Source organism: Herbaspirillum sp. Her4 (genome assembly GCF_057961335.1).
The window spans coordinates 3,941,714-3,998,476 of the sequence record NZ_CM176330.1 but is presented as its reverse complement, the minus strand read 5'-3'; the positions used below and the strand labels follow the sequence as shown (position 1 = coordinate 3,998,476).

The 56,763-nt window shown below is 64.5% G+C and carries 50 protein-coding genes (1 of these 50 running past the window's edge); 12 read left to right on the top strand and 38 right to left on the bottom strand.

Annotation, left to right across the window (positions count from 1 at the left end):
* Positions 1–200 carry the 5' portion of a hypothetical protein gene (locus ACWFUC_RS18130; protein WP_489622911.1) on the bottom strand. The gene continues 19 nt to the left of window position 1, outside the view, so 200 of the gene's 219 nt are visible here — the first part of the coding sequence; the start codon lies at positions 198–200; its stop codon lies beyond the left edge, outside the window.
* Between ACWFUC_RS18130 and ACWFUC_RS18125 the strand changes: the two genes are divergently transcribed.
* Entirely contained in the window at positions 193–1,914 is a 1,722-nt protein-coding gene (locus tag ACWFUC_RS18125; protein ID WP_489622910.1) for a methyl-accepting chemotaxis protein, read from the top strand. The two genes, ACWFUC_RS18130 and ACWFUC_RS18125, sit on opposite strands and share 8 nt — an antisense overlap.
* A gap of 12 nt (positions 1,915–1,926) precedes the next feature.
* Here the strand turns inward: ACWFUC_RS18125 and ACWFUC_RS18120 are convergent, their stop codons facing one another.
* The 7 genes from ACWFUC_RS18120 to ACWFUC_RS18090 all read right to left on the bottom strand — a co-directional run bounded on the left by ACWFUC_RS18120 (position 1,927) and on the right by ACWFUC_RS18090 (position 9,067).
* Positions 1,927–3,006 (bottom strand): adenosine deaminase family protein, encoded by a 1,080-nt coding sequence (locus tag ACWFUC_RS18120; protein ID WP_489622909.1) that lies wholly within the window; start codon positions 3,004–3,006, stop codon positions 1,927–1,929.
* A gap of 54 nt (positions 3,007–3,060) precedes the next feature.
* On the bottom strand, positions 3,061–4,029 hold the full coding sequence (locus tag ACWFUC_RS18115) for a nucleoside hydrolase (protein ID WP_034332010.1): 969 nt from the start codon (positions 4,027–4,029) through the stop codon (positions 3,061–3,063).
* Between the two features lie 35 nt (positions 4,030–4,064).
* Positions 4,065–5,078 carry an ABC transporter ATP-binding protein gene (locus ACWFUC_RS18110; RefSeq protein ID WP_489622908.1) on the bottom strand — a complete coding sequence of 338 codons (1,014 nt, stop codon included), beginning with the start codon at positions 5,076–5,078 and terminating at the stop codon, positions 4,065–4,067.
* 12 nt (positions 5,079–5,090) lie between these two features.
* A complete protein-coding gene (locus tag ACWFUC_RS18105) occupies positions 5,091–5,870 on the bottom strand; it encodes an ABC transporter permease (RefSeq protein ID WP_121045541.1) in 780 nt (259 codons plus the stop codon).
* Positions 5,867–6,727, bottom strand: coding sequence for an ABC transporter permease (locus ACWFUC_RS18100; protein ID WP_489637252.1), 861 nt, complete (start codon positions 6,725–6,727; stop codon positions 5,867–5,869). Before ACWFUC_RS18100 ends, ACWFUC_RS18105 begins: the two co-directional genes overlap by 4 nt.
* A 78-nt stretch (positions 6,728–6,805) precedes the next feature.
* Entirely contained in the window at positions 6,806–7,858 is a 1,053-nt protein-coding gene (locus ACWFUC_RS18095; RefSeq protein WP_489622907.1) for an ABC transporter substrate-binding protein, read from the bottom strand.
* Positions 7,859–7,948: 90 nt separating this feature from the next.
* Positions 7,949–9,067: a porin gene (locus ACWFUC_RS18090; protein WP_209569751.1), complete on the bottom strand. Its 1,119-nt coding sequence runs from the start codon at positions 9,065–9,067 to the stop codon at positions 7,949–7,951.
* A 206-nt stretch (positions 9,068–9,273) separates the two neighbouring features.
* Here ACWFUC_RS18090 and ACWFUC_RS18085 point away from each other — a divergent pair, with 206 nt between their 5' ends.
* Positions 9,274–10,200 (top strand): LysR family transcriptional regulator, encoded by a 927-nt coding sequence (locus ACWFUC_RS18085; protein WP_489637251.1) that lies wholly within the window; start codon positions 9,274–9,276, stop codon positions 10,198–10,200.
* A gap of 3 nt (positions 10,201–10,203) precedes the next feature.
* On the opposite strand, the gene ACWFUC_RS18080 is transcribed toward ACWFUC_RS18085, so the two are convergent.
* From ACWFUC_RS18080 to ACWFUC_RS18065, 4 genes are all read right to left on the bottom strand, one after another.
* Entirely contained in the window at positions 10,204–10,593 is a 390-nt protein-coding gene (locus ACWFUC_RS18080; RefSeq protein WP_489622906.1) for a hypothetical protein, read from the bottom strand.
* A 74-nt stretch (positions 10,594–10,667) separates the two neighbouring features.
* Complete coding sequence (locus ACWFUC_RS18075; protein WP_489622905.1) at positions 10,668–12,173, bottom strand: efflux transporter outer membrane subunit; 1,506 nt, start codon at positions 12,171–12,173, stop codon at positions 10,668–10,670.
* Positions 12,151–15,255: an efflux RND transporter permease subunit gene (locus ACWFUC_RS18070; protein WP_489622904.1), complete on the bottom strand. Its 3,105-nt coding sequence runs from the start codon at positions 15,253–15,255 to the stop codon at positions 12,151–12,153. Before ACWFUC_RS18070 ends, ACWFUC_RS18075 begins: the two co-directional genes overlap by 23 nt.
* On the bottom strand, positions 15,248–16,396 hold the full coding sequence (locus ACWFUC_RS18065) for an efflux RND transporter periplasmic adaptor subunit (RefSeq protein ID WP_489622903.1): 1,149 nt from the start codon (positions 16,394–16,396) through the stop codon (positions 15,248–15,250). The genes ACWFUC_RS18070 and ACWFUC_RS18065 overlap by 8 nt, the downstream gene beginning before the upstream one ends.
* Positions 16,397–16,623: 227 nt before the next feature.
* On the opposite strand from ACWFUC_RS18065, the gene ACWFUC_RS18060 reads away from it, so the two are divergent.
* On the top strand, positions 16,624–17,301 hold the full coding sequence (locus ACWFUC_RS18060; protein WP_209581999.1) for a response regulator transcription factor: 678 nt from the start codon (positions 16,624–16,626) through the stop codon (positions 17,299–17,301).
* A gap of 2 nt (positions 17,302–17,303) precedes the next feature.
* Complete coding sequence (locus ACWFUC_RS18055; protein ID WP_489625562.1) at positions 17,304–18,713, top strand: sensor histidine kinase; 1,410 nt, start codon at positions 17,304–17,306, stop codon at positions 18,711–18,713.
* Here the strand turns inward: ACWFUC_RS18055 and ACWFUC_RS18050 are convergent.
* The 5 genes from ACWFUC_RS18050 to ACWFUC_RS18030 form a co-directional block, all read right to left on the bottom strand.
* The gene (locus tag ACWFUC_RS18050; protein ID WP_489625561.1) at positions 18,707–20,734 is read right to left on the bottom strand and encodes a c-type cytochrome; all 2,028 of its coding nucleotides are present in this window, start codon (positions 20,732–20,734) and stop codon (positions 18,707–18,709) included. The genes ACWFUC_RS18055 and ACWFUC_RS18050 overlap by 7 nt on opposite strands.
* Positions 20,735–21,075: 341 nt before the next feature.
* Positions 21,076–21,639, bottom strand: a complete 564-nt coding sequence (locus ACWFUC_RS18045) for a cytochrome b (protein ID WP_134222444.1) — start codon at positions 21,637–21,639, stop codon at positions 21,076–21,078.
* A gap of 93 nt (positions 21,640–21,732) precedes the next feature.
* Positions 21,733–23,088, bottom strand: coding sequence for a sensor histidine kinase (locus tag ACWFUC_RS18040; protein ID WP_489622902.1), 1,356 nt, complete (start codon positions 23,086–23,088; stop codon positions 21,733–21,735).
* Positions 23,085–23,756: a response regulator gene (locus ACWFUC_RS18035; protein ID WP_489622901.1), complete on the bottom strand. Its 672-nt coding sequence runs from the start codon at positions 23,754–23,756 to the stop codon at positions 23,085–23,087. Before ACWFUC_RS18035 ends, ACWFUC_RS18040 begins: the two co-directional genes overlap by 4 nt.
* A gap of 129 nt (positions 23,757–23,885) precedes the next feature.
* Positions 23,886–25,505 carry an ABC transporter substrate-binding protein gene (locus ACWFUC_RS18030; RefSeq protein ID WP_489622900.1) on the bottom strand — a complete coding sequence of 540 codons (1,620 nt, stop codon included), beginning with the start codon at positions 25,503–25,505 and terminating at the stop codon, positions 23,886–23,888.
* Between ACWFUC_RS18030 and ACWFUC_RS18025 the strand changes: the two genes are divergently transcribed.
* Positions 25,504–25,638, top strand: coding sequence for a hypothetical protein (locus tag ACWFUC_RS18025; RefSeq protein ID WP_489622899.1), 135 nt, complete (start codon positions 25,504–25,506; stop codon positions 25,636–25,638). The genes ACWFUC_RS18030 and ACWFUC_RS18025 overlap by 2 nt on opposite strands.
* 9 nt (positions 25,639–25,647) lie before the next feature.
* On the opposite strand, the gene ACWFUC_RS18020 is transcribed toward ACWFUC_RS18025, so the two are convergent.
* From ACWFUC_RS18020 to ACWFUC_RS17990, 7 genes are all read right to left on the bottom strand, one after another.
* A complete protein-coding gene (locus tag ACWFUC_RS18020; protein ID WP_204726411.1) occupies positions 25,648–26,346 on the bottom strand; it encodes an HAD-IA family hydrolase in 699 nt (232 codons plus the stop codon).
* A 225-nt stretch (positions 26,347–26,571) separates the two neighbouring features.
* Positions 26,572–27,648, bottom strand: a complete 1,077-nt coding sequence (gene hppD / locus ACWFUC_RS18015; protein ID WP_489622898.1) for a 4-hydroxyphenylpyruvate dioxygenase — start codon at positions 27,646–27,648, stop codon at positions 26,572–26,574.
* Positions 27,649–27,787: 139 nt separating this feature from the next.
* Positions 27,788–28,513 carry an amino acid ABC transporter ATP-binding protein gene (locus ACWFUC_RS18010; protein WP_489622897.1) on the bottom strand — a complete coding sequence of 242 codons (726 nt, stop codon included), beginning with the start codon at positions 28,511–28,513 and terminating at the stop codon, positions 27,788–27,790.
* Positions 28,514–28,522: 9 nt separating this feature from the next.
* Positions 28,523–29,218, bottom strand: coding sequence for an amino acid ABC transporter permease (locus ACWFUC_RS18005; RefSeq protein WP_034336102.1), 696 nt, complete (start codon positions 29,216–29,218; stop codon positions 28,523–28,525).
* A gap of 1 nt (position 29,219) precedes the next feature.
* Entirely contained in the window at positions 29,220–29,906 is a 687-nt protein-coding gene (locus ACWFUC_RS18000; RefSeq protein WP_489622896.1) for an amino acid ABC transporter permease, read from the bottom strand.
* A 36-nt stretch (positions 29,907–29,942) separates the two neighbouring features.
* The gene (locus ACWFUC_RS17995; protein ID WP_259435199.1) at positions 29,943–30,782 is read right to left on the bottom strand and encodes an ABC transporter substrate-binding protein; all 840 of its coding nucleotides are present in this window, start codon (positions 30,780–30,782) and stop codon (positions 29,943–29,945) included.
* A gap of 58 nt (positions 30,783–30,840) precedes the next feature.
* The gene (locus ACWFUC_RS17990) at positions 30,841–31,746 is read right to left on the bottom strand and encodes a prephenate dehydrogenase (RefSeq protein ID WP_489622895.1); all 906 of its coding nucleotides are present in this window, start codon (positions 31,744–31,746) and stop codon (positions 30,841–30,843) included.
* 76 nt (positions 31,747–31,822) lie between these two features.
* On the opposite strand from ACWFUC_RS17990, the gene ACWFUC_RS17985 reads away from it, so the two are divergent.
* A complete protein-coding gene (locus ACWFUC_RS17985) occupies positions 31,823–32,725 on the top strand; it encodes a LysR family transcriptional regulator (protein WP_489637250.1) in 903 nt (300 codons plus the stop codon).
* A 253-nt stretch (positions 32,726–32,978) separates the two neighbouring features.
* Here the strand turns inward: ACWFUC_RS17985 and ACWFUC_RS17980 are convergent, their stop codons facing one another.
* Together ACWFUC_RS17980 and ACWFUC_RS17975 are read right to left on the bottom strand one after the other, a co-directional pair.
* Positions 32,979–34,211, bottom strand: a complete 1,233-nt coding sequence (locus ACWFUC_RS17980; protein ID WP_489622893.1) for a type II toxin-antitoxin system HipA family toxin — start codon at positions 34,209–34,211, stop codon at positions 32,979–32,981.
* 1 nt (position 34,212) lies between these two features.
* Positions 34,213–34,518: a helix-turn-helix domain-containing protein gene (locus ACWFUC_RS17975; RefSeq protein ID WP_134136366.1), complete on the bottom strand. Its 306-nt coding sequence runs from the start codon at positions 34,516–34,518 to the stop codon at positions 34,213–34,215.
* 144 nt (positions 34,519–34,662) lie between these two features.
* On the opposite strand from ACWFUC_RS17975, the gene ACWFUC_RS17970 reads away from it, so the two are divergent.
* From ACWFUC_RS17970 to ACWFUC_RS17955, 4 genes are all read left to right on the top strand, one after another.
* Positions 34,663–35,187 carry a sigma-70 family RNA polymerase sigma factor gene (locus ACWFUC_RS17970; protein ID WP_489622892.1) on the top strand — a complete coding sequence of 175 codons (525 nt, stop codon included), beginning with the start codon at positions 34,663–34,665 and terminating at the stop codon, positions 35,185–35,187.
* Between the two features lie 19 nt (positions 35,188–35,206).
* Positions 35,207–36,241, top strand: coding sequence for a FecR family protein (locus ACWFUC_RS17965; protein ID WP_489622891.1), 1,035 nt, complete (start codon positions 35,207–35,209; stop codon positions 36,239–36,241).
* Positions 36,242–36,305: 64 nt separating this feature from the next.
* On the top strand, positions 36,306–38,759 hold the full coding sequence (locus ACWFUC_RS17960; RefSeq protein ID WP_489622890.1) for a TonB-dependent siderophore receptor: 2,454 nt from the start codon (positions 36,306–36,308) through the stop codon (positions 38,757–38,759).
* A gap of 24 nt (positions 38,760–38,783) precedes the next feature.
* Positions 38,784–39,311, top strand: coding sequence for an RNA polymerase factor sigma-70 (locus ACWFUC_RS17955; RefSeq protein WP_134222438.1), 528 nt, complete (start codon positions 38,784–38,786; stop codon positions 39,309–39,311).
* Here ACWFUC_RS17955 and ACWFUC_RS17950 read toward each other — a convergent pair.
* Entirely contained in the window at positions 39,244–40,551 is a 1,308-nt protein-coding gene (locus ACWFUC_RS17950; RefSeq protein ID WP_489622889.1) for a PepSY-associated TM helix domain-containing protein, read from the bottom strand. The genes ACWFUC_RS17955 and ACWFUC_RS17950 overlap by 68 nt on opposite strands.
* Positions 40,545–42,785 carry a TonB-dependent siderophore receptor gene (locus ACWFUC_RS17945; RefSeq protein WP_489622888.1) on the bottom strand — a complete coding sequence of 747 codons (2,241 nt, stop codon included), beginning with the start codon at positions 42,783–42,785 and terminating at the stop codon, positions 40,545–40,547. The genes ACWFUC_RS17950 and ACWFUC_RS17945 overlap by 7 nt, the downstream gene beginning before the upstream one ends.
* Positions 42,786–43,045: 260 nt before the next feature.
* Between ACWFUC_RS17945 and ACWFUC_RS17940 the strand changes: the two genes are divergently transcribed.
* On the top strand, positions 43,046–43,345 hold the full coding sequence (locus tag ACWFUC_RS17940) for a hypothetical protein (RefSeq protein ID WP_134222435.1): 300 nt from the start codon (positions 43,046–43,048) through the stop codon (positions 43,343–43,345).
* A gap of 100 nt (positions 43,346–43,445) precedes the next feature.
* Here ACWFUC_RS17940 and ACWFUC_RS17935 read toward each other — a convergent pair whose 3' ends face one another.
* Entirely contained in the window at positions 43,446–46,100 is a 2,655-nt protein-coding gene (locus ACWFUC_RS17935) for an EAL domain-containing protein (RefSeq protein WP_489637249.1), read from the bottom strand.
* A 102-nt stretch (positions 46,101–46,202) separates the two neighbouring features.
* Entirely contained in the window at positions 46,203–47,384 is a 1,182-nt protein-coding gene (locus ACWFUC_RS17930; RefSeq protein WP_489622886.1) for an acyl-CoA dehydrogenase family protein, read from the bottom strand.
* Between the two features lie 238 nt (positions 47,385–47,622).
* On the opposite strand from ACWFUC_RS17930, the gene ACWFUC_RS17925 reads away from it, so the two are divergent.
* Positions 47,623–48,468, top strand: coding sequence for a hypothetical protein (locus ACWFUC_RS17925; RefSeq protein ID WP_489622885.1), 846 nt, complete (start codon positions 47,623–47,625; stop codon positions 48,466–48,468).
* A 29-nt stretch (positions 48,469–48,497) separates the two neighbouring features.
* On the opposite strand, the gene ACWFUC_RS17920 is transcribed toward ACWFUC_RS17925, so the two are convergent.
* From ACWFUC_RS17920 to ACWFUC_RS17885, 8 genes are all read right to left on the bottom strand, one after another.
* A complete protein-coding gene (locus tag ACWFUC_RS17920) occupies positions 48,498–49,379 on the bottom strand; it encodes an ABC transporter permease subunit (RefSeq protein WP_489622884.1) in 882 nt (293 codons plus the stop codon).
* Entirely contained in the window at positions 49,376–50,161 is a 786-nt protein-coding gene (locus ACWFUC_RS17915) for a taurine ABC transporter ATP-binding protein (RefSeq protein WP_489622883.1), read from the bottom strand. Before ACWFUC_RS17915 ends, ACWFUC_RS17920 begins: the two co-directional genes overlap by 4 nt.
* Positions 50,162–50,252: 91 nt before the next feature.
* Entirely contained in the window at positions 50,253–51,263 is a 1,011-nt protein-coding gene (gene tauA, locus ACWFUC_RS17910; RefSeq protein ID WP_489622882.1) for a taurine ABC transporter substrate-binding protein, read from the bottom strand.
* A gap of 99 nt (positions 51,264–51,362) precedes the next feature.
* Positions 51,363–52,349: an agmatinase gene (gene speB / locus ACWFUC_RS17905; RefSeq protein ID WP_489622881.1), complete on the bottom strand. Its 987-nt coding sequence runs from the start codon at positions 52,347–52,349 to the stop codon at positions 51,363–51,365.
* Positions 52,350–52,550: 201 nt separating this feature from the next.
* Positions 52,551–52,934: a hypothetical protein gene (locus ACWFUC_RS17900; RefSeq protein ID WP_489622880.1), complete on the bottom strand. Its 384-nt coding sequence runs from the start codon at positions 52,932–52,934 to the stop codon at positions 52,551–52,553.
* Between the two features lie 150 nt (positions 52,935–53,084).
* The gene (locus tag ACWFUC_RS17895; RefSeq protein ID WP_489625560.1) at positions 53,085–54,044 is read right to left on the bottom strand and encodes a PepSY domain-containing protein; all 960 of its coding nucleotides are present in this window, start codon (positions 54,042–54,044) and stop codon (positions 53,085–53,087) included.
* A 5-nt stretch (positions 54,045–54,049) separates the two neighbouring features.
* A complete protein-coding gene (locus tag ACWFUC_RS17890) occupies positions 54,050–56,230 on the bottom strand; it encodes a TonB-dependent receptor (RefSeq protein WP_489622879.1) in 2,181 nt (726 codons plus the stop codon).
* A 129-nt stretch (positions 56,231–56,359) separates the two neighbouring features.
* Positions 56,360–56,710 (bottom strand): DUF2946 family protein, encoded by a 351-nt coding sequence (locus ACWFUC_RS17885; RefSeq protein ID WP_489625559.1) that lies wholly within the window; start codon positions 56,708–56,710, stop codon positions 56,360–56,362.
* Positions 56,711–56,763 lie beyond the last annotated feature (53 nt).

The window sequence follows — 56,763 nt, the reverse complement described above, 5'->3', positions numbered from 1 at the left end:
ATAGTTTTAGAGAGAAATTCAAATAATTTCGAGATAAAAAACGAAGTAATTTGAGATTCGTTCAGCATATCTGGCCCCTCGCGCACAAGGACGGGCTCCCGACGTATCGTCCGCTTGCCGTTCCCGCCGAGACGCCGCCGCCAGGCGCGCAGGCCCGGGCACGGCATCTTCAGTCGAATCAGCGAGGGGAGCATGTCCATTTACAAATATTTTTCCATGCGGCAGATCGTATCCGCCTTGAGCGTGGTGGTCGCCTTGCTGTTGGCGCTGCTCATTGCCCTGTCAGTGGCAGCGTCGGAAGCCGAAGACCGCGTGGCTATCGCCAATGAGCGGCGCGAACAGGCACAGCGGCTGGTGGCCGAGCTGCGCCAGGGTGCCGACGACCTGAGCCGCCTGGCGCGCAGCTTCGTGGCTACCGGTGAATACCAGGCCGAACGCCAATATCAGGCCATTGCGGAAATCCGTGACGGCCGCCGTCCACGCCCGGAACACTACGAGCGCATCTACTGGGACCTGGTGGATGCGGATGGCCGGCCGCCGCGACCGGACAGCGCTGTCATCGTGCCGCTTGGCGAGCTGATGCAGCAGGCCGGCTTCAGCCGCGACGAGATGGCGAAGGTGGAGGAAGTGCGCAGCCGGTCCGGTGCGGTACTGGCCATCGAGTTGCGCGCCATGGAACTGGTGCGCCGGCATACGCGGGACCGCGTCCTGATTGATGCGGCCCTGCGCGAAGACTCGCTGGAACAGGCTCGCCGCCTGCTCCACGATCCGCGCTACGAATTGGCGAGAGCCGCCATGATGCGCCCGCTGGAAGCACTGCAGGCCATGCTGGACACCCGCACCCGGGCTGACATCCTGCAGGCGCGCCAGGCCAGGGAGCGGCTCGATACCGTGGTGGCCGCAGTGGGCGGCTTGCTGCTGCTGGTGATGATAGTGAGTGTGGCCAGTCTGTACCGGCTGGTGACCGGTCCGCTGTCGCAGGCGGCCCAGGTGGCCTCGCGGGTGGCCAAGGGCGATCTGTGCGGACGCATCGATGGGGGCTTCCAGGGCGAAACCGGGCAACTGCTGTCGTCCCTCCAAGACATGCGCCAGGGCTTGAGCCATCTGGTGCGGGAGGTCAGGCACGGGGCGCGGGTCATGCGGGGTTCCGCCGGGGAGATCGCCGAGGGGGCGCTCAATCTGACCAGACGGGCCACCCAGCAGGCCGGTTCCCTGCAGCGGGCGGCTATCGCCATGGAACAGTTGAATCAGGCCGTGCAGCAGAGCGCCGACCGCGCGCAGCAAGCCTGCAGCCTGACCCGGTCGGCGGCGCAAGCGGCGCTGGAGGGCGGCGTGGCGGTCAGCGAGATGGTCGGCAACATGCACGCGGTGCACCTGGCGGCCGGGCGTATCGAAGAGATCGTGGCCAAACTCGATGGCCTGTCCTCCCAGACCAATCTGCTGGCGCTGAATGCAGCAGTCGAGGCGGCCCATGCCGGCACCCATGGCCAGGCTTTTTCCGTGGTGGCAGATGAAGTGCGGCAGCTGGCCCGCCGCAGCGCCGATGCGGCGCAGGAGATCAGGGTCTTGCTGAACGATGCGATGGCGCGCATCAATCAAGGAAGCCGACGCGCGCAAACGGCCGGTCGCAGCATGCAGGAAGTAGTGGCGCAGGTGGGACGGCTCAATCAGCTCATCGGCGAGGTGGCCAGCGCCAGCAGCCAGCAATCGGCCGGGGCGCGCCGCATCAGCCAGTCGGTCAGCGCCATCGATCAGGCCACGCAGCGCAACGTGCTGCTGGTGCAGCAATCGTCAGCCGCCGCAGAAGCCATGCGCCTGGCGACCGAACGCATGGCCGCACTGATGGCTCGCTTCCGCCTGGAGACCGGCGAGGGTACCAGCGAGGGTGAGCTGGTCATCGACATGTCCCGTTGATGCTCCCGGCGATCAGGACTGCAGGCGCCCGCGCAATTGATCATAGCGCTCGCTCCAGGCCTGCTGCCACTGACTGCGCAAGCCCTCATCCATCCAGGCCGCATCCAGCCCATTGCGCATGAAGTCCCGGAAGTCTTCCACCGTGGCCCCGAGCTGCAGCATCATCATCCAGGCCCCGGTCGGGGTCACCAGATGCAAGGTCGGATCGTCGGTGTTGGGATGCAGGCGCAGCCCGGCCGCCAGCATCTGGCGAATCGGGTGATCCTGCGCCCAGCGCTGCGGGGGCAGCGTGCGCAGGTAGTAGGAATTGGTCGGCACCACCGTGAAGACCAGCCCGCGGCCGATGCAGCGCTGCATCAGATCGGGATTGTCGACGATGGTGTAGCCGTGGTCGATGCGGTCCACCTGCAGCAGGTCGATGGCCGTGGCCACGTTGTGCCAGGGCATGCCGAATTCACCGGCATGGGCGGTGGTCTTCAGGCCGGCTTCGCGCGCCAGGCGGTAGGCGGCTTCGAACAGTTCCGGCGGGCGGTCGTTCTCACGGTAATCCATGCCGATGCCCGGCACCTGCGGGACGCGGGCCGCCAGCATCCACTGCACCATGGCCACGGCTTCCTCGGGGCTGGCCTCGCGGTCGATGCTGGGAATAAGGCGGCCGATGATGCCGATCTCGCGTTCGGCATCGACGATGGCGCGCACGATGGCGTCCTGCGCATCGGCATAGGGGATGCCGGACACGCGCACCGTACCGGTCGGATTCCAGAAGAATTCGCTCCAGGCCACGCCATGGGCGTGGGCATCCTGCAGGTATTCGTAGGTGATGCGGTAGAGATCGTCGGGCTGCCGGATCAGCTCGGCATCCAGCGCGCGCAGTACGCGCAGTACGCCCACCGGTTTTTCACCACGGGTATAGAAGGCTTCGATCTCTTCCGGCGAGACCGGATGACTGGCGCGGGCGGAGAGATCGCTGAAGGTCTCGCGGCGCACCGCGCCGAACAGGTGGCAATGCAGTTCGACCTTGGGTAGCGCGCGCACGAATTGTTCGAGCGTGAGCGGGCCGGTGTCGTCTTGGTGTTGGTTGTCGAAGGTCATGAAACGCAAATCAGTGGAGAGGGCCGGGGCCGGTCTGCTGGGAGGGCGCCATCTTCAGGAGAGGCTGCCCAGCAATTCCTGCATCATGCATTGCATGGCGCGCGGGCCATCGACCGTCATGGCGACCTCGGTGTTGGCCGGGGCGCGGCGCGGCACGCGGAATTCGCAGACGGTCATGCCACGCGTGAGACGGCCCTGCAATTCGATGTCCACCCGTGCCGGCTGGAAGCTGAACAATTCCGGACGCTTGAGCCAGATGGCCACCGCCGGGTCATACATCGGCATCGGCACCGATCCGTCGGGACTGCGGATGCGCAGGTAGGCATCGAAGTAGCCCGCCAGCCACTTCGCGCGCGGCGTGCCCAAGGCGCGCACCTGCTGCACTTCAGCGGCGGTCACCAGCAGCTGGCGACACAGGTTCAGGCCGAACATGCGCAGCGGGATGCCGGAGCGGAACACCACATCGGCCGCTTCCGGATCGGCATAGATATTGAATTCAGCGGCAGCGGTGTGATTGCCCTGGTCGGCCGAGCCGCCCATGAGAATGATTTCCTTGACCATACCCGCGATCTCGGGCGCACGCTGCAGGGCCACGGCTACATTGGTCAGCGGGGCGATGCACATGAGCGTGATCTCGCCCGCATGCAGGCGGATCGCCTCGATCATGGCATCCACCGCATGCGGCAGCGGGTCGCGTTGCAGTTGCCGCGACTGGCGTGCTTCGAGGTCGGCGATGTCAACCTGGGGCAGGGCCTCGCCGGTGGTGGCCATGCCGGATTCACCGAGGATGGCTTGCGCGGTTTCCACGGCGCCGGCGAGTGGTCGCTCGCAGCCCGCATAGACGGGCACGTCGAGCTGGTAATGCTGCTTGATCCGCAGCGCATTGTCGTAGGTGGTGACCAGCGGGGCATTGCCTGCCACCACGGAGACGCCCAGCCAGTTCACTTCGAGGTTGGCCGACAGCATCAGCATGGCCAGCCAGTCGTCAAAGCCGGGGTCGGTATCGAGCCAGATCTTGTGCATGTTTGTCTTCTTCTTCAAGGGTCCAGGGGAACGGCTCAGGCGGCCAGCGCCAGCGCGTCCTGCGCCGGCAGGTCGAAGCGGACGGTGTCGCCTTCACGTGCCAATGCCTGCGCCGCCGGGGCCATGCCGCGTACCTCGCCCAGGGCGGTCTGCAGCAGGTATTCGACATGCTCGCCGAGGAAGCCGCGCGAAAGAACGCGACCTTCGTAGGGGCCGCTGCCGACCTGCACCTGCTGTACTCGCCAGCCGGCGCAGGCAGTGTTGGCGGGCAGGCCGGCGAGCGGCAATTGTCCCGCCGCGCCGTGCAACTGGCCGTCGCGATAATCGAACAGGTTCTCGAAGCCCATGAAGTTGGCCACGAAGCGCGTGCGTGGCGCATTGAAGAGCTGCTCGGGTGTATCGAGCTGCTCGATCTTGCCGCTGTTCATGACCACGATACGGTCCGACATGGCCAGCGCCTCATCCTGATCGTGCGTGACGTAGAGCATGGTGATGCCCAGTTCGCGCTGGATGCGGCGCAGCTCGGCGCGCATCTGCACGCGCAGCTTGGCATCGAGGTTGGACAGCGGTTCATCCAGCAACAGCAGCTTGGGCTCGATCACGATGGCGCGCGCCAGCGCCACCCGCTGTTGCTGGCCGCCCGACATCTGCGCCGGCAAGCGCGCCTCAAAACCGGCGAGGCCGACCGCTGCGATGACCTTCTCAACGCGCTGACGCAGTTCGGCGGCCGGCACCTTGCGCAGACGCAGGCCGAAGGCCACGTTGTCGAACACGTTCAGGTGCGGGAACAGTGCATAGGACTGGAACACCAGACCGATGTCGCGCTTGTTGGGCGGCAGGCGGCTGATGTCGCGGCCATCGAGCGTGATGCGCCCGGCGCGCAGGTCGATCAGGCCGGCGATGGCGCGCATGGTGGTGGTCTTGCCGCAGCCGCTGGGGCCCAGCAGCGAAATCAGTTCGCCACGTTGCACGGCCAGGTCCAGGCCTTCCACGGCGGTCCTGGCGTTGCCGTAGCCGAGCGCCACTTGCTGCAGATTCAGGTAACTCATCAGATTCTCACATCACATGTATTTGGAAATGCCCAGCACCTTCTCGGTGACCAGCACGAAGGCCATGGTGAACAGCACCAGCAGCGTGGACAGCGCCGCAATGGAGGGATCGAAACTGTTTTCCATGTGGCCCAGCATCTCGATGGGCAGGGTGCTGATGCCCGGGCCGGTGAGGAACAGCGACACCGGCACCTGGTTGAAGGAGGTCACGAAGGCCAGGAAGAAGGCCGCAATCACCGCGCCCCGGATATTGGGCAGCACCACCAGCCGGAAGGTCTGGAGGCGCGTGGCCCCCAGCGTGATGGCGGCTTCCTCGATATCGACCCGCAGGTTGGCCAAGCTGGAATAGACCACCCGCACCGCATAGGGCGTGAGCAGCCCGACGTGGCCGATCAGCAGGCCCAGGAACACCGGCGCATCGACCAGCAGCACGAAGTGGCGCAACAGGCCCAGACCGACCAGCATGGCCGGGATGATCAGCGGCGAAGTCAGCACCTGCTTGATCACCGCCATGCCCGGCGGCGGCATGCGCGACATGGCATAAGCCACCGGCACGCCCAGCAGCAGCGCGATCACGGTCGCCAGCAAGCCGATCTGCAGGCTGGTGCCGAAGGCCTGGCGGAATTCATCGGCCTGCAGCACCGAGACGATCCAGCGCAGGGAATACGAAGGCGGCGGGAAGGCCAGTGTTTCGCCGCCGCTGAACCCGGCCAGGAAGACGATGATGAAGGGGCCCAGCAGGAACAGCATCACGGCCCACAGCACCACGCGCGGGAAGAGTCCTTGTTTCATGTCGTCCTCCGGGGAGCGGCAATGCGTTTGAGACCGGCGTTGACGGCCAGCGTCATCGCCACCAGGATCACCGCAATCACGTTGGCGGTGCCGAAATCACTTTCCGCGCTGACCTTCTGGTAAAGCAGGGTTTCCAGCATCAGGACCTTCGGTCCGCCCAGCAGGGCCGGAGTGACGTAGGCGGTGACGCTGCCGGTAAAGACCAGGGTGCCACCGACGATCAAGCCTTCCTGCGTCAGCGGCAGGGTCACGCGGGTGAACACCTGCCAGGCATTGGCGCCCAGCGTGGAGGCGGCCAGCGCCAGGTCGGCGGAAATGTTTTCCATGGCGCTGACCAGCGACATCAGCATCAGCGGCAACAGCAATTGCAGCAGGCCCACGAAGACCGCCATCTCGGTGAAGAGCAGGCGTTGCGGCTCATCGGTCAGCCCGAGATGCAACAGCACCGCGTTGACCGCGCCATTGCGTCCGAACAGCACGATCCAGGCATAGGTGCGCGCAATGGGCGAGACCATCAGGGGCAGGATCATCATGCCCAGCACCAGCCCGCGCCAGCGCGCATGCACGCGCACGATGGCCTGGGCGGCGGGGTAGCAGAGCAGGGCCGAACAGAGCGTCACCAGGGCGGCAATGCGCAGGGTGCGCCACAGCACCTGCAGGTGCAGCGGCTCGGCAAAGAAATCGGCGAAGCGGGCCAGGCTCCATTGCAGCGGGCCGCCATCGAGGCTGTCGGGTCCGCCGATGCGGAAGGCATCCAGCAGCAAAGCCGCCACCGGCAGCAGGAAACAGACCGATGTGAAGATCAGCGCAGGCGTGACCAGCATCAGTCCGAGGCGTGATTTGGAAGAGGCGAGCATGGGGCGCTAACGGGGTCCGGAAAGAAAAGGGCGGCGCACTGCACCCGGCAGGCATCGCCACGACATGAAGGATTTCGCTTATTTGCTGATGCCCTTGTTCCACTGTTCCAGCCAGCCCGAGCGGTACTTCAGCAGGTCTTCCGGCTTGACGAACTTGAGCGAGGCAATGTGTTCACCGCCATAGGTATTGAATTCGGCCTTGTCCTTGGGCAGCACGACTTGGGTATTGACCGGCGAATCCACCAGTTCCATGGCCAGGGCCGTCTGCACCTCCTTGGAGAGCCAGAAGTCCATCAGCTGGTAGGCCAGGTCGGCATTCTTCGATTTGGCGACGATGCCCATCACGTTCATGCCGGCGGCCTGGCCCTCGGCGGGGATGGCCCATTTCAGCGGCATGCCGGTCTTCATCAGTTGCGACCAGGTGAAGCGTGCTACCGGTGCCACCCAGATCTCGTCCTGGGCGAACAGCGAGGACAATTGCGCGCTGTTCTTGGTGAAGGTCACCACGTTGTTCTTGATCGAGAGGATCTTCTGCATGCCGGCGACATAGTCGCCGCCCTTGCCACCCCAGGCCAGGTCAGCCATCTGCAGGGCCAGCGGGCCTTGCGTGGTGCTCACGTCGGGCAGCGCCAGGCGGCCCTTCAGTTCGGGGCTCCACAGGTCTTTCCAGGATTGCGGAGCGCGCGTCTTGTCGCTGCGGTACACCAGGCCGACCGAATAGATGGTGTAGCCGACCGCGTAATTGCCGCCGATGGGATTGCGGGCGAAGGGATAGATCTGGCTGTAATTCTTCAGCTTGGCATAGTCCAGCGGCTGCACCAAGCCCTTGCGCGCCGCTTCGAGCATGCCGAAGTCAGACAGCAGCACCAGGTCCACCACCGGATTGTTGCGGCGGGCGTCGAGCTTGGCGATGCGGTCGGCATTGTTGCCGGTTTCCACCACGATCTCGCAGCCGCATTTTTCCTTGAAGGGCGCATAGACCAGCTTGTTGAACAGCGGCTGGGAAATCGGATACGCCGACAGCACCAGCGTGCGCTTTTCCGCGTGGGCCGGGGCCGCCAGCAGGGACAGGCCGAGGCCGGTCATGGCCAGGGCGGCGAGGGGACGAGAGCAACGAGCGGGCTTGAACATGGCGATCCTTGATACCGGTAAAAAGACTGCATATTGTAGGCCCGGCCAGCGCGGGAGCCACTGGCCAGGCCGGGGGAGAGCAGATGAAACTTAGAACACGTGACGCATGCCCAGCATCAGCACGGCCTGCTTCTTGTCGCTGGACGAGGGGAAGCCGAAGATGGTGGCCTTGGTCGCATCACCTGCCGCCAGCTGGTAGCTGTAGGTAATGGCCACGTCGGTGCGCTTGGACAGGAAGTAATCCGCCTGCAGGTTGATCTGGTGCCACTTCGGGTTCTTGTTGATGGTGTCGTACTTGCCGGTGGTATAGAAGTAGGACGCGCCCAGGTTCAGGGCCGGCGTGTAGTGGTGCACCAGGTTGATGTCGAAGTTCTGCAGTGTCAGCCTGGTGTTGTCCAGGTATTCGTACTTGACGTTGCTGTACATGGCACCGAAGTCGGTCTTGCCAACGGTATAGAAACCGCCGGTACCGGCGATGCGCTGGCGGCGTACGCCGGCCGAGCTGTTGACCGCGCTCTTGTTGAAGATCAGCAGCGAGCTGGCGTAGTCGTTGCCCATGGCGCCATCAGGGCTCTTGGTGCTGTTGGGCTGGTCCATCTGGGTGAAGGCCACGGCCCAGCGGAAGTTGCCGCCCTTGTAGCCGGAGCCGATGCTCATGACGCGGTTGACCGATGCATCACCGGCGGCTTCGCCAAATCCATACAAGGCGGTGACGTTGAAATCGTTGAACATCGGGCTGACATACTTGACCGAGTTCTGCACGCGCAGGTTGTTGTAGCCGTTGTCGTTGTCGCCGATGTGCACGCCGTTGCTGGCGATGACCACCGGACCCAGGTAGTCCTTGACCGCTTCGTACTGGCGGCCCAGGGTCACGGTACCCATGCTGTTGGAGGCCAGGCCGACCCAGGACTGGCGGCCGAACAGGCGGCCGCTCTGCGAGGCCGCGCCGGTCATCATGTTGAAGCCGTTTTCCAGCGTGAAGATGGCGCGGGTGCCGCCGCCCAGGTCTTCCTGGCCGCGGAAGCCGATGCGCGGATTCTGGTTGGTCCCCGAGAGTGCCTCGAAGTTGTGCGGACCGCCCTGGTTGGTGAGATAACCGACGCCGCCCGAGATGAGACCGTAGATCTCGACCTTGCTCTGCGCCTGTGCCTGTGCGCCTGCCAGCGCTGCCGGAATGGCCAGCGCGCCTATCATCCAGTGTTTTTTCATGCCTGCCCCTGTGGTATTGAAGATGGCCTTGCGACCGTTCATTGTTGGAATGTGCTGCGAACGGTGTGGAGGATAGGACAAGACGTTAAATAATATAATTTGTTTATATTTATAATTTCATAAATTCAATTTATAACGATGCGGCGTTTCCCGTCAGCTGATTCTGCATGGACTGGGGGATTGCCAACTTGTTTTGCGGGCTTGCCATGATCAAACTGAATCAGAAAGTCACCCTGCGCCATCTGCAGGCGCTGGTCACACTGGCCGACACCAACAGCTTCAGCCGTGCTGCGGATGCCCTGGCGGTGACCCAGCCGGCGCTGTCGGCTTCCATCAAGCAGCTCGAGAACCAGCTCGGCACGCGGCTTTTCGACCGTACCACGCATCAGATCAGCCTGACCGCGCAGGGCAGCGTGGTGCTGGAATACGCCCGCCATCTCCTCAATACGGCCAGCAACATCTTCGACGACATCGAGCACGCCATCGGCACCGGTCGCCATCGCATCCGGGTCGGGGCGATTCCCTCGGCGGTGACGCTGACGGCGGCGGTGATCGCGCGCTACAACCAGGCGCATGACGAACATGTGGAAATTCTGCTACAGGACATGCCCAACGATGCCCTGCTGGACGCGCTGCATTCGGGCAAGCTGGATTTCTGCGTGGGCATCAAGCCGCCCGATTCGCTGTCCTCGCAGACGCTGGAGACGGTGACCCTGTTCGAAGATGAGCTGGTGCTGATCGTCTCGCGCCGCCATCCGCTGTGGGGGGCCAAGGAGGTGCAGTGGCGGCAGATGGCGGGGGAAGAGATCGTGCTGTTCACCCAGGGCAGCGTATGGGAATTTGCTTCCGCAGCGCTGATGCAGCACGGGCTGGCATCCTCGCGGCGCTATCAGGTCGTGCACAGCGAATCACTCTACGGCGTGGTGCGCTCGGGTATTGCCATCGGCATCATGCCCAGCCTCTACACCACGTATCTGCGCGATGACAGCCTGCACGTGGCCCCGCTGCGGCAGCCGACCCTGAAACGCAAGATCGTTCTCATGCGCCGCAATGAGGTCAGCCGCAGCCACTGGACCGATCACTGCTTCCGCGAGCTGCGCAGCGATCTGAAGCAGGCCAATCACTGGTTCTGAGCATTACGGGGTGGCGTTGTTCATGACGGGAATCCAGGTCGGTTCCAGTAGTTGCGCCAGCTCGCCGCGATTGCAGTCTCCGGGAACAATCAGCACCTTCTGATGCAGTTGCAAAGCGGTGCCGTCGGCCAGCGCGGTGTAGGCGGTGCCATGGAAATGGCTGGCCCAATGGCGATAGCCGATGGCGGCAAAGCGCGTGCCGCCACGCAGCTTGGCCAGTTGTCTTGCCACGCAGGGTGGCAACTGGTCGGCCGGCGTGTCCGGATCGACGAAGCCTTCCACCACACCGGGCGTGTTGCTGGCTCGGTGGGCCGGAGGTGATGGCGTCCACGCACAGGCCGTCAGGGCCAGCGTGCTCAGCAGCACGAGCAAAGAGGTCGGGGGCAGTTTCATGATGGGGTCTCCGGATGACGGAGAGCGGCGGCATGCCGGCCGCGCCCTCCGTGAGATTGTCGTGGTGTGCGCTGTTACAGGTCCTGATGCCACCAGCCGCCACCCAGTGCCTGGAACAGCGCCACGGTATCGGCCAGGCGCGCGGCTTGCGCCTGCACACGCGACTGGCTGGCCGTCAGCAGATTCTGCTGTGCCAGCAGGACCTGCGGATAGCCCGCGATGCCGGCCTTCCATTGCGCCTGCGCGGCATCGAAGCTGCGCTGGGCCGCGCTCTCGGCGCGTGTGGCAGCTGCCAGCCCGTCGGCATCGGCAGCAATGGCATGCAAGGTGTCGGCCACGTTCTGGAACGCGCCCAGCACCACACTGCGGTACTGCGCACCGGCCTGATCCAGCCCGGCCTCGGCCGCGCGCTGCTGATGCTGCAGACTGCCGCCGTGGAAGAGGGGCGTGGCCAGGTCCAGCCCCAAGGTCCAGAAGCCGGGTCCCGAGGTGAACAGTTTGGAGAACTCCTGCGCCGAGCTGCCGATGGTGCCGGTGATGTTGAAGCTGGGCAGCCGGTTGGCGATGGCCACGCCGATCTGGGCCGAGGCCGCCTGCAGTTGCGCCTGCGCGGCGCGCACGTCGGGGCGTTGCTGGACCAGCGTGGACGGCAGGCTCAGCGGCAGTTCGGCTGGCAAAGTCAGGGCCGACAGCGGCAGTTGCGGGCTGCCGCCTTCCCCGGGGAAGCGTCCCGCCAGCACGGCGATCTGGTCGCGCTGCTGGGCCAGTTGCTTGCGCAGGGCCGGCAAGGCCGCCTGGGCCTGCGCCAGCAGGCTTTCCTGGGCCGCCACGTCAGCCAGTCCCAGCGCCCCCAGCGCGCGTTGCTGGCGCACCAGTTCCAGCTGCCGTGCAGCCAGTGTGGCGGCCTGTTCAGCGGCCTGCAACTGCTCACGCAGCGCCGCTTCGTTGACCACGGCCAGCACCACATTGGAGACCAGCGTCAGGTAGGTGGCATTGCGCTGGAAGCGCTGCACCTCGGCCTGCGCCCGGCCCGCCTCGATCTGGCGGCGTGTTCCGCCGAAGATGTCCGGGGCATAGGCGATATTGAGCTGGGCGGTGTGCAGGTTGTAGATGTAGCTGTTGTCGGCCAGCGGACTGGCCAGGGTATCGGCGACCTTCTGGCGCGTGGGCATGAAATGCAGGTCCACGCTGGGCCAGAGCCCGCCGCCCTGGGCTGCGGCGGACTCGCGCGCCGCGCGCAGGGCGGCCTGCGCCGCTTCCAGGTCGGCGTTGTGGGCCAGGGCCTGGTCGACCAGCGCATCCAGCGCCGGCGAGCCAAAGACCTTCCACCACTGCGCCTGCACATCCTGCCCGGCCACGAAATGCTGGCCATCGAGAGACGCTGTGGTTTCCACCTTCTCGGCGGTGTAGCTGCTGACCGTCGGGGCAGCGGGTTGTTTGAAGTCAGGACCGACGGCGCAGCCGCCGAGGGTCAGCGCGAGCGCGGTGCTGCAGGCCAGGCAGGGCCAGCGCAGCAGGCGGGGAGTGACAGGAGTCAGGAACATGGTGAAGTCATCCTCATCGGGCGTTGGCAGGGTCATCGGAAGGCGCTTGCGCAGGCCGCGCCAGCTTCGATTCGACCAGGTAGTACAAGGCGGGCAGCAAGACCAGGGTCAGCAGGGTGGCGCTCATCAGGCCGCCCACCACTACCGTGGCCAGCGGCCGCTGCACGTCGCTGCCCAGGCCGTGGGCAATGGCGGCCGGGACCAGGCCGAGCGCGGCAACCGTAGCGGTCATGAGCACTGGCCGCATGCGTTCGAGCGCAGCGCTGATGACGGCTTCGCGCAACGGCAGGCCGGACCGGGCAACCCAGCGATTCAGGTTCGACATCATGATGATGGCGTTGAGCACGGCCACCCCGAACAGGGCAATGAAGCCCACCGCCGAGGACACGTTGAGCGTCATGCCGCGCAGATGCAGCGCCACCAGCCCGCCCAGCGTGGCCAGCGGAACGCACAGCAGAATGAGCGCAGGCTGGCGCAGGTTCTTGAACTCGGCAAACAGCAGCACGAACATCAGGGCCAGCGCCATCGGCAGGATCAGCGCCAGGCGCGCCTGGGCGCGTTGCTGGTTCTCGAACTGGCCGCCCCAGGCGATCTGGTAGCGGCCGTGGTCGTACTGCACCTGCTGCGCGATGCGTGCCTTGGCGTCCTCCAGGAAGGAGGCCAGGTCGCGGCCGCGCAGGTTCAGGCGCACCGTCAGGTGGCGGCGGTTCATCTCGCGGGTGATGGTGGTCTCGCCATCTTCCATGCTGATGTGCGCCACCTGCGACAGCGCGATGTGCGCACCGTTGGCGGCCACCAGCGTCAGGTTGCCCAGCGCCTCGGGCGTGGAGCGGGCGCGGCCATTGAAGACGGCAGCCACGTTGTAGCTGCGTTCCTCGATGAAGACCTGGGTTACCGGACTGCCGCCGATGCCGGTCTGGATCAGCGCCATGATGTCGGCCACGTTGATGCCCAGCCGGGCGGCGGCAGCACGGTCCACATTCACGCGCACCTGGGGCAGGCGCGGCTCCTGGTCGATGACCACGTCGGCCGCGCCCGGCACGTCCTGCAGCACGCCTTGCACGGCCGTGGCCAGCACGCGCATCTCGCCGAAGTCGTTGCCGTAGATCTTGACGGCCAGGTCGCTGTGCGAGCCGGAAAGCTTGTCCAGCACGCCATCGATCATGGGCTGCGTGAAACCGACATCGATGCCGGCCAGCTTCTTGTAGCGCTCGGCCATGTGCGCGATCAGTTCCTGCTTGGTCCAGCCGGAAGCCCATTCGGAATAGGGATGCAGCGTCACCGCAGCCTCGATGTGGGAGGGCGTGAACGGATCGGTGCCATCGTCATTGCGGCCCACCTGGGTCACGATGTGCTCGACCTCGGGAAACTCGCGGGTCGCGGCACGCAGCCGGTCGGCCAGCTCGCTGGCCTTGTCCAGCGACACGCCCGGCGGCAATTGCACCTGCAGCCAGATCGAGCCCTCATCCAGATACGGCAGGAAGTCGCGCCCGATGGTCGCTTCCAGCACGCCGATGGCGGCCAGGGTCAGGGCGGTGGCGACCAGCACGAAGCGGGATTTGCCGACCAGTCGTCCCAGCACCTGGCGGTAGCGCGGCTCCAGCCAGGCCAGCACCGGGTTATGGAAAATCTTCACCGGCTTGCGATAGGCCAGCCAGGACAGGCCGGGCGTCAGCAGCAAGGCCACCAGCAGCGCGCCCAGCAGGGCGAAGCCGACCGCAAAGGCCATCGGCGCGAACAGCTTGTACTCGATGCGCTGGAAGGCGAACAGGGGCAGGTAGGCAATGATGATGACCAGCATGCCGAAGAAGATCGGCCGCGCCAGCTGGCGCATCAGCTGCTGGATGTCGGCACCGGTAATCTCGCCTTGCGGACGTTCTTCGCGCAGGCGCAGCACGCTTTCTACCAGCACGATGGCACCATCGACCAGGATGCCGAAGTCAATCGCCCCCAGCGACAGCAGGTTGGCCGGGATCTTGAAATGATGCATCAGGATGAAGGCCGTCAGCAGCGACAGCGGAATGGTCATGGCCACGATGGCCGCCGCGCGCGCACTGCCCAGGAACAGCAGCAGCACCAGCGACACCAGCAGCATGCCTTCCACCAGCGTCTTGCCGACCGTATGCACGGTGGCGTCCACCAGCTTGCTGCGGTCGATGTAGGGCACGATCTTCACGTCCTTGGGCAGGATGTGCTCGTTGAGGTCCTGCACGGCCGCATGGACGCCTTCCATCACGCGCGAGGGATTCTCGTTCTTCAGCAGCAGGGTGATGCCTTCGATGGCATCGGACTGGCCATCGATGCCCAGCACGCCATGGCGCTCTTGGTTGCCCAGCACCACCTGGCCCAGATCCTTGACCAGTACCGGCACGCCATTCTTTTGCGACACCACGATATTGCCCAGGTCGTCCAGGCTGCGGATGAGTCCGACGCCGCGAATGACCAGGCCCTGTTCGCCGCGTTTCATGATGCTGCCGCCGGCATTGGCATTGTTGGCCGAGATGGCCTGGCTGATCTGGCTCAGCGAGGTGTTGTACTTGACCAGTTTGGCCGGATCCAGCTGCAGCATGAACTGCGTCGTGAGCCCGCCGAAATTGGACACATCCACCACGCCGGAGACTTGCTTGAGGCGCGGGATCACCTTCCAGAACTGCAGCTCGGAGAGTTCACGCAGGTCGCGCGTCTTTGATTGCAGGGTATAGCGGTAGATCTCGCCGATGGGCGAGGTCAGCGCATCCAGCCCCGGCTGCGCGCCATAGGGCAGGCTGACGGCGGCGATGCGCTCCTGCAGGCGCTGGCGCGACCAGTAGTCTTCGGCACCATCGTTGAAGACCACCGTGATGAGCGAGAGGCCAAAGGTGCTCTCCGAGCGCATCACGTGCATGCCCGGCGTGCCCATGATCTGGCGCTCCAGCGGAATGGTGATCTGCTGTTCCACCTCTTCGGCGGCCAGGCCGTTGACCTGGGTGACCACCTGCGAGGTGACGTCGGCGATGTCGGGATAGGCTTCCAGCGGCAGCTGGTTCCAGCAATACCAGCCGTACAGGGCGGCCAGCAGGAACACCAGCTGGACGATGCCGCGGCGCTGGAAGCAGAGGTTGACGAGACGTTCAATCATTGAGCAGCACTCCATCCTGGGTGACGACGCGGTCGCCCGATGCCAGACCGGCGGTCACTTCGACCGCATCGCCGATCTGCGCGCCGAGGCTGACCTTGCGGGCGGCGAATTTCCACGGGGCCACTTCCACGAAGACGCGATTGGCAAAGCCGCTTTGCACCACCGCCGTCATGGGCACCAGCAGACCGGGCCGGGACCGCTCGTGCAGGGTGGCCTGGGCGAACATGCCCGGCTTGAGCCGTTCATCGGGATTGGCGGCGCGCATGCGGACCTTCACGGTGCGGGTATCCGGGTCCAGTACTTGGGCCACCGATTGCACCCTCGATGGCAGCACCTGGCCGGGATAGGCGTCCAGCGTCAGATCGGCATCCTGGCCGGGACGCAGGCGCGCCAGGTCCTTCTCCTGGGCGCTGGCGGTGACGTAGACGGAGGACAGATCGGCCACCGTCATCACCGAGGCCGTGGCGTCGTTCCAGAAGCTGCCGGCGGTGCCGTTGAGTTCGATCACGTGGCCAGTCACGGGCGAGCGCACCGCCAGCCGCGCGGCACCGCTGCTGCTGGCTGTGCCGCCGAGTGCGGCCACGCGCGCCTGGGCGCGGGCGGCTTCGCTGTCGGCCTGCTCATAGTCGCTCTGCGCCTGTTCCAGGTCGCGCCGCGCGGAAATGTTGGCCTGGTCCAGGCTGCGCTGGCGTTCCAGATTGCGTCGTGCGAGCTGCACCGCTGCCTGCGCCTTGCGGGCATCGCTGACGGCTTGGCCCAGGTCGGAGGAATCGATTTCGAACAAGACTTCGCCGGCCTTGACCGCATCGCCCAGGCGCTTGTGCAGCAGCACGATGCGCCCGGTCGTCGGCGGCAGGATCCTGGCCAGCTTGGCGGGATCAGCTTCCACCACGGCCGGCAGGCTGAAGGGGATGGCCATCGGACGGGCCTCGATGGTGGCGGTTTTCAGGGTACTGCGCAGCGCCGAGCCCGCAGGAACGAAGATGGCCTCGCCTTCGTGGGTTAGCGTGGGACTGGCGGCCGGATTCGGCTTGAGCTCGCCGGCCATGAGCGGCAGGGTGCCGCGTACGGCGATGACAAGCAAAGCGGCTGCGCCGAGCAGGGCGAGGACGCCGCTGCGCGTGGAGATTCTGGTTTTCATGGTGGCACCGTGGACTGTGCGGTTGGGGGGAGGGACGGGTGTCCGCGTGGCGAAGTCGCCGCTGTGTCTTGCAGCCGCGCCGCCGGGCCGTCGCCGTGGGCCGCGCTGCAGAAAACGTCGCTATGATAGGGGGCCTGGTTTCCCGGGTTTCTGAATGTTTCTTCAGAAAACGGGCCGCCAGCCCATGGTTTAATCCCGATCTCGATGACGCACGTGAATGGAAAGGTATGCAACTCCTGTTGGTGGAAGACGACATGAAGGCCGCGCGACTGCTGGCCCAGGGCTTGCAGGAAGAAGGTTTCGCGGTGACGGTGGCGCACAGTGCGGAAGAGGCGCTGGCGCTGCTGGATCGTCCCTTCGACGTGGCCATCTTCGACCGCATGCTGCCCGGCATGGACGGTCTGGCGCTGTGCCGGCGCGTGCGCCAGTCGCAGGTGCTGTGGCCCATCCTCATGCTGACCGCGCGCGATGCACTGGGCGAGAAGGTCGAGGGCCTGCATGCCGGGGTCGACGATTACCTGGCCAAGCCCTTCGCCTTCGAGGAATTGCTGGCGCGCCTGCATGCCTTGCTGCGCCGTCCGCGCCAGCTGCAGGTGCTGCATCTGCAGCTGGCCGATCTGCGCATCGACCTGCTGGCGCATGAGGTGATGCGCGACGGCCAGCGGCTGGACCTGACGCAGAAGGAATACGCCGTACTGGTGCTGCTGGTGCGCCACAGCGGCCAAGTGGTCAGCCGCCAGCAACTGGCGGAGGAAGTCTGGCATGCCGACCTGATCGCCATCGACAACCTGATGGACGTCCACATCAAGAACCTGCGCCGCAAGATCGAAGCCGATGGCCGGCCGGCGCTGATCGAAACCTTGCGCGGGCAGGGCTTTCGCATGCGCGGTGACGGCGCGCCATGAGCATGGGTTTTCGCAAACGGCTGCTGCTGGTGCATATGCTGGCCGTGGTGCTGATCGTGACGTGTGCGGCGGCAGCGGGCTGGTGGCTGCTCTCGCAATCCGTGCTGGGCCAGCTCGATGCGGCGCTGCTGGCATTGGGCGAGACCGAGGCGGGTCTGCTGGCGGAAGGTGCGCCCGATGCCATCCACGTCCACGAACCGCGCCCCGGTACGGCGCCGCCTTCGCTGGTGCGGCTGGACCGGCTGGTACAGATCATCGATGCCGATGGCAAGGTGCTCGCGCGCAGCAACAACCTGGGTGCGGGAACCCTGCCGGTCTCGGCCGGCCTGCTCAAGCGCCTGGAGGGCGGACAGACCGTCTTTGAAACCCTGCCCAAGGCCAGCGAAGAACCCTTGCGCATGGCGGCGGTCCCGGTCCGGCTGGGCGAGCGCAGGTTTGCGGTGCTGGTGGCCGGGTCGCTGGACGATGCGGACCATATCGTCGAATCAGCCGCCTTGCTGTTCGGCGGCCTGGCCGTGGCGCTGCTGCTGGCGCTGGCGGCGGCGGGGGCGATTCTCACCGGCCGCCTGTTCGGCACGGTCGAGCGCATCGCCGCGCAGGCGCGCCGCATCAGCGATGCCAGCCTGGGCGAGCGGCTCGCGCATCCGGGCAGCGATGATGAGATCGGGCATCTGGTGGACACGCTCAATTCCATGCTGGCACGGCTGCAGCGCGCCTTTGAACTGCAGCGCAACTTCACGGCCAATGCCGCCCATGAGATCCGCTCGCCGCTGTCGCGCCTGCGCACCGAGATCGAGCTGTCGCTGCGGCGGCCCCGTTCGGTGCAGGAGCAGGTCGCCACACTGCAATCCTGCCTGGAGGAAGTGGCCGGGCTGACCAGCATGGTCGAGGAGCTGCTGCAGCTGGCGCGCCTCGATGCCGGTCAAGAAAGCCGACAACCCGAGCGCATTGCGCTGGATGCGGTGATGCGCGAGGCCATCGCCAGATGGCAAGGCACGGCCGCTGCAAGACGCATCCGGCTGGAGCTGCATGCACCGGAGACGGTCCACGCCAGCGTGGGCGAGCGCGCTGCCTTGCTGGTGTTGAACAATCTGCTGGACAACGCCATCAAATTTTCCGCGCCCGATTCGGCGGTGGAGATCCGCGTGTTTGCCGAGGGGGGCGGGGCCACGCTGGAAGTGCTCGATCGCGGCCCCGGCATCGCCAGTGGCGACCAGCCGCAACTGTTCGAGCGCTTCTATCGCGGTCGCGCCTCGCAGCAGGGGCAGACCAGCGGCGCCGGACTGGGACTGGCCATCGTGCGTGCCGTGCTGGACGGCTATGGCGCCAGCATTACCCTGAGCAATCGCAGCGATGGCATGGGGGCAGCCTGCCGGCTGCACTTTCCGGATCGCGTGGCGGCACCTCAGTAACGCGCATCGGCCGGTTTCTTGTCCCGCGGCCAGTCCCTGGTCTTGGGTGCGAAGTCGGGACGCGGCTGATGCGTGAAGAACTCCGCCACATCCACCGCTTCCTGGTCCGACAGGCCGCCTTGGCCTAGCGGGAAACGGTCATGCAGGGCGATCGGCATGTTGCGTTTGACGAAGGCCGCAGCGGTGTAAGTGCGCGCCATGCCGGCACCGATGTTGAAGGACTGCGCGCCCCACAGCGCCGGGTAGACCCACTGGCCGGACGGGCTGCGGATGCCTTCGCCCTGCGCGCCATGGCAGGCGGCACACTGGGCGTGGTAGATGCGTTCGCCATTGACCGGATCGGGCTTGAGTTTCTGATCGATCTTGCCGATGCCGCGTCCCGGTACTTTTTCACCGGGCTGCGCGTCACGGCGCATCCACTCGATGTAGGCCAGCATGGCCTGCATGTCCGGCGATCCCGGCGGCAGTGGCTTGCCATTCATGGAGCGGGGGAAGCAGCCATTGATGCGATCTTCCAGCGTGATGACACGCCCGGCCCGTGCCGCATAAGTCGGGAAGGCGGCCGACACGCCCACATAGGGCGACCCGCCGCCGACGGTACCCGCATTGAGATGGCAGCTGGCGCAGTTCAGTCCGTTGCCGACGTGCTGCGGCAGCAGGCGTCCCGTCTCGATATTGAGGCGGGCACCAAGGATGAGCTGTGTGGCATTTTTTTCTTTCAGCATGTCAGCCAGGCGCGGCGCTTCGAAGCGCGGTCCCACCGTATTTGCCGGCTGCGCGCCCAGTTCGGCACGCAGCCGTGCGACTTGCCGCTCACTGATATCCGCCTGTTGACGGCCACCCCAACTGGCCCGCGCAAAGTTGAGAATCTCGGCAATCTCGCCATCGCTCAACGCGGAAAACGCCGGCATGCTCATTGCCTTGGGCTGGGCATGGGTGCGCGCCGCCCGCCAACCGGTGAGCATGATGTGGATCAGCGAGGCGGGCTCATGGCTTTGCAGGGTCGGATTGCCCGCCAGCGGCGGGAACAGCCCCTGCACCCCGTTGCCGTCGCTACGATGACAGGTGGCACAGAACTGCACGTAACCCAGCCCGCCGCGCGAGAGGTAGAGGTCGGCCGGGATGGCGGCGACGACGGGTGCGGCGGTGGCCTGCGGCGGGCGCTGGCGCGCGGGCGAGGGCAGGCTGGCCAGATACGTGCCGATGGCCAGCAGATCCTCGTCGCTCATGTATTGCGTGCTGTGCTGGACCACGTCGACCATGTTGCCTGCCACCGTACCGAAGCGATTGCTGCCGGTGCGCAGCAGCCCGGCCACATCCGCGGGCTGCCAGCGGCCGCGAAGGTCGAGCGCGCGCCAATTCTCTACCGTCTCGCCGGAGAGGAACAGCGGGCCATTGCTGCCGGATTCACTCATGGTTTTTTCCTGCATGCCGATACCCCGCGGTGTATGGCAGGCCCCGCAGTGCCCCGGCCCCTGCACGATGTAGGCTCCGCGATTCCATTGGGCCGACTGTGCAGGATCGGGCCGGAATGGACCGGCTTGCAGGAAGGCCATGTTCCATAGCGCCATCCCCCAGCGCTGGTTGAAGGGGAAGGACATCTCCAGCGGCCGGTTGGGTAGCGCCAGCGGCTTGACCGCCTGCATCAGGTAGACATAGAGCGCGCGCATGTCCTCTTCGCTCATCTTGGCGTAGGACGGGTAGGGCATCGCGGGATAAAGATGGCGACCGTCCGCCGTTACGCCCTCACGCATGACGCGATCGAATTGGGCGAAGCTGTATTGCCCGATTCCGGTCTGGCGATCTGGCGTGATGTTGGTGGAATACAGCTTGCCGAACGGCGTCTCCAGCGCCAGGCCGCCAGCCATCGGCTTGCGCTTGTCTTGCGTATGGCAGGCCACACAGTCGCCCAGCCGGGCGACATAGCGGCCGCGCAGAACTTGCTCGCGGGTAGTGGCATCGAGTGCGTCGCTGAAGTCCGAAGGAAGATCGTCGCTCAGGTTGGCCGCGCTCGACGGCATGGCGATGGCCGGTGCGGCAGTGGCCAGCGGTGAGCAGAGCATCAGCGTGGCGAGCAAGAGAAAAATCAGGGGAAGAAGGGGGCGGTGAAGTGTTGTCATGATGGGTCCGGATCGTTATTCCGAGAGTGAAACCTGCCCCATTTAAACCTTGCACTGTGACCACATCGATGCGCTGATCGGAAGCCGTTTGATCTTCCGCAAAGACCGCTGGCGCGCCCTCTGTCAGGTTTTTGATGGATTTCACAAACCGGCCTTTCACAACAAAAAACGCCACCCGAAATGTCCGGATGGCGTGGTCGACGAAGGCGGCGCAGCATTCGCTGCGCGGGTGGCAAATCCGCTTACTTGCGTGGCGAGCGCAAGGACATGCGCTGCAGGATGGGCATGCGATCAAACAACTGGTGCCACAGCGCACCCAACACATGCAGCCCGACCAGGAAATACACCGCATTGCCCATGAATTCATGCACTTCCTTGATGGGACCTCGCACGGCCATGTCCTTGGCCAGAATCACCGGCAGCGTCATGCCGAAGAACACCACATCACGGCCACCGGCCTGGGTGAACAGGATGCCGGTGATGGGCAGGCCGATCATCACGGCATACAGCAGCAGGTGCACGGCGCTCGCGCCCAGCTGCTGCAGGCGCGGCAGCGGCAGTTCGGGCGGCACGCCCAGCAGCTTGCGGGCGATCAGGCGCACTACGACGAAGATCAGGACCAGTTGACCGGCATGCATGTGCACCGTGCGCAGCAGGTCGCGCAGCGGGTCGCCCTTGGGGATGTCGTCGCGGTATTCGATGGTGGCCAGCGCCACCACGAACAGGATGAACATCAGCCAGTGCAGCGCGGCGTAGAGGGGGTGGTAGCGGGTGCCTTGCCCGAGGGCATTATTGGTTTTGTTCATCTGGGTTCCCATTGGAAAAATGAGCCTGCATGGTAAGTCAGGAAACTTAGTTCAGCATTAGCCTGGCGCAAGAAATTACTGACCAGCCCTGACTCACGCCTGTCCCGGCGCAGGAATGTCGAGGATCACGCGCAATCCGGTCTGTGATTTCTCATCCGTTGCCGCCAGCCCGATCATGATATCCAGCCGCGCCGCCACCGACTGCACGATGGCCAGCCCCAGGCCAGCACCGGGAGCGGCTGCGGGATCGAGTCGATGGAAGGGCTGGAACACGCGCTCACGCTCGCTGGCCGGAATGCCTGGACCATTGTCGCTGATCTCGAGACGCACGCGACCCGGCGGTGTCTGAGCCGCTGCGGCCAGCGCCAGGCTGATGCAGCCACCCGGCGGCGTATAGCGGATCGCGTTGTCGATCAGGTTGCCCAGCAGCAAGCCGAGTTCTACCGGATTGCTGTCCACCTCGGCCGTCAGCGGTCCGTCCACGCCAAGGTCGATGTCCTTTTGCTGAGCCAGCGGCAGCAGGTCCTCCAGCACCGGCCGCACGGCCTCGCGCAGCAGCAGCCGTGTGCGAGCCGAGGATGCCGTTTGATTCTGGGCGCGGGCCAGGGCGAGCAATTGGGTGACCAGCATGCGCGCGCGCTCCAGTCCTTGTTCCAGACGCTGCAAGCGTGCGCGGGCGGTATCGGAAAGCTCGCTCTGCTGCAGTCCTTCTGCCTGCAGCGAGAGTGCGGCCAAGGGCGTGCGCAATTCGTGCGCGGCATCGGCCACGAAGCGGCGCTGTGCCGTCATCGCGCCTTGTACACGCGCCAGCAGGCGATTGATGGCGTCGACGAAGGGGCTGATTTCAAGGGGCAGGCCTTGGGTGGCCAAGGGATCGAGCTGGTCATCGCGCCGCTGGTCGATCTCGCGGCGCAGTTGTGCCAGCGGCGCGAACAGCGTGCGCATGATATGCCGGAGTGCCAGCAGCAGCACCGGTACCAGAAGCAGGACGGGAATCACTGCGCGCCAGGCACTGCGCGAGGCAATGCCATCGCGCACATCGGTCTCCTGCGCCAGCGCAATGCGGCGGCCGGAAGCAAGCGGCTGGACATAGACGCGGAAATTCTCATGAAACATGACGGCCGTCTGGAAACCGTCCTGCAAGCCTGCCGGCAGCGGCAAGGCGGTAGCAGCCGGCAGGCTCTGGCCTGGCTCGGGGAGCCATTGCACGCTGATGCGCGATTCATGATCGGCCCCGGGATAGCTGCCCTCCGCCCCATCCGCGGGCAGGGTACCGCCCAGGCGGGCGATGAGTGTGCCGACCTGCAGCAACAGGTCGTCCTGCTGCCGGATCGAATCGCGATAGGCGCTGAGGAAGCCGAAGACGCCGGCACCCAGGGCCACCAGCAGAATGGCCAGCGTCAGCGCCAGCGACAGCCGTGCTTGCAGGGAGCGTTGCAGGGGTGTCATGACGCGCTTGCTCCGCGCGCGACCATCCAGCCCATGCCACGCACATTCCTGATGGCCGTACGATCCAGTTTCTTGCGCAACGCATGGATCAGGAATTCGACCGCATTGCTTTCCACTTCCTCGCCCCAGCCATAAATCCGTTCTTCCAGTTCGCTGCGCGACAGGATCGCGCCAGGGCGATGCATGAGTGCCTGCAGCAGGGCGAATTCGCGGGCCGACAGCGTCACCGGCGCCTGGCCTTGCCAGCGGGCGGTCTTGTCGGCCAGATCCAGAGACAGTTCGCCATTGTCCAGCACCACCGTAGCCGCCCCCGACTTGCGCCGCATCACCGCGCGCAGGCGCGCCAGCAATTCGCCCATGGCAAAGGGCTTGAGGATGTAGTCGTCGGCACCGCTGTCGAGTCCGTCGATGCGCTCCTGCACGCCATCGCGGGCGGTCAGGATCAGGACTGGCGTGGTGGCGTGCCGGCGCATCTGGCGCAGTACCGACAAGCCATCAGCACCGGGCAGGCCCAGATCCAGCAGGACGGCGTCGTAGTCCTGCTGGTCCAGGGCGGCGTGCGCGGCGTTGCCGTCGCGCACCCAGTCCGCCGCGTAGCTGGCCTCCCGCAGGGCCGCGCGGACTTCCTCGCCGATCATGGCGTCATCTTCCACCAGCAGTATTCGCATCGCTTGCCATGCCTCCTTCAATGCATCCGGCCATCGGATGGTGCCAGAGTCTAAGGCAAAAGCGCGAGTGACTGCGGAAAAGTGAGCCAGGCCGCCGTCGGACAAGCCCTCCAGCTTGTATGGATCAAATCATGAATCGAGCCATACATGCTCGGCAAAGGAGTAGCCCATCATGCCGCCCAGCGGAATCGGCGAGAGGCCCTTGACCTTGCTGCTGTAGCCATCCAGCAGGGCGAGGAACATGGGGATGCCGATCCCGGCTTCCTCATGGATGATGGTTTGCATGTCTCCATACATCTGCTTGCGCTTGCCGACATCGATCTCGGCCCGCGCGGCCGTGAGCAGCTGGTCGAACTTCTCGCTCTTGAAGCGCGACTCGTTCCATGCCGCCTGTGACTGGAAGAACTGGGTGAGCAGCACGTCGGCACTGGGGCGCGGGTTGACGTTGCCGAAGCCGACCGGATTGCTGAGCCACTGGTTGGACCAGTAGCCTTCCGGTGGCATGCGCTTGAGTTCCAGGTCCAGTCCGACGCGCTGTGCGGTCTGCTGCAGCACCGTTGCGATGTCTACCGAATACATGGCCGCCGCCGAACAGACCAGCGGTATCTTGCCGGTCACGCCGGACTTCTGCAGGTGGTATTTGGCCTTGTCCAGATCCATCTGGCGCTGCGGCAGGCCGGCGAGGTAGAAGGGGTTGGTCGGATCGATCGGCTGGTCATTGCCCAGCACCGCATGGCCGCGCGCAATGTTCTTGCGCATGACCTCACGGTCCATCAGGTACTTCATGGCCAGCACGAAATCGGGGTTGCTGCCGGGGCCCACATCCTTGCGCAGGATCAGGTCGGTATAGGCTCCGGATGGCGTTTCCAGCACCGCAAAGCCGGCACTGCCCTTGACGCGCTCGATGGAGCGCGGATTGAGGTTGGCCACCAGATCGAGTCCGCCCGAGAGCAGGGCGTTGACGCGCGCATTCTCGTCGCCGATGCCGACGAACTCAATCTCGTACAGGTAGGGCTTGCCGGGTTTCCAGTAATTGTCGTTGCGTACCACCACCGAGCGGATGCCGGGAGTGAATTCCTTGAGCTTGTAGGGACCGGTACCGATGCCGGCGCTGAAGTCGGTGGTCCCGGCCTTCACGATGTGGAAGTGGAAGGTGCCGACGATGACCGGCAGGTCGGCATTCGGCGCGGTCAGCGTGACGGTCACTTCATTGGGGCCGGTTTCCTTGACGCTCTCGATCTGGTCGGCCAGGGTCTTGGCCTTGGAGGCGGTGGCCGGATCCTTGTGGCGCATCAGCGAGAACACCACGTCGGCCGGCGTGAGCGCCTTGCCGTCGTGGAAGCTCACGCCCAGGCGCAGCTTGAACACCCACACCCTGGCATCCTTGCTGCTGAAGGACTCGGCCAGCGCCGGTTGCGGCGTGAGGCTGGCATCCAGCGAGGTCAGGCCGTTGTAGAGCATGGTGCCGCGCGAGTAATCGGTCTTGTTGGATTGCTTGGCGGGATCGAGCGTGTCGCTGACCGATGCCGTGTCGCCGCCCACGCGCAGCTTGCCGCCGCGGCGCGGGGTCTGGGCGTAGGCACTGGCGGCGCTGGTGGCAAGACCGCCCGCCAGCGTGGCTTGCATGCCCCCGGCCAGCAGCATTTTGAGAATGTCGCGCCGGCTGGTACCGCGCTTGAGGCAATCCATCAGGCCGGCGGTGTCGCTGGCGCTCAGGAGGTCGAGTTCGGTGTTGTCGTTGTGATCCATGGTGCAGCTCCCTGTGTGGTTGAGGCGTGAGAAGACCGGCGGGGCGATGGCGGCCCGCCTGGACTCGGATGCACTGATGCAAGCCGGCACGGCGCTGCGTGCCGGTGAATGGGGACTCTGCGGTCCGCTGTGAGGGTGAAGCTTATTGCCCCGCTTCTACCGCATCGGCCAGTTGCGCCAGCGTGTGGAAGTGGTAATCGGGAACAGTGTGCTCGGAGGCGATGGTGCCACCCGAGCTGGACTTGCCGTGACGGCGCTCGATCCAGCAGGTGGTGATGCCCAGGCGCTTGGAGACGCCGATGTCGTGATACTGGCTTTGCGCCACATGCAGGTTGTCGGCCTGGCGATAGCCCCATGCGCCTTCGAAGCGGCCGCGGGCGTAGGCGAAATATTGCGGGTCGGGTTTCTCGCAGAGGGCGTCGTCGCAGCTCAGCAGCAGGTCAAACGGTTCGCCAAGGGTGCGGGCGAAGTGTTGCAGGGCCCAGGTTTGCGCATTGGTCATGGTGACCAGCTTGTAATGCTTGCGCAGGCGTTGCAGCGCCTCTACCGAATCCGGGAAGGCCGGCCAGTCGGCCACCGAATCGCGCAGGCCGCGCGCCAGTTCCGGGGTGTCGGGCAGACCCAGCCCCGGGGCGATGACATGCCAGCAGCGCTCGAGGTCATCCGGATACCAGCCGGTATTGCCATCGCTGCGCGCGGCGCGATAGGCCGCGAGGAAATCTTCGTCCGTGATCTTGCTGCCGGGAGCGGCCTTGCGCAGGTAGGCGAGCATGCCGCCTTCGAAATCGATGAGAGTGCCGACGACGTCAAACGTGAGTACCTTGAAATCCTTCAGAGGCATGTCTTGCTCCAGAAAAAAGGGAATGACGATGAGAGTGGGGGACCTGGCCACGAATGGCTGCGCGGGGGCCAGTGGGTCCAGAATACGGGCGCGCGTGCCGGAGCTTGATGCAAAAAGGGACACTCAAACCGCACAGAATTTTTTTCTGGACGGCTGCTACAGCACGCTGTAGCAGCCGCTCCCGGCCTCTTCCGCAGGCCGGGAATCCGCGCCTGCGCGTTCTCATCACGAGGCCGCCAGCACGCCCCGTTCGATCTGGTCGCGCTCGATGGATTCGAACAGGGCCTTGAAATTGCCCTCGCCGAATCCGTCATCGCCCTTGCGCTGGATGAATTCGAAGAACACCGGTCCCAGCAAGGTCTTGGAGAAAATCTGCAGCAGCAGGCGGCGCTGTCCGCCTTCGCTGCTGCCATCGAGCAGGATGCCGCGCGACTGCAGTTCAGCCACCGGTTCGCCGTGGCCGGGCAGGCGGCCTTCCAGCATCTTGTAGTAGGTCGCCGGCGGGGCGGTCATCAGCGGCAGGCCGGCGGCCTTGAGCTGGTCCAGGGTGCCGATCAGGTCATCGGTGGACAGGGCAATGTGCTGGATGCCTTCGCCATTGAACTGCATCAGGAATTCCTCGATCTGGCCGGCGCCCTTGGAGGATTCCTCATTGAGCGGAATGCGGATCTTGCCATCGGGCGCGGTCATGGCCTTGGAGGTCAGGCCGGTATATTCGCCCTTGATGTCGAAATAGCGGATCTCGCGGAAGTTGAACAGCTTCTCGTAGAAGCCGGCCCAGTAGGCCATGCGGCCACGATAGACATTGTGGGTCAGGTGGTCGATTTCCTTGAGGCCGACGCCCTTGGGCTGGCGGTCCACCCCGTCGATGAAGGTGAAATCGATGTCGTAGATGGACTTGCCTTCCTCGAAGCGGTCGATCAGGTACAGCGGTGCACCGCCGATGCCCTTGATCGCCGGCAGGCGCAATTCCATCGGGCCGGTCGGCATCTCCACCGGTTGCGCGCCCAGCGACAGGGCGCGTGCGTAGGCGTGATGCGAATCCCTGACGCGGAAGGCCATGCCACAGGCACTGGGGCCGTGCTCGCTGGCGAAGTAGGACGCGGCGCTGCCGGGTTCGCTGTTGAGGATGAAATTGATGCTGCCCTGGCGATACAGGCTGACCGCCTTGGAGCGGTGGCTGGCGACCCTGGTGAATCCCATCATGGAAAACACCTGGTGCAGCACGGTCGGATCGGGGGCGGCGAATTCGACGAACTCGAAGCCCATCAATTGCATGGGATTGTCAAACAGGTCGGGCATGGTCTTCTCCTCGGGATGGGTCAGGATCAATGGCGGGCGGATGCGCAGGCTGCGCGAGACCTTCCGCAAGCGGCCAGCGGCCGCTGCGGTGAGTCAGTATGTCATCTGGAGGAGGCCGGATACTGGCGGCCTCCGGCATTCAGTGGCGGGTGTCGGACAGGAATTTCTGCGCGCGCGGATGCTGCGGGCGGTGGAAGAAATCCTCGGGCGTCGCGCGTTCCAGCACTTGGCCGGCATCGATGAACCAGACGCGGTCGGCCACTTCGCGGGCAAAGCCCATCTCGTGCGTCACGCAAACCATGGTCATGCCTTGCCGCGCCAGGTCCTTCATGACGGCCAGCACTTCGCCGACCATTTCCGGATCGAGCGCGCTGGTGGGTTCATCGAACAGGATCAGCGGCGGCTCCATGGCCAGCGTGCGGGCAATCGCCACACGCTGCTGCTGGCCACCGGAGAGTTCGGTCGGGAAAGCCTGTGCCTTGTGCGCCAGGCCGACCCGTTCCAGCAGGGCATGGGCATGCTCGCGCGCCTCGGCACGCGGCATGCCGCGCACGGTCGTGGGGGCCATCATGACGTTGTCCAGCACGCTGCGGTGAGGGAACAGGTTGAACTGCTGGAACACGAAGCCGATGCCGGCCCGCAGGGCATTGATGTCGCGCCCCGGCTGGTGCACATCCTGGCCGGCCACGCGGATGCTGCCGCGATCGATCTCTTCGAGACGATTGACGGTGCGGATCAGGGTCGACTTGCCGGACCCGGAAGGGCCGCACACCACCACCACTTCGCCGCAGGCGACGGTCTCGGAAATGCCCTTGAGCACGGGCGTGTTGCCATAGGATTTATGGACATTGATGAATTCAAGCATGGTCATTCCTCAGGCGGGGCGGCTGCGGCGGGTCCGGGCGATGCGCTGTTCGAGCGCGGCCACGGCACGGCTCAGGGCGAAGCACACCACGAAATACGTCATCGCCAGCAAGGCATACACTTCAAACGGTTTGGTCAGCAGCTGGCTGTTGACCTGGTAGGCGGCGTTGGTCAGTTCATCGACCCCGATCACGTAGGCCAGCGAGGTGTTCTTCACCACCACCACGAACTGGTTCATCATGCTCGGGATCATGTTGAACAGCGCCTGCGGCAGGATCACCTTGCGCAGCGTGGTCCAGTACCCCATGCCCAGCGTGCGCGCCGCTTCCGTCTGGCCGCGCGGCAGGGCCTGGATGCCGGCCTTGACGATCTCGCCCAGATAGGCGCTCTCGTAGATCACCAGCGCCACCAGCATCACCAGGCTGGCATTGATGCTCTTGCCGAACAGCATCGGCACGGCGAAATACGACCAGAACACCAGCAGCAGCAGCGGCAGGCCACGCACCGTGTTGGCGTACAGCCCGGCCAGACGCGACACAAGACGGATCGGCGAGGTGCGGCCGATGCCGACCAGCACCGCCAGCGGGAACGACAGCAGCAGGGCGGCGGCGGCCAGGATCAGGGTCATGGCCAGCCCGCCCAGCGGGCCGTGCGGATACTCGCCGATCAGCAGGATCAGGCCATAGTCGTGCAGGATATCGAGCATGTCAGTTCCTCGCGCTGCTGAAGCGGCGGCTGGCGTAAGCGCCGGCCCCCATGATGAGCCACGACAGCAGCACATACACCACCGAGACCATCAGGAAGGCTTCGAAGGTGCGATAGGTTTCGTTCTCGATCTGGCGCGTGGCGTGCATCACGTCGGCCACGCCCACGGTCATGGCCAGGCTGGTGGCCTTGAACAGCGCCAGGGTCTGGTTCACCAGCGGCGGCAGCGCTGCACGCAGGGCCTGCGGCAGCAGGATGTGCTGCAGCGTCTGGCGATACGACATGCCCAGCGAACGGGCCGCCTCGACTTGGCCGCGCGGCAGTGAACGCAGGCCGCTGCGCAGGTCTTCGCTCATGTAAGCGGCGGCATAGAGCGTGAGCGCGATGCATGAAAAGAAGAACTCGCCGTCATGGTGGTTGATCCAGCGCTGCACCTCGCGCGGCAGCAGCTGCGGCACGCCGAAGTACCACACGAAGATCTGCACCAGGCCCGGCACATTGCGGTGGTACTCGACAAACAGGGCCACCAGGGCCTGCCCCAGCCGGCTGCTGGTACTGCGTACGGCAGTCAGCAGCGCGGCAAGCAGCATGGCCAGGATCCAGCTGGTCACGAACAGCTTCACCGTGACCCACAGACCGTGCGCAAGCAGGGTCTGGTAGTCCGGATTGGCCAGCAACAGGTCTTTCATGGGCTTCCCTCGATCCTCATTGCGGTGGCGTGAAGCTTATTGGGCGAAGGCCGAGATGGGCGTGAGCTTCTTCTCGCGGGCGAAGGCGAAGCGGGTGTTGGGGCCGTACCACTTGTTCCAGATGGCATCGATCTCGCCGGCCTTTTCCATGTCTTCCAGCGACTTGTTGACCGCCGCCAGCAGGGCCGGCTCATCCTTCTTCACGCCCAGCGCGGTCGGCTCCCAGGCCAGTGCATCGTTGACGTAGGTGGCCTGGCCCTTGGATTCGACCAGATAGCGCAGGCCGGCGGTCTCGGAGGTGGAGAAACCGTCAACCTTGTCCTGCATGAAGGCCAGGAAGGCGGAAGGACCGTCCTGATAGGTCACGATCTCGGTCTTGGGCAGGCCACGACGCGCGTAGATTTCGGTAGTGGCACTCTTGACCGCGCTCACGCGCAGGCCGGCCAGCTTGGCGAAGCTGTCGATATTGGCGGATTTCTTCACCATCACGCGGATCGGCACCTGGTAGTGGGCCGAGCTGAAGGCGACCTGCTGTGCACGTTCCTTCGTATAGCCCAGCGCCGCCGAGACCACGTCCACCCGGCCCACGCTCAGTTCAGGGATGCGCTGTTCGATGGACAAGCCCTTGTGTTCCATCTTGAGCCCCATGTGCTGGGCCAGGGCCTTGCACATGTCCACGTCGAAGCCGACGATCTGGCGCGTCTGCGGATCCTGGTAGCCCAGCGGTTCGGTACTGGTCAGAGTGCCGCAGACCAGGGTGCCGCGCGCCTTCATGTCGGCCAACTGGTCGGCATGGGCGGCGGGTGTGGCCGCGATACAGGCGGCCGTGACGGAGAGGGCGAACAGGGTCTTGCGCAAAGTGGAGTGGGTGGTCATGGTGAGGCTCCTCGTTTTTTGTGGTGGGGTGGACAAAAAGGCGTTGCAAGTCTTGCGATCAGGATCCGCCCGTGTGCTGCGTGGCGGCATGCAAATCCCGTGCCGTGGAGAAATGTGCGGCCAGACTGGTTCGCTCGCCGGCGGCCAGCGCCGCGCGCAGTTCGGCCAGCGAGGCGCTGAAACGATCGATCTCGGCCAGCAGCGGTGCCGCATTATGCACGGCAATGTCGGCCCACAGGGCAGGATCGGAAGATCCCAGGCGCGTAAAGCCGGTAAACCCGCTACCGCGATAGGCCAGCCACTGCCGCGCCTGCGGCTGTTGCGCCAGGCCGTGCAGGTAGGCATAGCTCAGGAGCTGCGGCAGATGGCTCAGGCTGGCATAGATGGCATCGTGCTCCCCGGCGGCCATGCACGCGGTACGAGCACCCAGCCGCTGCCAGAATTCCTCCACGCGGGCCAGTGCGGCCGGGGGCGTGGCGGCGTCCGGGGTGAGGATGCACAGCTTGTCCTGCAGCAGATCGGCGTCGGCCGAGATCCAGCCATGGGTGGCCTTGCCGGCAATCGGGTGACAAGGGATGAAGCGCGCCAGGGCGTCGCTGCTGCCGTCCTGCTGCAGTGCTTGCAAGACCGGGCTTTTGACGCTGGCAACGTCGATGCCCAGCGCGCCGCCGTAGGCAATGTCGCGCCGATGCACCCGCAGGTAATCCAGCAATACGCCGACCGGCTGGCACAGGATCACCAGGTCATGATCGCGGAAAAAATGCTCGGGACTGGCGGCGGCCAGATCCGCATAGCCCTCCTCGCAGACCCGTGCGGCCATGGCGCGATCAATGTCGAACACCGTGATGCTGCCCCGGTAGCCGCTGGCCCGCAAGGCCTTGAGGATGGAGCCGCCAATGAGCCCGACCCCGCACAGGGCGATGCGTTCGAAGGGAAGGGACTGGCGTGTGGATGAGGTCTGCATGGCGCAAAGTATCAGATGGACAAGCCATAATCGCCAATGCCAAAATATCCAGCATCTATAACATCAGGTTAGACCCATGAATTTACGCCAGATCGAAGTGTTTCGCGCGGTGATGCGGGCCGGGACCTTGTCCGGCGCAGCCGACGTGCTGCATGTGTCGCAGCCGGCGGTAAGCCGTCTGATTCGCTATCTGGAGGCCAAGCTGCAGGTGGCGCTGTTCGAGCGCAGCGGCGGCCGCCTGCATGCCACGCCCGAAGCCATGGCGCTGATGCGCGAGATCGACAGCGCCTGGCGCAGCATCGACCGCGTCAAGATGGTGGCCGAGCAGCTGCGTTATGGGGTCTCCGATACGCTGCGTATCTGCACCAATCTCAGTCCGGCGCTGGACCTGGTCCCGCGCGCGGTGGCCGAACTCAAGCGCCGCATGCCGGGCCTGCACATTGCCATGGAAATCGCCACCCAGACCCAGATCGCCGAGCAGTTGCTGACCGGTGAATGCGATATCGGCGTGGCCGCCTTCGTGCAGCACCAGCATCCGGCGTTGACGCATCACCTGATCGGCGAAGGCAACGTGCTGTGCGTGATGGCGGCGGACCATCCGCTGGCCACGCGGGCGCGCCTGAAACTGGAAGACATCCACGCCTACGACGTCATTTCCTTCGGAACCGAAACCGCGCATGGCAAAGTGGTGGAGGGCTTGCTGGGCAGCCGCGAGGGCGCGCGCAAGGCGGCGGTGGACGTGCGTTACGCGTATATCGCCTGCAGTGTGGCGGCGCATGGCTGGGGCATTGCGCTGGTGGACGACCTGACGGTGGCTGGTTTCAAGGATGCCCGGCTGGTGGCGGTGCCGCTGGCACGTCCGGTGCGCTATAGCGCCTATGCCATGGCCAGCGCCGAGCGCCCGCCCTCAGCCGGCGGGCGCGAGATGGTGAGTCTGTTGCAGGCGTACTGGAAAGAGGCTTGCCAAGCGGCGACCTGAGTCATGGCAACAACGGGGGCAGGGATGGAAGTCCGTAAGAAGCGGCAGAGGATGCCACGAGAAGAAAGCAGATGAGTCCCCCCCCCGAGCTGCCGACGCCGCTCTATGCGGGCCGATCTTTTCCCCCCCTCCAGGGTGACTCATCTACAGGCGGCATTCTAGCGGGGCTTGCCGGGAAAGAAACTAGTCCATTTGGACTGGTCAGGGCACGGACCTTACGTTCCGGAGCGCGCGGCGCAGAGCATCGGCGCGTTCAACGGCCGGCATCGATGCAGGTCCCCAGCAGCTGAAGATCGGTACGGCTTACCCCGCACTCCGCGAAGAGCCTGCGCCAGCCCGCAACACAAGATCGCACCTCCTCGATGATCGTCCGCGCTTCTTTCGGCGTGAGAAGGAAACGGCGGGATTGCGACAGGGCGTTGATGGTCGTGCTGGCAGCACCATGGTCCCCCACGCCGATGGATTGCGGCAGATAGGCGGCATCCAGATGCGGAAGCAGGTCGAAGGCGGGAGAGAGTCGATAGCGGCCACGCGTATCACGCAGCAGAGCATGATTGCGCATGTGGTCATCAACATTCCCGATCAGGATGTTGAAGACCATCCGGCGGAACAAGGCGTGAGCGTCCCGCACGGCATAATCGTCCAGCGGACGCAGGGCTTCGGCGATACCGGCATAGGAGTAACGGGTTCGAAGGAGCCCGGGGTTTACCTGGTCGATGTCGATGAGGCTGTTGGCGCTGAGATAATGAAGACGGCGTCCATCGTCCGTGCGGTCGAATCGGGTCAGCAGAAGCAGAGAACGGCTCCCCAATGTCACGAGTTCAAAGTCGGGTACGTCGATGCCGGCCTGGTGCGCCAGACGCAGTGTGGCGTATTCAACCGTCGGAACGTCGAATCGATCGTCGAGGCGGCTGAACTTGGCGATGGCCTCCCGGCCTTCATGCAGCACCACGGTCTTTGGCCGGACACCGCCAAGGCTGGCACCGGGAAAGAACAGGCGCAGTGCTTCCTCATCCAATTCGCTATCCGGGTCACCCGTCAGGGCCTCGATCGCATGGGTCTGCCGCTCGTCCAGTCTCGACAATGGCTCGGGCCGGTTACCGGGCACGGGTACCACCGAATGGTGTTCGGAGAATCCCAGGCAGCCCGATCCGAAATGCCAGCAGTGGATGAACCAGTCTACCGGCGTCTCGGGCTGTGGGCGGCCGTACTGGCGATGGATGCTGGCGGTCAGGCGCACACCCCAGGCGTTTGGTCCGGCATCGGAGAGCACGCCGAACGAGCCATCACGGCGTCGGCGCACTGTATGCAAGTCAGTCTGGAGCGGTAAGTGAACCGGGTCGAGCGAGCACGCGTCAGGGTGTGCAACGTAGTGCTTGCCGTAGCCCAGCCTGCCGTCGCCGTTGGCGTCGAGCGCGAAACCGGCCACCGGGCGGGGCGCGTCCGGATTGGAGCAATCGAAGACAGTGCAGGCTGTTTGCCGCATGTCAGAAGTCCTGATCGACTATTGGCGACGGCGCATCGCGCAAGTGCCGCGGAGTTTCCGGGCGGTTGACCAGCAATTCGACATCCGATAGCTCTTGCAAGGCTTCCAGTACGGCGAGGAAGCCGCCAATGGAAACGCCCGGGTCACCCAACTCCAGTCTGCCCAAGGTCGAGCGGTGGATGCGGGTGATCTGTTCCAATTGCGACAGCGACAATTTGCGCGCTTTGCGCGCGCGCCGGATTCGCAGTCCAAGCTGGGTCAGCGTGTCGTGTACTGTCGCAGTAAGGAAATCCGATTTATGGCGCATAAATGCATCATGCAGAGAATAATGATGTATTTATACAGCATTAAAACATCCATCGCAACGCAGCGTACCTTTCCCACCGTTGTCAAACTTCATATCCGCCGCTAAAATGAGAATTATTATTATTTAGAGACTACCGGCTCCCTCATGCCCGTCCCGCACTCCGCCGACGCCCAGCGCATCGACTCGCTCTACCGCGAGCATCATGGCTGGCTGCAGCAGTGGCTGCGACGCAAGCTGGGCAGCAGCAGCGATGCGGCCGACCTGGCCCAGGATACCTTCCTGCGGGTGCTGGGCAAGCCGCAAGTGCTGGCTGAAGTACGCGAACCGCGCGCTTGGCTGACCCGTATCGCGCAGGGCCTGGTGGTGGACAAGGTCCGGCGCGACGAGGTCGAACGCGCCTGCCTGGATGCCATCGCCCATCTGCCGGCACCGGAAGTGATCTCGCCCGAGGCCAGGATGCTGCTGGTGGAGGCGCTGGCCACCATCGACGCCATGCTGGAAGGCCTGGGAGCCAAGCCGCGCGAGGCTTTCCTGATGTCCCGGCTGGACGACCTGGGCTATGCCGAGATCGCCCGGCGCATGGGTGTCTCGCTGAGCAGCGTCGAAAAATACATGGCGGCCGCCATCCGCCATTGCTACCTGATGCGGCAAGCCTGGCAAGCCAGCTGAAGCGCATCCTTTCACGCTGATGTCCGCCAATCCAATGCCTTCGGCCCCACCTGATCCGGTCCTGGAACAAGCCATCGCCTGGCTGGTTCAGCTGCGGGCGCAGCCCTCCGGTGTGGCGCCGGATCCCGCCTTGCAGGCCCGCATCGATGCCTGGCGCGCGGCAGATGGCCGTCACGAAAGCGTGTGGTCCGAGCTGATGGCCTCAGAAGCCCAATTTCAGCGGCTGGTGGCCTTGCCGGTCGCCCCTGCGCAATGGCAGCAGCCGCTCTCGGCGCTGAACCGCTCGCGCAGCCGCCGCCAGTCGCGCCGTCGCTGGCTGGGCGGGGTGGCGCTGAGCCTTGGCAGCGTAGCCCTGGCCAGCCTGGCCGCACGCCAGGCCGGGCTGTTCGATAGCCTCGCCGGCCAGCGCTACGCCACCGGGACCGGCGACCAGCGCCGCGTGACCCTGGGCGACGGCACGCAGCTGGCCCTCAATACCGCGACGGCCGTGCGCCTGCAGTTCGATGCGGAGCAGCGCCTGATCGCGCTGGAACACGGCGAAATCTTCATCAATACCGGGCGCGATGCACTCTCGCCCCGCCATCGCCCCTTCCTGGTCCAGACCGCCCAGGCCCGCCTGCAGGCGCTGGGCACGCGCTTCGCCGTGCGCCAGCAAGAGGGCGTGACCCGCCTGAGCGTGCTGGAAGGGCGGGTGGCCGTGGACACGGGGCAGGGCACGCGCACCGTGATGGTCCCCGGCGAAACGGTGGAGATCGATACGCGCGGCGAGCTGCGGCGGCAGGCCATTCCGGCGGCCGCCATGGACCCCACGGCCTGGCTCGATGGCACGCTGGTGGCGCACGACATGCGCCTGGGTGATGTGGTCGCCGAGATGGCACGCTATCGCCACGGGTGGCTGGTCTGCGAGGACAGTGTGGCATCGCTGAAGGTGTCGGGCGTGTTCCAGCTGCGCGATGGCGATGCAGCGCTGGAATCGCTGGCGCAAGCGCTGCCGGTACGCATCGAACAGCGTACCCGCTTCTGGGTCCGGGTGACGGCGCTAAACAGCCGATAAGAATTTTCTGCCAGGGATTGCGGGTTTTGGGGGCCTGCTTCGGCATACCTCATGAAACCAGTGAATGTTCTTGTCATTTTCCATGCCCGCCTTCATCCCGCCGCGACTGCACGCTGACCGTCTGCGCCGCCCCTGCCTCGTGCTCGGGCTGCTGCTGGCCTGTGCCGTGCCGGGCTTCGGCGGATTCGCCTGGGCGCAGGAGGCGAGGGCAGTGCATCGCCATTACCAGCTCGCTGCCGGACCGCTGGACGAAGCCCTGAACCGGTTCGCGCGTCTGGCTGGCATCACGCTCTCCTATGCGCCGGACATGGTGCAGGGCCGAACTGCCCCCGCCCTCGACGCCGATCTGGCGGTGGAAGATGCCCTCGCGCAGCTGCTGGCCGGATCCGGCCTGCGGGCCGTGCGCACCCCGGGCGGCGGCTATGGCCTGCAATGGCAGGGGCCGGCGCGCTCCGGCAATGACCTCATCCCCGAGCAGGGCCAACGCCTGAAACAGGTCGTCATCATCGGCCGTCCCGACCCTCTGGCGATGCACGAGGGGCAGCCAGACTACGCCGCCACCCACGGCCAGACTGCAACCCGCACCGCCACACCGCTGCTGGAGATCCCGCAATCGCTCTCGGTCGTCACGCGTGAGGAAATGGACGCACGCGGAGCCGCCAGCGTCATGGACGCGCTGCGCTACCTGCCGGGGGCCAACACCCAGACCCATGGCGTGGATCCGCGTGGCTACGACTATTTCAACCTGCGCGGCTTCATCAATGCGCAGAACACCAGCAACTACCTCAACGGCCTGCGCCAGCTGGTGGCGGGCTTCGGCATGTTCCGCACTGAAGCCTATGGACTGGAGCGGGTCGAAGTGCTGCGCGGTGCGGCCTCGGCCACCATTGGCCAGGCCGATCCAGGCGGGGTGGTCAACCGCATCAGCAAACTGGCCGGCGCGGAGTCGCCCGATGAACTGGTGCTGTCGGCGGGAACGTTCAACACGCGCCAGCTGGCCGCCGACCTCAGCGGCACGCTGGCTGAGGATGGGCAGGCGCAGGCGCGTCTCGTGGCGCTGGTGCGTGATAGCGATACCCAGTTCCGTTACGGCAATGGCCGCGCCGTGGAGAACGACCGCCTGTATCTGGCCCCCTCGCTCAAGCTGCGCCTGGGCCGCGACACCAGGCTCACCTTGCTGGCCGACTACCTCAAGGACCGCAACGGCAGCAGCCGCTGGACCGCCGTCAATGCCGACGGCAGCCTCACCCACACGCTGGTGGGCGATCCCGGCATCGACCGCCAGCGCGGCGAGCAATGGTCGCTGGGCTGGCAGCTGGCGCATCGCCTGAATGAAAACTGGCAGTTGCTGCAGGATTTTCGCCAGGCCGGCTTGCGGTCGCAGTATTCGGTCCTCAATCCGGTCAGCCTCAGTGGCAGCGTGCTCACCCGCATGGCTGCACGCTACGACACGCAACTGCAAAGCAGCCAGCTCGATACGCGCCTGCAGGGCCAGTTGCAGCAGGGTGACGCTGAACACACCGTGGTGCTGGGCCTGGACCTGACTCGCCTGCATCAGGACGAGCAACGTTATCGCGGCAGCGCACCCAGTCTGGACCTGGACGCACCGGTGTATGGCGTGCCCATCGCCATGGCCTCGCAACTGGTCGCGCGCTTGCAGGAGGACATGCAGCAGACCGGGCTCTACGTGCAGGACCAGATTCGTGACGGCTCACTGGTCTGGACGCTGGGCAGCCGCTACGACCGCGTCACCGACACCACCCGCAACCTGAGCACGGCAGTGCGCACCGACACGCGCGCCCATGCGCTCAGTCATCGCGCCGGTGTGTCGTGGAAGCTGATGCCGTCGCTGGTGCCGTATCTGAGCGTGAGCACGTCCTTCCTGCCGCAGCCTGGGCAGGATGTAGCGGGCCGGCCGTTCTCCCCCAGCCACGGACGGCAGATCGAAGCCGGCATCAAGTTCCAGCCCGAGGCGGGGCGGGCGCTCTACACCGCTGCGCTGTTCCAGACCAGCAAGGATCACGTCCTCACCAGCGATCCGCAGAACGCCAATTTCTCGGTCGACCAGAGCCAGGTGCGTTCACGCGGCCTGGAGCTGGAAGCGCGCGGTGCGCTGTCACCCGGACTGAACCTGCTGGCGGCCTACACCTGGACGCAGGCCATCAATACGGCCCATGCCGATCCGGCGTTGGTCGGCAAGACGCCGATGCTGGTGCCGCGCCATGCCGCCAGCCTGTGGCTGGACTACACGCCGGGCGAACCCTTGCCCGGCCTGGGCATGGGCGCGGGCGCGCGCTATACGGGGGCCAGCTACGCCAATGCCGACAACAGCGTGCGCAACGCCGCCACGGTGCTGCTCGACGCGATGTTGCGGCTGGACCAGGGCCATTGGCGCTATGCCCTCAACGTCAGCAACCTGGCCAATCGCCGCAGCACGTCCTGCCTGGCCGAACCGACGCTGACCTGTTTCTGGGCCGAGGAGCGCACCGCCGTGCTCAGCGCCCGCTATCGCTGGTAGCACTTCACGAGGAGACCCGGACGCATGCATCACGCCACCGCACCCACCGGCCTGCAACAGCACTTCATCGGCCAGCGCCAGCGACTGCGCGAGGCCGCCCAGCGCATCCTGGGATGTCCGCATCGTGCCGATGATGTCGTGCAGGATGCCTACCTCAAGATCGGCGAAGTGCAGGAACAGGAAAGCTGCGCCATCCGCCAGCCCCAGGCCTACCTGATGCGCATCGTGCGCAACCTGGCCATTGATCGTCATCGCCGCTGCCGCTTTGAGAGCGATGTCTTTGCCGAGGAAGAAGCCGGCGAAGACATCCACGAAGAAGCGCAGGGTCCCGAGGCCATCGCCATTGGCCGCCAGACCCTGGCACTGGTGAGCCAGGCGCTGGACGGCTTGCCTGCCCGTACCCGGCGGGCCTTCGAACTGTATCGCCTGACCGGACTGAGCCAGCGCGAGATCGCAGCCGAACTGGGCATCTCGGTCACGCTGGTCAACTTCCTGATCCGCGATGCCCAGGCAAGCTGCCGCCAGTGCCTCGCCCTGACACCGCCGCCCTGACCGGACGTGGAGCGCGCGCCGCGCGTTTCTTCCACCAGATGACGATGCCGGTCACGGTGAGCACGCTCACCAGCACGCCCAGCACGGCCAGGAAGATACGCCATGGCAGGCCGAACACCTGGCCCATGTGCAGTGCGCCGATCCAGTTGCTGAAGGTATTGCCGCTGCGGTCGCCCTGCGGCAGCCAGTGGCCGCGTATATCGCCGGTGGCGGGGTCGATCAGCAAGCCGGTATTGCCGGTATCGCTGCGGATGTCTGCATTGCTGTGGACCATGTATGCATACAAGCCCCTGCGACGATCCATACTCAGTTTTTCTTCGAAGTCGATGGTCAGGCCACGTTCCTGCGCGAAGCGCGCCATGGCCGCCCGTGCCATGGCATGGGCCTGCGGCCACTCCAGTGGCGGCTGCGCCAGCGGCTTGGGCAGTGGCGCACTGCCGCGCCAGCTGGTATCGAAGGGCAGGATCTGCGACATCACCGGCAGATAGATCTGGTCGCGCAGGTTGAACATCACGCTGGACCAGGCAATGAGCAGCAGCATCACCCACAACCATAGTCCGCAGGCACGATGCAGATCCAGATTGACGCGATAAAAACCGGCCTGCCACTTGATGAGCCAAGCCGGTTTCCATTTCACCAGGAAGGGCCGCGCGCGCGGCCAGGTGAGGATCATGCCGACGAAGCAGTCGAGGGTCCACAGCAGCGCCACGATGCCCATCAACAGTGCGCCCGGCACGCGCGGCAGGGCCATCGAATGATGCACCTTGAACAGGAAGGGCATCAGTTGCGCGGGCCGCAGGCTGATCGCGTTGAGGTCCCGCACGCCTTGGACTGTGCCATCGTAGGGATTGGCGAAGACCTCGTCATAGCTGAGCCGATAGGGCTTGCCGCTGGCCGGATCCAGCGCCGGTTCCGCGATGAAGCGCACCGTGCGCCCCGGTTGCGGATGCAGGATCAACTGGTTCACCTGTGCCAGCGGTCCCAGCGCCCGTTCCACCCGTGCGCGCAACTGGTAAGGATCGAGCATCGCAGTGGCCGGCTGGCCCGGCCCCGGCTGCGCCAGGTGCAGCTCGGGTGCCAGCCAGGTATCGAGCTCCTCTTCGAAACTCAGGAGGCTGCCGGTGAGGCAGGCCACCAGCAGGAAGAAGGCGATGGCCAGCCCGGTCCAGCGATGCAGCAGGGCCAGGTGGTGGCGGCGTGGCGCACGGCGACACAGCCAGGCGGACAGCGTGCTTACCATCGCGTGGTCAGCTGCACGAGGCCGGTGCGGCGCGCGCCATACTCGCAGAGTTCCGAGCAGAAGGCGTAGACGCGATCAGTCACGTTGTTGAGCTTGAAGGCCAGCTCGAAGTTGCGCCAGTCCGCATTGATGCGGCCCAGGTCCAGGCGCGCGCCGAAGTCCAGCAGCGTGACCGAAGGCACCTCGAAGGTGTTGAGCGCATTGCCGTAGGAACGCCCGATGTAGCGCACGCCTGCCGACACATGCGCACCGGCCAGCGCACCGCGCTGGAAGGCATAGTCCGCCAGTACGCCTGCATTGTGTCTGGCCGCGCCGGGCAAGGACTTGCCCTCGGTGTTGGTGCTGCTGCTGGTGGCGTTGTTGCTGGTGACCTTGGCGTTGGTATAGCTGTAGCTGGAGGTCAGGCTCAGGCCCTCGGTGAGGGACAGCTTGCCTTCCAGCTCCACGCCCTTGGAGCGGGCCGCACCGGTCTGCACCGAGTAGCCGGCATGGGCCAGGTCGGTGGTCGCCACGTTCTGGCGTCGCAGGTCGAATACCGCCAGCGTGAAGAGCGCATTGGTATTGACGGGTGCGTATTTCACGCCGGCTTCATATTGCTTGGCGCGTTCAGGCTTGAGCATGTCGCCGCCGAAACTGGTGCCGGTGGTGGGCGTGAAGGATTCGGTGTAGCTCAGGTAGGGTGAGACGCCATTGGCCAGTTCATGCACCAGCCCCAGGTTGCGCGTGTTGGCGCGGTCGCTGCGCTCGGTCCGGGTGCGCGCGATGGCATTGCTGACGGTCTGTTGCGAGCGGTCGTGGCGGATGCCGGCGGAGACAAACCAGCGTTCGGCGATCTTGAGCTGGTCCTGCAGATAGAAGCCCAGTTGGTCATCCACGGTGCGCAGATTGTAGTTCTCGGATACGGCGGGCAGATTGCCGTAGCTGGTCGTGTAAAGATTGGAGAGCACATAACCGGCCAGCGTATTGGGACTGACATAACCGCGTACCGTGCCTGCGGTGTGATGGAAGTCCACCCCCATCAACACCTTGTGCTGCACGGCACCGGTGCTGAAGTCGGCCTGCAGCTGGTTGTCGGCGGTGAAGGTATCGGACTCGGTACTCAGTCGCCAGCGCTGCAGGGCGGCGGTCGCCGACTGCGTGGCCGGATAGAAGGCGGCGAAGCGCATGCTGTTGCGGGTGCCGTTGTAATCCGTATAGCGCAGGTTCTGGCGGAAGCTCCACACCTCGTTGAACTGATGCGAGAACTGCGAGCTGAGCGACCAGTTCTCGTAGCGCTCACTGTTGTCGGCGCTGCGGCCCACAGCCGTGCTGGTCGGGATCTGCCCGTTGGGATTGGCCGTGACCGTGCCGCTGGCGGGGAAGACGTTGTTGGACAGGCCTTCGCTGCGCTGGTATTCGAAGCGCCCGGTCCATTCGGTGCGGTCGGACGGACGCCAGGTGATGGCCGGTGCCAGGAACAGGCGGCGATCGACGGTGCCATCGACCTGGGTCCCGGCGTCACGCGCCAGCCCGGTGATGCGATAGGACCAGACCCCGCCTTCATCGAGCGCGCCACCGAAGTCGCCGGCTACCTGCTTGCGATCAAAACTGCCGGCCTGCAGCTGCAGCTCACGCAGGGTGGTGGTGGTCGGTTTCTTGGAGACCACGTTGATCAGGCCGCCCGGCGCGTTCTGTCCGAACATCACCGAAGCCGGTCCATGCAGCAGCTCGATGCGTTCCAGTCCGTAGGGTTCGGGCGCATAGCGGCTGTAGCTGGCGTTGGAGGCGGTGAGGGTGCCGTCGCGGTAGAGCGAGCCGCCATTGTTGATGGGGAAGCCGCGCAGCAGCGAAGCCGTTTCGGAAATGGCGAAGGCGCCATTGGAGACCTGGATGCCGCTGCTGTAGCCCAGGGCCTCCGAAACGGAACGCGCCTGCTGGGTGGCGATCTGGTCCGCCGTGACGACCGAGATCGATTGCGGAGTTTCGGTGATGGGGGTATCAGTCTTGGTCGCGGTGGCGCTGCGCTTGGCGACGAAGCCGTGGACCGGGCCGGTAGCCTGTTCTTCCTGGCCGGCGGTGACGGTGACCTGGGGCAGCGAGGCATCGGTGGTGGTCTGCGCCCAGGCGGGGGCGGCGGCGGGCAGGCCCAGCAAGGCCAGGCGCAGCGCCTGCACCATCAGGCGCGGACGGGCCACGGGAGAGGGCAGGAGAGCGCGGGCGTGCGGGGAAGTGCGGCAGGTTTTTCTTGTCGTCATGGTCAGGAGCGTGGTCGCAATGAGGGATCGCCAGCGATGCTGGCGCGAGCCGAAGGGCCCGCTCTCTGGTTGACGAATGAGACGTGTTCTTGTTTAGGGTGGCGGCAGCGCGATGCAAAAAATCACGGCAGCAGATTGGGCAAGGCCGGCTTTTCATCGCCTGGGAATGCGCGCTGCTTGTCGATGTTGAAATCAGGAAACGCCTGATGGCAGTGTGGATCGCCACGTCCTATCTTGGTTTGCATAACAAGGAGGGAGACATGTGTACCAATGCCATGAGCATCGCGCGGCGTCATCTGGGCATCATCGTGCGGCTGTGTGAGATGTCGGAACAGGATGAACCGATCGGCGAGCTGGTGCGCTCCACGGTTCGCAACTGCCTGCTGGCCATGCAGACGGCGGGAACCGAACCGATGGAGGCCGCCGAAATCATCGAACAGTTGCTGCAGCATGAACTGGCGGCCTTGCCGGCAGAGCGCGCCAAATGCCGCAAGGTGCTGGAAGCGGCGCACCTGCATGCGGAATACCTGACCATGGCGGAGCGTCGCGCCACTCATTGAATGAGGCAACACGCGCGAATTCAGGGGTGAAATCACGCATGAATTCGCGCATGAATTCGGGCGTTCATTCAAGCGTTCATTCGAGCCGACAACCCATGCCTCACATCACGTCATCAAACTGTTCCGCAGGCACCGGCCTGCCGAACAGGTAGCCCTGATAGCGCGTACACCCCAGCGCCGCCAGGAACTGCTGCTGCTCGCGGGTTTCCACGCCCTCGGCAATGACTTCCAGCCCCAGCGCATCAGCCAGGGTGATGATGCTCTTGGCGATGGCCACGTCGCTGGGCGCAAACAGCAATTCCCGCACGAAGGACTGATCGATCTTGAGCTGGTCGATTGGCAGCCGCTTGAGCAGCGACAACGACGAATATCCCGTCCCGAAATCGTCCAGTGACAGGGCCAGGCCGTGCTGCTTGAGTTCCATCATCTTTTCGATGGTGGCCTGCACATCCTCGACCATGGCCGATTCGGTCAGCTCCAGCTTGAGGTGGCAGGGATCGGCTCCGGTCGCTTGCAGAGTCTCCAGAATGGACTTCACGAAGTCCGGCTGGCGGACCTGGACAGCACTGACGTTGACGGCGATGACCACCGGCACCCGCCGGCCTTCGCGGTTCCAGCGCACCGACTGCCGGCAGGCCTGCTGGAACACCCAGAGGCCCAGCGGCAGGATCAATCCCGAGGCTTCGGCCACCGGAATGAAGATGGCCGGCGAGACGCTGCCACGGAAAGGACTGTTCCAGCGCGCCAGCGCTTCCACCCCGATCAGGTTGCCGGCCTGGTCGCGCTGCGGCTGATAGTGCAGCAGGAATTCGCTGCTGCCGATGGCGCGCCGCAGGTCGCTTTCCAGACCGGTGCGGAAATGCAGCGCATGTTCCATCGCCTGGTCAAACAGGCAGCTGGTATTGCGCCCCTTCTGCTTGGCCGCATACATCGCCAGGTCGCCCTGGCGCAACAGGTCTTCGACGCTGGCGCCTTGTCCGTGCATGAGGGCGATGCCGACCGAGCAGGTCGCGAAATGACTGAGTCCGTCCAGGTCGAAGCGCTGCTCCATGGCCGCCACGATGCGCTGTGCGAATCCGCAGGCGCTCTCTTCGATGAGGGCTGGCGAGGCCAGGGGCTGCTGCTGCAGGATCACGAATTCATCACCGCCCAGGCGGGCGACCAGGGCCCCGCCAGCCAGTTCCTGCAGGCGTGTGGCGATCCGGCAGAGCAGCCGGTCGCCGATGGAATGCCCGAGGGCATCGTTGAGATCCTTGAAATTGTCGATGTCGATGAAGAACAGCGCTGAGGGCTGGCCGAGATAGCTGGCGGCGGCGATCTGGTCGAGCAGCAGGCGGCGGTTGGGCAGGCCGGTGAGCGGATCATAGAAGGCCAGTTGCCGGGTTTCGTCCTGCAGGCGCTTCTGGTCGCTGATGTCGATCTGGGTGCCCACGTAGTGCGTGATGTGTCCGGCCGGATCGGCCACGGCGGTCAGGGTCAGCATGGCGCAGAAGGTTTCGCCGTTCTTGCGCCAGACCCGCACCTCTCCCTGCCATTTGCCGTTGCGCTGGACCAGCGTCCATAGCCGGGCACGAAAATCCTCCTGGTCTTGCTCGCGCTGGCAGGGCGGCATCCCCTCCGCAGGCAGCTCGTGCAGCTGGTAACCGGTCAGGGCGATGAAGGCGGCATTGGCATCGAGCACGTTGCGCCCGGCGTCGAGCACCCAGATCGCCTCGGACGAATGAAAGGCCGCCGCCGCGATGCGCAGCGAGGTCTCGCTCAGCTGCAGCCGTGCCGTACGGCGTGCCACTTCGCGCCGCAGGTAGGCGGCAATCAGCAGGGCACACAGCAGCAAGGCCAGCGCGCCGCACAGCAGCCACCAGACATGGGCGGGCAGGCTGGTATTGCCGCGCCCCCACTTGCGCAGGATCTGGAAATACATGGAATCAGGATCGGCCTGCCATTGGCTGAGCGCGCGGTCGATCGCGGCCAGCACTTCCGGGTCCTCTTGCTTGCCACTGACGAAGAACAGCTTGACCGGCTGGAACACGATGCTGGTATCGGTCAGATGATAACGATCGGCCAGCATGTCGCCCGCTTGCTGGCTGGCAACGATGCCATCGAGCTCGCCCGCAGCCGCCATCCGGAAACCGCTCTCGACGTTGTGCAGCATGACCAGGTGGACCTTGATGCCGGAGTTGTCGATCAGGTTGCGGAAATAACTGGCCTGCACCGAGTTTTCGAGCAGGCCGATCCGCTTGTCCTTGAGATCGAAGACGGAATTGATCGCCACCGAGCGGCTGCGATAAAGGATGGACCAGCTGTAGAGCGCCGGTACGGAAGGGAACTGGAAGACCTTGTCGCGCTGCTCGGTCCAGGCCACGTCGGGCAGCAGGTCGATCCGGCCCTCCTCAAGCTGCTTCAGGCAGGCCTGCCACTCACAGGGGGCGAAGCGCAATTGCCAGTGCTCGCGCTCGGCAATGAGCCGGATCAGGTCGATGTGCAGGCCGCTGGCCGTCCCTTCGCCGTCGAAGAAGATCTTGGGGGGATTCTGATAGACGCCGACCGTCAACAGCTTGGCAGATGCGCCTGGCGGCTGGGCGTGCGCAGTCATGCAGACGCTGCCAGCGGCCAACAGGCCCAGCAGTGCGAGCCGTTTCAGCAGGCATTGCCACGAACGGGGAAGCCGCCACGCGTTGCCGCTGGCCGGCTTGCCTTGACGACCGCTGGCCGGTTTCTCCCCTGTTGCAGCCAGAGTGGGTGCTGGTTGATTCATGCTGCCCGCGCCTGTCCCTGATTTGGTTTTTTGTCTACTTTATAGGACAACTAACCAAATGAAAACCCTGGCGGGCGCAGGGTATTACGGGCAGGGTCAGGCTCAGAAGAAACCTTGCGTGGGCAGCCGGACCTGGTTCACGCTCAGGTTGCCCAGCGCATAGGCCTTGTGCGAGGTCGGGTTGTGGGTGGAGATGGTACGGATATTGCGCCAGTGGCGATCCAGGTTGAACTGGGCGAGCGTGGCTGAGGCCCCGGCGATATCGAACAGCGCCGTGGCGGCGTGATGGGCGATGCGGTCCACCGTGATCTTGGCGCGGGCGGCGGCAGCGGCCGCATCTTGCAGGCGATCATCGGCATCAGACGCATTGGCCTTCAGGGCGGCGTAGGCGCGGTCGGCTTCAGCGGCCGCGGCCAGCACCACGGCGCGGGTGGCGAAGGCATCGGCATCGCGTTCGCCCAGGGCGGTCAGGAGGATGGGATCCTGTGCAGCCGAGGGCGTAGGGGCGTAGTAGTAATTGCGATTGCGCTTGCCCAGCAGGGCGGCGCCGTCACGGGCAACGGCGCTGACCACCCCGGCGATCACCGAGGTCAGGAAGAGCTGGGCGATGGTCGAGCCGAAGACGGCCTGGCGCGCCGGTACCTGATCCGGCAGGACCACTTCATCGGCGGCCACCACCACGTTTTCGAAGACGGTCGTACCACTGCCGGTGAGGCGCTGGCCCATGCCGAACCAGTCGTCGACAGTCTGTACGCCTTCACGCTGGCGCGGCAGCAGTACGACGGCGCGGCGGCCATCCTCGACTGACACGGTCACGTGCAGCCAGTCGGCGAAGAGCGAACCGGTGGAGTAGAACTTCTGGCCGTTGAGTACGTAGTGATCGCCCTGGCGCACCAGGCGCGTGGCCAGCGGCGCATTGCCGCCGATCTGGGGCTGGCCCAGTTCGGTGTGGGAAGCGCCGACCAGATCTCCGGCCCGCACGCGCTCGCGCAGGCGCTGCACGCCCGCATGCTGCAGAGGTGCATTGAGCAGGCGTTCGAGGGCGACGTGGTGATTGCGCCAGATGTGGGCGACGTTGGGATCGGCCGCACCCAGCTGGATGGCCGTATCGAGGGTCTCGACGAAGCTCGCGCCGCCACCGCCGTAGTCGGCGTCGAGGCGGCCGGCACCGAAACCGGTGGCCTTGACCTCGGCGATGACGTCAAAGGGTTGTTCGCGCTGGGCGTCGCGCTGGGCAGCGCCGTCGGCGATGCGTTGCAGGAGGTCGGGAGAGATTGTGCTCATGAGGTCGTGTCTGAAGAGGTCCGGGAATCGGCCTTGCAGCGGATGGCAAGGATGAGGGCATCATAGGGTCATGCAGCGCCGGACCAAACTGCGAAATTCTTCTTAGCTTGCGCGCTGGGTGCATAGCCGTCCTGGTGCCGGGCTGGCAGCCTGGCCATTGAAGCTTTAAGATCAGGGCTTTTGCGGAACTCGGGTTGAATGGGGCATGCGTCTTCGGTCATGGAAATTGCTGTTGCCAATGCTGTTGCTCTTGTTGTCGGCGGGCCTGTGGCTCATTTGCAGCGAGCGCGATGCCAGAGACGGTTTCGTGAGAGAGGGCATTGCCATCCGGGTGAATCAAGCCGCTGATGAGCTCATGGAAAAATATCCGAAGCAGCTTGAAGTCGCCAGACACCCTGCAGGGCTGAATTTCTACAGCATGGATTGGCCACGGGACGCCCTGGCGAGCATCGTCATCGGTCAGCCGGACCACGCGGTGACCATCCCGTATGTTCTCGGCATCAGCGGAACTGACGATACCGGATATCCGGAGGAGAACATCTCCGAATGGCACATTTATGCCGGTCTGACGGCGCCCGAACTGATGGGCCACGACGAAGCGCGGCAAGCTTTCTTCCGGTTGATTCAATCCATTCGCGATGCCGGATGGCGCAATGCGATCTCGCGGGGTGCTCCCCGTCTCAAGGGAAAGGACACGCTGCGCTACGTTCAGGCGGCGCTGGTGGGCTGCCTGGATCCGGACTATGTCCCTGATCTGGAAGAGTGGATGAAGCTGGGTGCTGGCAGCAGCTGGTGTTTCTACGCCGATCATGCGTACTTCAGAATCAACCTGACCCGGGATCAAAACCGCACGGACATTCACCAGCCGGGTGCGTATTTCCTAACCTATGACCTGGTGGCCGAGAATGAGGAGATGCGCGCCTACGTAGGCCCTCAGAACAGACGCGAATGGAAGACGCGTCTTCCGGAAGCGCTCGCGCTGGAGCTGGCAGATCGGCAGCAGAAGGAAACGGAGTGGCAGCGCAAGGGCGCGCGCATTGATCGGGCGTATCAAGATCCGCCGGTGCCGGCCATCGCTCCTTGAATGCGCGTACATGACGTATTTTGCAGGCCTCAGCTCTTGCCCTTCCAGGGAACCAGCGCGCGTTCCAGCAGGCGCATCCCATAGCTGAAGCCGAAGGCGCAGGTGGCAATCAAGGCGATGCCGACAAAGACCGCATCGGTTGCCAGGAAGTGGGAGGCCGACATGATCATGTAGCCGATACCGCGATTGGCTGCAATCAGTTCGGCTGCCACCAGGGTGCTCCAGCCCACGCCCAGCGCAATGCGGATGCCGGTCAGGATTTCCGGCAGGGCCGAGGGCAGGACGATCTCGACCAGCAGTTGCCAGCGCGTCGCGCCCAGCGAGAGCGCCGCATTGACCCGCTCCAGCGGCAGCGAGCGTACGCCCGCCTGCGCCGACAGCACCACGGGTGCAAACATGGCCAGGGTCAGCAGGGTGATCTTGGAGGCCTCACCGATGCCCAGCCAGATGATCATCAAGGGCAGGTAAGCCAGCGGCGGCAGGGGCCAATAGAATTCAATCGGGGTATCGAGCACACCCTTGACCCAGCGATTGAGCCCCATCAGCAGGCCCACCGGAATACCCAGCGAAACCGCAATGACGCCGGCGGTCAGGATGCGCAGCAGGCTTGCGCCCACGTGTTCGGTCAGGGTGGCATTGGCGTAGCCGTCTTCCCAGATGCTCCGGGCCACATTGATGACCTCGGAAGGGGTAGGCAGGAACAGGTGCGGCACCCAGCCGGTCTGCGCGATGAGCCACCACAGCGCCAGGATGGCGATGCCGGCGGCCACGCTGATGCGCACCGTAGAGCCTTCGCCGATGCCGAAGCTGCGCATCTTGACCAGGCGCGGCGGCGCACTGGCCGTGGGGGGAGCCGATGTCCCTGCGCGCAGGGAATCGAGCAAGGGGAGGGGTTGGACTTGGTCGCTCATGATGTGACGAGGTCTTCGGACTGGTGGACGATGGCGCGAATCTCTTCACGCAATTGCGCAAAGGCAGGTTCGGTCTTGATGGCCCGGGCATCGCCTTCGGCGGCAAAACGGCGCACGAAATTGGTCTCGAAACGCGCCACGATGCGGCCCGGGCGCGGTGACATCACGATCACCTCGGTGCCCAGGAAAAGCGCTTCCTCGATGGAGTGCGTGATGAAGAAAACCTGCTTGCCCGTGCGCGCCCAGACCGACACCAGCAGCTCCTGCATCTGTTCGCGGGTCATGCTGTCGAGCGCACCGAAGGGCTCATCCATGAGCAGGATCTTGGGATCCGGAGCCAAAGCGCGGGCCAGGCCCACGCGCTGGCGCATGCCGCCCGAGAGTTCGTAGGGGGCAGCCTTGGCAAAATCCTGCAGTCCTACCAGGCGCAACAACTCCTGCGCATGGTCGCGGCTTTCATTGCGCGGCACGCCGGCAAACTTCAGACCGAGGGCAACGTTGTCCTGCACCGATTTCCAGGGCAGCAGGCTGTCCTTCTGGAACACTACGCCACGCTCGGCACCAGGTCGGAAGACCGGTCTACCGTCGAGGGTGATGCTGCCTTCGGAGAGCGGCAGGAATCCTGCCATGGCATTGAGCAAGGTCGACTTGCCACAGCCCGAGGTGCCCAGCGCGACTACGAAGCCGCGTTCGGGAATCTCCAGCGAGACCCGGTCCAGCGCATGGACCACCTGTTTGTCCCGGCCGGCAAAGAAGACGCTGGCGTTTTCTACTTTCAACATGTGTGTTCTTTCCAAACCGTTCAAACGCAAGCGCCGTGCGACAGGGTGGCTATCGGCACGGCGGGCTTGCAGACGGTATCGACGGGGAGGCTTACCTCAGGCCAGTCACCGCCGTTGGGGTGACGAAGGCGGCATAGCTGGGCAGCACGTCCGAGATCTTCTTCTGTTCCTTCAGGAACACGGCGGTTTCCTTGAGGATCTTGGCCAGGCCCGAGTTTTCACCGCCACCCAGCCAGGCCGGCGAGGCTTGGGCGCTGACCGGTACCAGGTTCAGGTTCTGCAGGCCCGAAGCCTGGTCGGCCGGGGTGCCGCCGAGCAGCTTGGCCAGCAGGCGTGCGTTCTCGCTATCCTTGTTCCAGGCAGCCTTGTCGTTCTGGAAGGACAGGCTGGCCTTGTCGATAACGGCGCTGAAGGTCTTCAGGAATTCAGGCTGTTCCTTGGCAAACGAGCCGGTGGCAATCCACGCCGAGAAGGTCGGCGCGCCCTTGTCGGCCACATCCTTGGAGGTCACCAGGACTTTGCCGTTTTTCTTCAGTTCGGTCAGAGCCGGGTCCCAGACGAAACCGCCGTCGATGTCGCCACGATTGTAGGCGGCCACGATTTCAGGTTGGGGAATGGCAAAGACCTTCACATCCTTCTCTGTCCAGCCCTGGCTCTTGATGAGCGCCAGCAGCTGGTAATGGTCGGTGGAGACGGGCGCGGCCGCCAGCTTCTTGCCCTTCAGGTCGGCAACGCTGTTGATGTCCGAACCATTGCGCACCACCAAGGCCTCATCGGTCCCGGAGATGGAGGCCAGGTAAAAGGCCTTGACGTCGAGTCCGCGCGAAGCCGCTGCAGCCAACGGGCTCGAGCCCACATAGCCCACCTGCACATCACCACCGGCGATGGCCGCGATCACGTCGGCACCGGAATTGAACTTGCGGAAGTCGATCTTCTTGCCGGTGGCCTTTTCGAATTCGCCGTTGGCGATGGCCAGCGACGAGGGCAGGGCATCGCTCTGGTAGCCGACGACGATGGGCTTGTCGGCTGCACCTGCGGCTGTGGCTCCGGTCAGCAGCAGGGCGGCGATGGCGGTGTTGAATACTCTTCTTGTGATGTGCATGGTCTGTTCCTGTTCTTGGTTTAATGGGCGCGCAAGCTTGCGTCGTTGATGAGTATGCAAAGCGCGCATGGCTTGCACAACGACCGTTTTCGCGGTTCCTTATGCGGATTTCGCGGATGACTCTTTGCGAGCTTGCACGCTGTGCGCCAGCACGCACAGGATTTCGAAGGCGAGCGTGGCGGCCACCAGTGCGGTATTGCCGCTGGGGTCGAAGGGCGGCGACACCTCCACGACGTCGCCGCCGACCAGATGCAAGCCCTGCAGGCCGCGCAGCAGGCGCTGGGCTTCCAGCGTTGTCAAGCCGCCGATTTCAGGGGTGCCGGTGCCAGGCGCGTAGACGGGATCCAGGCCATCGATGTCGAAGCTGATGTAGGTGGGGCCATCACCCACCACACGCCGTGCTTCGGCGATGACGGCGTCGAGTCCGAGCTGATGGAACTCGTCGATATCGATGACCCGGATGCCTTGCTGCTGGCCCCAGGTATCTTCGGCATCGTGGTAGAGCGCACCGCGAATGCCGATCTGCACCGTACGGCGCGCATCGAGCACGCCTTCTTCAATAGCCCGCCGGAAGCCTGTGCCATGGGAGTATTTGTGGCCGCCGAAGTAGGTGTCCCAGGTATCGGTATGGGCATCGATATGAATCATCCCCACCGGTCCCTCCTTGCCCAGTGCGCGCAGGATGGGAAGACTGGCCAGATGGTCGCCGCCGATGGCCAGCGGGGCCACCTCGGCGGCATGCAGCTTGGCAAAGAAGGACTCGATGCGTTGCAGGCTATCCATCAGGTCCACGGGATTGACGGGGGCGTCGCCCAGATCGGCACAGTGGCACAGCGCAAAGGGATTGATGCCGCTGGCACGGTTGACGTTGCGCACCATGGTGGAGGCATCGCGCACCTGGCGCGGACCGTGCCGTGCACCGGGACGGTTGGTGGTGCCGCCGTCCCAGGGGACACCCACGAGTGCGATGTCGAGCTCGGCCAGACGCGGGTCCTCCAGTGTCAGGGGCGGCAGCCGCATCAGCGTGGGGATGCCGGCGAAGCGCGGTAGCACCGAGCCGGTAATGGGAGTGAAGAAGTCGTTCATGCAAAAAGCCGGCAAGGAGGGGCGCGATGAGCAAAGGTGCTCACGGTCAAAGGCGGCAGTCTGTCCGTTGGCGCGCCGGCTTTCAACGAAGAAAAATGTCGTTGCTAATGCAGAGAACGACTTAAGCAGTTAATTTGCGACACCCGAAATGTCAGCCGCCAGCCAAGCCAAAGATCGCTGTCCTTGGGACTTCAACGAGTTCTAGTTGCGACTTCTCATCTTTCTATCGACACGACGCACTCCGATGATAATCCCGCTGAGAGAAAGCCCCAGTCCCCCAAGACTGAGCAGGATCAGCACAGCCTCCCTCCAGCCGACTGCAGCCAGCATGAAATGCAGGTCCCAGCTATGCAGGAAGCTGAACAGCCAGCGCCCCAGACGTTGTGCGCGGTCGGCGCTGAAAACGACCTGTCCGGTGGCCGGATCGATATAGGCCAGGGTGCTGCCCGCATCATCAAAACGCAACCTGAGCACCGGCAGGCGACGCTCGGCGCCGCCCATCATGGCTTCCGGCGCACGGCGGTAGTAATAGGCATCACCGCCATCGAGCAGCTCTGCCTGCATGAGTTTGGCGGGCAGCAGCATTGCAGCGGCCTCTTGCAGTACGGCCTGTGGCCATCGCCGCTGCACCAGCAGACCCTGTGCATCCGTGGTGACGATGCGCGTGCCATCTGCGGCATCCCGTGCTAGCACGAAGCAATGGCCGCCAAGATTCTTCCACTCCAGTTCGACGGCCTAGAAACCATCCCGCTGCAGTGCCTGCAGGATGTCCGTTGGCGTGCGATCCATGTGCTGCCGGGAGACAATGGCCCCGTCGTAGCGCGCCAGGTTCGGCGATTGCGTCGGTGAAAAAATACCCAGTGGATTCATCGACATCAGACCACTGAAGATCCATGTCAGCGTAATGGCAGCAAAGCCCAAACCGAGCAGATGGTGCCAGCGCATCCATCCCGGGGCGAAGGGCGAGCGGGAACCGGATTTGTAAGGTCGCGCAAAGCGCCAGCGCCAAAGCCCCACGACGATGCCGCTGCAGGCAACCAGAACGCAGCCGGCCGAGAGCGCAATAACGGTCCAGCTCCAGACAGGATCGCGCGACTGGTTCTTCAAGGGATAAATCCAGTGCAGCCAAGCGCCAACATAATTCCACATGCGCTGAGAGCGGCTGGCCTGCATCACCACCTCACCGGTCCGGGAGGAAACGTAGAGCAAGGTCTGCGCAACATCGCCGACCTGCACCATGTGCAGGGGGCGATGCGGGTTGAGGCTGCCGGAATGGGTCCAGCGGTCTTCATCGATGCTGCCCAGGTATTGAACATTGGCACCGCCTGAGAACACCCTGGCGCTATGCAGTGCCGCAGCGCTGCCGTAGCCGTCTGCTGGCACACCATTGGAGGCATCTACGCTGGTCAGGCTGCCATCCGCACGCTGCACGATATAGCGCGCTTGCCCGGAAGCGGCGTTGAGGACCAGTCGGCTGACCGTCCCATCTCCCATGACCTGCGAGGGCAATTGTGGTGCGGCACTCAACGCTGGCAATGCTGCCAATCGGTCCCAAGGGGTGAGCTTGGGATAACCGATGAACAGCATCACCATGCCGCTGACAAACCACAATGCCATCAGCAGGCAGCCGGCGACACCGCACCAGCGGTGCGTGAGATAGGTCCAGCGCCGCAGGCTGCCTGTCAATTTCTTCATCAAGCTCAAAAGCGATGATTCAGCGTCAGCTGAACTTCACGCTCGGGACCATACAGCCATTGCGTGGTGGTGTAATACGCCGTGGTGAAATAACGCTTGTCGAAGACATTGTTGGCACGCAGTGTGACTGTGGTGGCCTGCGTGGCCTTCCATTGCAGCGCCAGGTCAGTGGTGGTGTAGGAGGGCAGTCTGATCGTATTGGCATTGTCGGCATAGCGCTGGCCGACATACTGCAGGCCGCCGCTGGCGGTCCATGCCGGCAGGAAGTTCCAGCTCAGCCAGACATTGGCCAGACGCTCGGGGACATTGGTGGGTACCTTGCCGTCACGCGAGACAGCTGCGCCACTGACCGATTCGGTGAAGTCATCGAAGCGTGCGCGCAGCACGGTGGCATTGGCGTTCAGTCTCCATTGCTCTGCAAGGGCCAGCGACAGGCTGGCTTCGATCCCTCGCGAGGACTGCTGTCCGACCTGCACGCTCACACTGGGATTGGCCGGATCGCGGGTCAGCAGATCGTTCTTGCGGATATCGTAGAGCGCCAGCGTCCACTCACCGCGCTTGTCCCAGAACACCTGCTTGATACCCGCCTCAATCTGTCGTCCGGTCGACAACTTGAATTTGCTGTTGGCCTTGCTCATGAAGAGCATGCTGCTCACGGGCGCGGCAGCCTTCGAGTATTGGCCGTAGACACTCAGGTCAGGGGTAATGGCATAGACCGTTCCCAAGCGCCAGCCCAAGTTGGAGAAGCCTTGATCGAAGCCACCCGTGCCACCGGCAAGATCGGTGCGGGAGACATCAGCGTGATCGAAGCGCAGACCGGCCAGCACACTCAGTTTTTCGGTCAGGTCCAGCTTGTCTTCGGAGAAGACTGAATACTGCGAGGCGCGCGCGCGGAAGCGAGGCAGGAAAGCCGGAATCCCCACGCCGCTGGCATAGCTGCCCGGGTCGAAGCTATAGGGATTGACGGAGCTGAAGCTGCCACTGTAGGTGTTGTTGGTGTGCGTAAAAGACGTCGAGTTGATATCAAAGCCGACCGAGACCTGATTCTTCAGGCCTGCCAGATGTCCCTTGAAAGTCGCATCAGTAGTTACCCCGGTCTGAGACTGGTCATGACGGATTTCGGTGGCATCGCCACGATCGACCAGTCCGGTCGCGTTGTTGTAGACATAGCTTTCAGCGTTGCGCCAGTAGCGATTGCTGTTGATCTGATAGAGACGGGTGCGCAGCGTGGTATCGGCGTCGGGTGTCCACTGGGCTTCCAGTTGCGCCCAGCGGTCCTTGTAGTCGATGGTGCCGTCAGCCACGTTGTAGTTGCGTTCGCGCAGCGCATCGACTTGTTGACCGTTGATCAGGGGCGTACCGAAATAGGCCATCGGACGCTGATGCCCCTGGGCATAACTCAGCTGCACGAACAGATCGCGATTGACATCCAGGCGCAGCGCACCGGACAGGCTCAGGTTGTTCGTGTTGCCGCGATCGACCCAGCCATCCGAGCGATCTCCCGCGATGTCGACCCGGTAGGAAAGCATCTCGTTGATGGCGCCGCCGCTGCCCAGTCCCAGGCGCCGGGTGTTGTGGGTGCCGATGGTAGTTTCAATTTCGTTTTCGATCTTCCCGCGTGTGGGCTTTTTGGGGATCACATTGACCACGCCGCCGATGGCACCATCGCCATAGATCACCGAGGCAGGTCCGCTGAGGACTTCGATACGGTCAATGTTCCAGGTGTCGAACGGAAAGCTCACGCCCACGCCACCGTATTGGCGCAGTCCGTCATAGAGACGCATCACGGAGGTGGCATCGGTGAAGCCGCGTGCCGACAGCGCGCTGCCGCTGTTGCCCGGGTGGCCCATGGCGCTGTAGCCGGGTGCGCGGGTGATGGCATCGGTGATGCTGGCGTCGCCGCGCTCTTCCAGTTGTTGGCGGTTGATGACGGTGACGCTGGCTGGCGTCTGCAATGGTGTCAGATCCAGATTGGAACCGACCGATACCTGATTTTGCAGCGGCAATGGACTCTGGGCATTGATCGTGATGGCGGGCAGCGCACTGGCGGATTCCTCGGCCTGGACAGGAGCGGCGAGGCAGAGCAAGGGCAGTGCATAGGGAGCATATGCAATCGTGCGGCGCAACTGGGCTGGCAGCGAACGGGCAGGATACGCGAGGGGGCGTGGTCGGGATTTTTTTGTCATGTCAGTGTCTCGGGGAAGGTATCGTGGAGTGACTGAGAAAGACCCAGTAACGCGCGGCACACAGCATCTTCAACGCCTCTTGAGGGCATCAGGGTGGGGATGCCGGCTACAGTGACCGCATCGGGTCAATCAATAGCGTGTACCCGGTGGGCCGCGTGGGGCGGCAGTTGCCCAGGCCATGTTTGTCCGTCGCACTCCCTGGACAAGCTCGACGGCCCGCGATATCCGCAATGGAGGCTGTGACAGGTCCAACCGCGACGGCAATGCGTGGGCAAGATCCTGCTTTGCGCAGAACATGCAGTGCCCTGCATGGGCTACATTCCCGGTTTTGCCATTGGCTCCACCTGAAGTCGGAGCTGGATCATCGGAGACGGAACATATGTCATTCCAAGGTAAGGCAAGCTTGGTACCGATGCGTGCTTGCACCACTCCCGACCACATCATTGCCAGCAGGGCAGCAATGGTGAGCCACGCGATCATGCGTATGCGGGGAAGGCGAGTTTTCATGGGCGCAGATTCTAACGCCCAAGGAG

Bases quoted from the DNA above. Each gene is read 5' to 3' on its own strand.
- ACWFUC_RS17890 (WP_489622879.1), bottom strand. From the start codon at position 56,230: ATGACAAAAAAATCCCGACCACGCCCCCTCGCGTATCCTGCCCGTTCG.
- ACWFUC_RS17930 (WP_489622886.1), bottom strand. From the start codon at position 47,384: ATGAGCACAATCTCTCCCGACCTCCTGCAACGCATCGCCGACGGCGCT.
- ACWFUC_RS18085 (WP_489637251.1), top strand. From the start codon at position 9,274: ATGATCAAACTGAATCAGAAAGTCACCCTGCGCCATCTGCAGGCGCTG.
- ACWFUC_RS18070 (WP_489622904.1), bottom strand. From the start codon at position 15,255: ATGATTGAACGTCTCGTCAACCTCTGCTTCCAGCGCCGCGGCATCGTC.
- ACWFUC_RS18030 (WP_489622900.1), bottom strand. From the start codon at position 25,505: ATGGATCACAACGACAACACCGAACTCGACCTCCTGAGCGCCAGCGAC.
- ACWFUC_RS18045 (WP_134222444.1), bottom strand. From the start codon at position 21,639: ATGAACAAAACCAATAATGCCCTCGGGCAAGGCACCCGCTACCACCCC.
- ACWFUC_RS18060 (WP_209581999.1), top strand. From the start codon at position 16,624: ATGCAACTCCTGTTGGTGGAAGACGACATGAAGGCCGCGCGACTGCTG.
- ACWFUC_RS17940 (WP_134222435.1), top strand. From the start codon at position 43,046: ATGTGTACCAATGCCATGAGCATCGCGCGGCGTCATCTGGGCATCATC.
- ACWFUC_RS18005 (WP_034336102.1), bottom strand. From the start codon at position 29,218: ATGCTCGATATCCTGCACGACTATGGCCTGATCCTGCTGATCGGCGAG.
- ACWFUC_RS18095 (WP_489622907.1), bottom strand. From the start codon at position 7,858: ATGTTCAAGCCCGCTCGTTGCTCTCGTCCCCTCGCCGCCCTGGCCATG.
- ACWFUC_RS17990 (WP_489622895.1), bottom strand. From the start codon at position 31,746: ATGCAGACCTCATCCACACGCCAGTCCCTTCCCTTCGAACGCATCGCC.
- ACWFUC_RS18100 (WP_489637252.1), bottom strand. From the start codon at position 6,727: ATGCTCGCCTCTTCCAAATCACGCCTCGGACTGATGCTGGTCACGCCT.
- ACWFUC_RS18050 (WP_489625561.1), bottom strand. From the start codon at position 20,734: ATGCCGTCGAGCGCGGCCAACCTGAGCGACGATCTTCCTTCGGACTTC.
- ACWFUC_RS17945 (WP_489622888.1), bottom strand. From the start codon at position 42,785: ATGACGACAAGAAAAACCTGCCGCACTTCCCCGCACGCCCGCGCTCTC.
- ACWFUC_RS17895 (WP_489625560.1), bottom strand. From the start codon at position 54,044: ATGAAGAAATTGACAGGCAGCCTGCGGCGCTGGACCTATCTCACGCAC.
- ACWFUC_RS17975 (WP_134136366.1), bottom strand. From the start codon at position 34,518: ATGCGCCATAAATCGGATTTCCTTACTGCGACAGTACACGACACGCTG.
- ACWFUC_RS18110 (WP_489622908.1), bottom strand. From the start codon at position 5,078: ATGAGTTACCTGAATCTGCAGCAAGTGGCGCTCGGCTACGGCAACGCC.
- tauA (WP_489622882.1), bottom strand. From the start codon at position 51,263: ATGCACATCACAAGAAGAGTATTCAACACCGCCATCGCCGCCCTGCTG.
- speB (WP_489622881.1), bottom strand. From the start codon at position 52,349: ATGAACGACTTCTTCACTCCCATTACCGGCTCGGTGCTACCGCGCTTC.
- ACWFUC_RS17960 (WP_489622890.1), top strand. From the start codon at position 36,306: ATGTTCTTGTCATTTTCCATGCCCGCCTTCATCCCGCCGCGACTGCAC.
- ACWFUC_RS17920 (WP_489622884.1), bottom strand. From the start codon at position 49,379: ATGAGCGACCAAGTCCAACCCCTCCCCTTGCTCGATTCCCTGCGCGCA.
- ACWFUC_RS18020 (WP_204726411.1), bottom strand. From the start codon at position 26,346: ATGCCTCTGAAGGATTTCAAGGTACTCACGTTTGACGTCGTCGGCACT.
- ACWFUC_RS17970 (WP_489622892.1), top strand. From the start codon at position 34,663: ATGCCCGTCCCGCACTCCGCCGACGCCCAGCGCATCGACTCGCTCTAC.
- ACWFUC_RS17950 (WP_489622889.1), bottom strand. From the start codon at position 40,551: ATGGTAAGCACGCTGTCCGCCTGGCTGTGTCGCCGTGCGCCACGCCGC.
- ACWFUC_RS17915 (WP_489622883.1), bottom strand. From the start codon at position 50,161: ATGTTGAAAGTAGAAAACGCCAGCGTCTTCTTTGCCGGCCGGGACAAA.
- ACWFUC_RS18040 (WP_489622902.1), bottom strand. From the start codon at position 23,088: ATGACACCCCTGCAACGCTCCCTGCAAGCACGGCTGTCGCTGGCGCTG.
- ACWFUC_RS18120 (WP_489622909.1), bottom strand. From the start codon at position 3,006: ATGACCTTCGACAACCAACACCAAGACGACACCGGCCCGCTCACGCTC.
- ACWFUC_RS18025 (WP_489622899.1), top strand. From the start codon at position 25,504: ATGGTGCAGCTCCCTGTGTGGTTGAGGCGTGAGAAGACCGGCGGGGCG.
- ACWFUC_RS17925 (WP_489622885.1), top strand. From the start codon at position 47,623: ATGCTGTTGCTCTTGTTGTCGGCGGGCCTGTGGCTCATTTGCAGCGAG.
- ACWFUC_RS18105 (WP_121045541.1), bottom strand. From the start codon at position 5,870: ATGAAACAAGGACTCTTCCCGCGCGTGGTGCTGTGGGCCGTGATGCTG.
- ACWFUC_RS18035 (WP_489622901.1), bottom strand. From the start codon at position 23,756: ATGCGAATACTGCTGGTGGAAGATGACGCCATGATCGGCGAGGAAGTC.
- hppD (WP_489622898.1), bottom strand. From the start codon at position 27,648: ATGCCCGACCTGTTTGACAATCCCATGCAATTGATGGGCTTCGAGTTC.
- ACWFUC_RS17995 (WP_259435199.1), bottom strand. From the start codon at position 30,782: ATGACCACCCACTCCACTTTGCGCAAGACCCTGTTCGCCCTCTCCGTC.
- ACWFUC_RS17885 (WP_489625559.1), bottom strand. From the start codon at position 56,710: ATGATCGCGTGGCTCACCATTGCTGCCCTGCTGGCAATGATGTGGTCG.
- ACWFUC_RS17935 (WP_489637249.1), bottom strand. From the start codon at position 46,100: ATGAATCAACCAGCACCCACTCTGGCTGCAACAGGGGAGAAACCGGCC.
- ACWFUC_RS18075 (WP_489622905.1), bottom strand. From the start codon at position 12,173: ATGACCCTGCCAACGCCCGATGAGGATGACTTCACCATGTTCCTGACT.
- ACWFUC_RS18065 (WP_489622903.1), bottom strand. From the start codon at position 16,396: ATGAAAACCAGAATCTCCACGCGCAGCGGCGTCCTCGCCCTGCTCGGC.
- ACWFUC_RS18055 (WP_489625562.1), top strand. From the start codon at position 17,304: ATGGGTTTTCGCAAACGGCTGCTGCTGGTGCATATGCTGGCCGTGGTG.
- ACWFUC_RS17980 (WP_489622893.1), bottom strand. From the start codon at position 34,211: ATGCGGCAAACAGCCTGCACTGTCTTCGATTGCTCCAATCCGGACGCG.
- ACWFUC_RS17985 (WP_489637250.1), top strand. From the start codon at position 31,823: ATGAATTTACGCCAGATCGAAGTGTTTCGCGCGGTGATGCGGGCCGGG.
- ACWFUC_RS18000 (WP_489622896.1), bottom strand. From the start codon at position 29,906: ATGAAAGACCTGTTGCTGGCCAATCCGGACTACCAGACCCTGCTTGCG.
- ACWFUC_RS18125 (WP_489622910.1), top strand. From the start codon at position 193: ATGTCCATTTACAAATATTTTTCCATGCGGCAGATCGTATCCGCCTTG.
- ACWFUC_RS18090 (WP_209569751.1), bottom strand. From the start codon at position 9,067: ATGAAAAAACACTGGATGATAGGCGCGCTGGCCATTCCGGCAGCGCTG.
- ACWFUC_RS18115 (WP_034332010.1), bottom strand. From the start codon at position 4,029: ATGCACAAGATCTGGCTCGATACCGACCCCGGCTTTGACGACTGGCTG.
- ACWFUC_RS17900 (WP_489622880.1), bottom strand. From the start codon at position 52,934: ATGCTGCTGCCCGCCAAACTCATGCAGGCAGAGCTGCTCGATGGCGGT.
- ACWFUC_RS18010 (WP_489622897.1), bottom strand. From the start codon at position 28,513: ATGCTTGAATTCATCAATGTCCATAAATCCTATGGCAACACGCCCGTG.
- ACWFUC_RS17955 (WP_134222438.1), top strand. From the start codon at position 38,784: ATGCATCACGCCACCGCACCCACCGGCCTGCAACAGCACTTCATCGGC.
- ACWFUC_RS17965 (WP_489622891.1), top strand. From the start codon at position 35,207: ATGTCCGCCAATCCAATGCCTTCGGCCCCACCTGATCCGGTCCTGGAA.
- ACWFUC_RS18080 (WP_489622906.1), bottom strand. From the start codon at position 10,593: ATGAAACTGCCCCCGACCTCTTTGCTCGTGCTGCTGAGCACGCTGGCC.